At 66.9% G+C, this 56,989-nt stretch carries 50 protein-coding genes and 1 pseudogene (2 of these 51 only partly in view); 33 read left to right on the top strand and 18 right to left on the bottom strand.

The window, feature by feature from the left end; translation table 11 throughout:
* Together ABE487_RS04460 and yidD are read right to left on the bottom strand one after the other, a co-directional pair.
* On the bottom strand, positions 1-1,255 hold the 5' portion of the coding sequence (locus ABE487_RS04460; RefSeq protein WP_346451358.1) for a dihydroorotase. Its footprint begins 98 nt before the window's first position; 1,255 of the gene's 1,353 nt are visible here — the first part of the coding sequence; its start codon is at positions 1,253-1,255; its stop codon lies beyond the left edge, outside the window.
* On the bottom strand, positions 1,252-1,488 hold the full coding sequence (yidD, locus tag ABE487_RS04455; RefSeq protein WP_183427079.1) for a membrane protein insertion efficiency factor YidD: 237 nt from the start codon (positions 1,486-1,488) through the stop codon (positions 1,252-1,254). Before yidD ends, ABE487_RS04460 begins: the two co-directional genes overlap by 4 nt.
* 111 nt (positions 1,489-1,599) lie before the next feature.
* Here yidD and dksA point away from each other — a divergent pair, with 111 nt between their 5' ends.
* Positions 1,600-2,619 carry an RNA polymerase-binding protein DksA gene (gene dksA, locus ABE487_RS04450; RefSeq protein WP_346444141.1) on the top strand — a complete coding sequence of 340 codons (1,020 nt, stop codon included), beginning with the start codon at positions 1,600-1,602 and terminating at the stop codon, positions 2,617-2,619.
* Between the two features lie 66 nt (positions 2,620-2,685).
* Here dksA and ABE487_RS04445 read toward each other — a convergent pair whose 3' ends face one another.
* From ABE487_RS04445 to ABE487_RS04430, 4 genes are all read right to left on the bottom strand, one after another.
* A complete protein-coding gene (locus ABE487_RS04445; protein ID WP_346449223.1) occupies positions 2,686-2,880 on the bottom strand; it encodes a hypothetical protein in 195 nt (64 codons plus the stop codon).
* The gene (locus ABE487_RS04440; RefSeq protein WP_346449221.1) at positions 2,877-3,452 is read right to left on the bottom strand and encodes a TlpA disulfide reductase family protein; all 576 of its coding nucleotides are present in this window, start codon (positions 3,450-3,452) and stop codon (positions 2,877-2,879) included. Before ABE487_RS04440 ends, ABE487_RS04445 begins: the two co-directional genes overlap by 4 nt.
* A 125-nt stretch (positions 3,453-3,577) precedes the next feature.
* Positions 3,578-4,828 carry an MFS transporter gene (locus ABE487_RS04435; RefSeq protein WP_346451359.1) on the bottom strand — a complete coding sequence of 417 codons (1,251 nt, stop codon included), beginning with the start codon at positions 4,826-4,828 and terminating at the stop codon, positions 3,578-3,580.
* Positions 4,825-5,265, bottom strand: coding sequence for a SufE family protein (locus ABE487_RS04430; RefSeq protein WP_346444144.1), 441 nt, complete (start codon positions 5,263-5,265; stop codon positions 4,825-4,827). The genes ABE487_RS04435 and ABE487_RS04430 overlap by 4 nt, the downstream gene beginning before the upstream one ends.
* A gap of 147 nt (positions 5,266-5,412) precedes the next feature.
* Here ABE487_RS04430 and ABE487_RS04425 point away from each other — a divergent pair, with 147 nt between their 5' ends.
* The gene (locus ABE487_RS04425) at positions 5,413-6,828 is read left to right on the top strand and encodes a deoxyribodipyrimidine photo-lyase (protein ID WP_346451360.1); all 1,416 of its coding nucleotides are present in this window, start codon (positions 5,413-5,415) and stop codon (positions 6,826-6,828) included.
* 167 nt (positions 6,829-6,995) lie between these two features.
* On the top strand, positions 6,996-7,673 hold the full coding sequence (locus ABE487_RS04420) for an OmpA family protein (RefSeq protein ID WP_346444146.1): 678 nt from the start codon (positions 6,996-6,998) through the stop codon (positions 7,671-7,673).
* A 142-nt stretch (positions 7,674-7,815) separates the two neighbouring features.
* Here the strand turns inward: ABE487_RS04420 and ABE487_RS04415 are convergent, their stop codons facing one another.
* The 3 genes from ABE487_RS04415 to ABE487_RS04405 all read right to left on the bottom strand — a co-directional run bounded on the left by ABE487_RS04415 (position 7,816) and on the right by ABE487_RS04405 (position 12,140).
* Complete coding sequence (locus tag ABE487_RS04415; protein ID WP_346451362.1) at positions 7,816-9,021, bottom strand: acetyl-CoA C-acyltransferase; 1,206 nt, start codon at positions 9,019-9,021, stop codon at positions 7,816-7,818.
* Positions 9,022-9,097: 76 nt separating this feature from the next.
* Positions 9,098-11,470: a 3-hydroxyacyl-CoA dehydrogenase/enoyl-CoA hydratase family protein gene (locus tag ABE487_RS04410; protein WP_346444149.1), complete on the bottom strand. Its 2,373-nt coding sequence runs from the start codon at positions 11,468-11,470 to the stop codon at positions 9,098-9,100.
* A 49-nt stretch (positions 11,471-11,519) separates the two neighbouring features.
* A complete protein-coding gene (locus ABE487_RS04405; RefSeq protein ID WP_241943384.1) occupies positions 11,520-12,140 on the bottom strand; it encodes a TetR/AcrR family transcriptional regulator in 621 nt (206 codons plus the stop codon).
* A gap of 217 nt (positions 12,141-12,357) precedes the next feature.
* Here ABE487_RS04405 and ndk point away from each other — a divergent pair, with 217 nt between their 5' ends.
* The 10 genes from ndk (at position 12,358) to moeB (ending at position 22,062) form a co-directional block, all read left to right on the top strand.
* Positions 12,358-12,783, top strand: coding sequence for a nucleoside-diphosphate kinase (gene ndk / locus ABE487_RS04400; RefSeq protein ID WP_346444151.1), 426 nt, complete (start codon positions 12,358-12,360; stop codon positions 12,781-12,783).
* Entirely contained in the window at positions 12,780-13,967 is a 1,188-nt protein-coding gene (gene rlmN, locus ABE487_RS04395) for a 23S rRNA (adenine(2503)-C(2))-methyltransferase RlmN (protein ID WP_346444186.1), read from the top strand. The genes ndk and rlmN overlap by 4 nt, the downstream gene beginning before the upstream one ends.
* Entirely contained in the window at positions 13,954-14,748 is a 795-nt protein-coding gene (gene pilW / locus ABE487_RS04390) for a type IV pilus biogenesis/stability protein PilW (RefSeq protein WP_346451364.1), read from the top strand. Before rlmN ends, pilW begins: the two co-directional genes overlap by 14 nt.
* 29 nt (positions 14,749-14,777) lie before the next feature.
* Entirely contained in the window at positions 14,778-15,572 is a 795-nt protein-coding gene (locus ABE487_RS04385) for a RodZ domain-containing protein (protein ID WP_346444154.1), read from the top strand.
* A 107-nt stretch (positions 15,573-15,679) separates the two neighbouring features.
* Positions 15,680-16,312: a tetratricopeptide repeat protein gene (locus ABE487_RS04380; protein ID WP_346444156.1), complete on the top strand. Its 633-nt coding sequence runs from the start codon at positions 15,680-15,682 to the stop codon at positions 16,310-16,312.
* Entirely contained in the window at positions 16,312-17,532 is a 1,221-nt protein-coding gene (bamB, locus tag ABE487_RS04375; RefSeq protein ID WP_346444157.1) for an outer membrane protein assembly factor BamB, read from the top strand. Before ABE487_RS04380 ends, bamB begins: the two co-directional genes overlap by 1 nt.
* A gap of 125 nt (positions 17,533-17,657) precedes the next feature.
* Entirely contained in the window at positions 17,658-19,067 is a 1,410-nt protein-coding gene (gene der / locus ABE487_RS04370) for a ribosome biogenesis GTPase Der (RefSeq protein ID WP_183427064.1), read from the top strand.
* Positions 19,064-19,651, top strand: coding sequence for a molybdenum cofactor guanylyltransferase (locus ABE487_RS04365; RefSeq protein WP_346444159.1), 588 nt, complete (start codon positions 19,064-19,066; stop codon positions 19,649-19,651). Before der ends, ABE487_RS04365 begins: the two co-directional genes overlap by 4 nt.
* On the top strand, positions 19,629-20,879 hold the full coding sequence (gene glp / locus ABE487_RS04360; RefSeq protein ID WP_346451365.1) for a gephyrin-like molybdotransferase Glp: 1,251 nt from the start codon (positions 19,629-19,631) through the stop codon (positions 20,877-20,879). Before ABE487_RS04365 ends, glp begins: the two co-directional genes overlap by 23 nt.
* 52 nt (positions 20,880-20,931) lie before the next feature.
* Positions 20,932-22,062 carry a molybdopterin-synthase adenylyltransferase MoeB gene (moeB, locus tag ABE487_RS04355; RefSeq protein WP_346451367.1) on the top strand — a complete coding sequence of 377 codons (1,131 nt, stop codon included), beginning with the start codon at positions 20,932-20,934 and terminating at the stop codon, positions 22,060-22,062.
* Positions 22,063-22,069: 7 nt separating this feature from the next.
* On the opposite strand, the gene ABE487_RS04350 is transcribed toward moeB, so the two are convergent.
* Positions 22,070-22,981, bottom strand: coding sequence for a LysR family transcriptional regulator (locus ABE487_RS04350; RefSeq protein WP_346444163.1), 912 nt, complete (start codon positions 22,979-22,981; stop codon positions 22,070-22,072).
* A gap of 99 nt (positions 22,982-23,080) precedes the next feature.
* Here ABE487_RS04350 and ABE487_RS04345 point away from each other — a divergent pair, with 99 nt between their 5' ends.
* The gene (locus ABE487_RS04345) at positions 23,081-23,860 is read left to right on the top strand and encodes an SDR family oxidoreductase (protein ID WP_346444165.1); all 780 of its coding nucleotides are present in this window, start codon (positions 23,081-23,083) and stop codon (positions 23,858-23,860) included.
* A gap of 81 nt (positions 23,861-23,941) precedes the next feature.
* Positions 23,942-24,961 carry a DUF2272 domain-containing protein gene (locus ABE487_RS04340; RefSeq protein WP_346451369.1) on the top strand — a complete coding sequence of 340 codons (1,020 nt, stop codon included), beginning with the start codon at positions 23,942-23,944 and terminating at the stop codon, positions 24,959-24,961.
* A 10-nt stretch (positions 24,962-24,971) separates the two neighbouring features.
* Here the strand turns inward: ABE487_RS04340 and ABE487_RS04335 are convergent, their stop codons facing one another.
* Positions 24,972-25,310, bottom strand: a complete 339-nt coding sequence (locus ABE487_RS04335; RefSeq protein WP_346451371.1) for a DUF1244 domain-containing protein — start codon at positions 25,308-25,310, stop codon at positions 24,972-24,974.
* A gap of 111 nt (positions 25,311-25,421) precedes the next feature.
* On the opposite strand from ABE487_RS04335, the gene folD reads away from it, so the two are divergent.
* From folD to ABE487_RS04275, 12 genes and pseudogenes are all read left to right on the top strand, one after another.
* Entirely contained in the window at positions 25,422-26,300 is an 879-nt protein-coding gene (gene folD / locus ABE487_RS04330; protein ID WP_346444169.1) for a bifunctional methylenetetrahydrofolate dehydrogenase/methenyltetrahydrofolate cyclohydrolase FolD, read from the top strand.
* Positions 26,301-26,384: 84 nt separating this feature from the next.
* Positions 26,385-27,842, top strand: coding sequence for an IMP dehydrogenase (guaB, locus tag ABE487_RS04325; protein ID WP_346444170.1), 1,458 nt, complete (start codon positions 26,385-26,387; stop codon positions 27,840-27,842).
* A gap of 120 nt (positions 27,843-27,962) precedes the next feature.
* Positions 27,963-29,543: a glutamine-hydrolyzing GMP synthase gene (gene guaA, locus ABE487_RS04320; RefSeq protein ID WP_346449202.1), complete on the top strand. Its 1,581-nt coding sequence runs from the start codon at positions 27,963-27,965 to the stop codon at positions 29,541-29,543.
* Between the two features lie 80 nt (positions 29,544-29,623).
* On the top strand, positions 29,624-29,899 hold the full coding sequence (locus ABE487_RS04315; protein WP_346451373.1) for a DUF1778 domain-containing protein: 276 nt from the start codon (positions 29,624-29,626) through the stop codon (positions 29,897-29,899).
* 6 nt (positions 29,900-29,905) lie between these two features.
* Positions 29,906-30,421: a GNAT family N-acetyltransferase gene (locus ABE487_RS04310; RefSeq protein ID WP_346451375.1), complete on the top strand. Its 516-nt coding sequence runs from the start codon at positions 29,906-29,908 to the stop codon at positions 30,419-30,421.
* 177 nt (positions 30,422-30,598) lie between these two features.
* Positions 30,599-32,212 carry a Fic family protein gene (locus ABE487_RS04305; RefSeq protein WP_346451377.1) on the top strand — a complete coding sequence of 538 codons (1,614 nt, stop codon included), beginning with the start codon at positions 30,599-30,601 and terminating at the stop codon, positions 32,210-32,212.
* Positions 32,213-32,236: 24 nt separating this feature from the next.
* Positions 32,237-32,925, top strand: a pseudogene (gene guaA / locus ABE487_RS04300) (glutamine-hydrolyzing GMP synthase); the annotation flags it as partial.
* 295 nt (positions 32,926-33,220) lie between these two features.
* Positions 33,221-33,556, top strand: a complete 336-nt coding sequence (locus ABE487_RS04295; RefSeq protein WP_346451378.1) for a hypothetical protein — start codon at positions 33,221-33,223, stop codon at positions 33,554-33,556.
* 110 nt (positions 33,557-33,666) lie between these two features.
* A complete protein-coding gene (locus ABE487_RS04290) occupies positions 33,667-35,172 on the top strand; it encodes a site-specific DNA-methyltransferase (protein ID WP_346451379.1) in 1,506 nt (501 codons plus the stop codon).
* Positions 35,173-35,174: 2 nt separating this feature from the next.
* On the top strand, positions 35,175-37,808 hold the full coding sequence (locus ABE487_RS04285) for a DEAD/DEAH box helicase family protein (protein WP_346451380.1): 2,634 nt from the start codon (positions 35,175-35,177) through the stop codon (positions 37,806-37,808).
* 26 nt (positions 37,809-37,834) lie between these two features.
* The gene (locus tag ABE487_RS04280) at positions 37,835-39,613 is read left to right on the top strand and encodes an AAA family ATPase (protein ID WP_346451382.1); all 1,779 of its coding nucleotides are present in this window, start codon (positions 37,835-37,837) and stop codon (positions 39,611-39,613) included.
* Complete coding sequence (locus ABE487_RS04275; RefSeq protein ID WP_346451383.1) at positions 39,597-40,382, top strand: hypothetical protein; 786 nt, start codon at positions 39,597-39,599, stop codon at positions 40,380-40,382. Before ABE487_RS04280 ends, ABE487_RS04275 begins: the two co-directional genes overlap by 17 nt.
* A 67-nt stretch (positions 40,383-40,449) precedes the next feature.
* On the opposite strand, the gene ABE487_RS04270 is transcribed toward ABE487_RS04275, so the two are convergent.
* Entirely contained in the window at positions 40,450-41,637 is a 1,188-nt protein-coding gene (locus ABE487_RS04270; protein WP_346451385.1) for a phospholipase D family protein, read from the bottom strand.
* A gap of 877 nt (positions 41,638-42,514) precedes the next feature.
* On the opposite strand from ABE487_RS04270, the gene ABE487_RS04265 reads away from it, so the two are divergent.
* The 5 genes from ABE487_RS04265 to ABE487_RS04245 all read left to right on the top strand — a co-directional run bounded on the left by ABE487_RS04265 (position 42,515) and on the right by ABE487_RS04245 (position 48,489).
* Positions 42,515-43,084: a sigma-70 family RNA polymerase sigma factor gene (locus ABE487_RS04265; RefSeq protein ID WP_346451386.1), complete on the top strand. Its 570-nt coding sequence runs from the start codon at positions 42,515-42,517 to the stop codon at positions 43,082-43,084.
* Between the two features lie 93 nt (positions 43,085-43,177).
* Positions 43,178-43,402, top strand: coding sequence for a DUF4880 domain-containing protein (locus ABE487_RS04260; RefSeq protein WP_346451387.1), 225 nt, complete (start codon positions 43,178-43,180; stop codon positions 43,400-43,402).
* Between the two features lie 123 nt (positions 43,403-43,525).
* Positions 43,526-43,753, top strand: coding sequence for a DUF4880 domain-containing protein (locus tag ABE487_RS04255; protein ID WP_346451389.1), 228 nt, complete (start codon positions 43,526-43,528; stop codon positions 43,751-43,753).
* 218 nt (positions 43,754-43,971) lie between these two features.
* The gene (locus ABE487_RS04250) at positions 43,972-46,293 is read left to right on the top strand and encodes a TonB-dependent receptor (RefSeq protein WP_346451390.1); all 2,322 of its coding nucleotides are present in this window, start codon (positions 43,972-43,974) and stop codon (positions 46,291-46,293) included.
* A gap of 6 nt (positions 46,294-46,299) precedes the next feature.
* Positions 46,300-48,489: an Atxe2 family lasso peptide isopeptidase gene (locus ABE487_RS04245; RefSeq protein WP_346451391.1), complete on the top strand. Its 2,190-nt coding sequence runs from the start codon at positions 46,300-46,302 to the stop codon at positions 48,487-48,489.
* On the opposite strand, the gene ABE487_RS04240 is transcribed toward ABE487_RS04245, so the two are convergent.
* The 4 genes from ABE487_RS04240 to ABE487_RS04225 all read right to left on the bottom strand — a co-directional run bounded on the left by ABE487_RS04240 (position 48,418) and on the right by ABE487_RS04225 (position 51,791).
* Positions 48,418-50,142 (bottom strand): asparagine synthase-related protein, encoded by a 1,725-nt coding sequence (locus ABE487_RS04240; protein ID WP_346451392.1) that lies wholly within the window; start codon positions 50,140-50,142, stop codon positions 48,418-48,420. The genes ABE487_RS04245 and ABE487_RS04240 overlap by 72 nt on opposite strands.
* Positions 50,142-50,822 carry a lasso peptide biosynthesis B2 protein gene (locus tag ABE487_RS04235; RefSeq protein WP_346451394.1) on the bottom strand — a complete coding sequence of 227 codons (681 nt, stop codon included), beginning with the start codon at positions 50,820-50,822 and terminating at the stop codon, positions 50,142-50,144. Before ABE487_RS04235 ends, ABE487_RS04240 begins: the two co-directional genes overlap by 1 nt.
* A 50-nt stretch (positions 50,823-50,872) precedes the next feature.
* Entirely contained in the window at positions 50,873-51,013 is a 141-nt protein-coding gene (locus ABE487_RS04230; RefSeq protein WP_346451396.1) for a hypothetical protein, read from the bottom strand.
* Between the two features lie 154 nt (positions 51,014-51,167).
* The gene (locus ABE487_RS04225) at positions 51,168-51,791 is read right to left on the bottom strand and encodes a GntR family transcriptional regulator (RefSeq protein WP_346442419.1); all 624 of its coding nucleotides are present in this window, start codon (positions 51,789-51,791) and stop codon (positions 51,168-51,170) included.
* A gap of 448 nt (positions 51,792-52,239) precedes the next feature.
* On the opposite strand from ABE487_RS04225, the gene ABE487_RS04220 reads away from it, so the two are divergent.
* Entirely contained in the window at positions 52,240-54,054 is a 1,815-nt protein-coding gene (locus ABE487_RS04220; protein WP_346451398.1) for an ABC transporter ATP-binding protein, read from the top strand.
* 44 nt (positions 54,055-54,098) lie between these two features.
* On the opposite strand, the gene ABE487_RS04215 is transcribed toward ABE487_RS04220, so the two are convergent.
* Both ABE487_RS04215 and ABE487_RS04210 read right to left on the bottom strand, forming a co-directional pair.
* Positions 54,099-55,469: an efflux transporter outer membrane subunit gene (locus ABE487_RS04215; protein WP_346451399.1), complete on the bottom strand. Its 1,371-nt coding sequence runs from the start codon at positions 55,467-55,469 to the stop codon at positions 54,099-54,101.
* A gap of 2 nt (positions 55,470-55,471) precedes the next feature.
* A protein-coding gene (locus ABE487_RS04210; protein ID WP_346451400.1) for a MacB family efflux pump subunit crosses the window boundary here: on the bottom strand, positions 55,472-56,989 show its 3' portion. It continues 429 nt past the right edge of the window; the window shows 1,518 of its 1,947 coding nt (coding positions 430-1,947); its start codon lies off the right edge, out of view; the stop codon is at positions 55,472-55,474.

The raw sequence follows: 56,989 nt of genomic DNA, 5'->3' as shown, positions 1-56,989 counted from the left end.
AGCGGAACGTCGTGCCCTCGAACGGCGACCAGCCGCATTTGGACAGCACCTGCTCGCGCTGCACGGTGAACGGCGTGTCCTCCACCAGCACCAGGTCGGCGAAATAGCCCTCGCGCAGGAAGCCGCGCTCGGCGACGTCGAACAGCTGCGCCGGTGCGTGCGCGAACTTCTGCACCACGCGGGTGATGTCGAAATGCCCCTCGTGGACGCATTCGAGCGCGGCGACCAGCGCGAACTGCACCAGCGGCAGCCCGCTCGGTGCACGGGTGTAAGGGTTGTGCTTCTCGGCCAACGTGTGCGGCGCATGGTCGGTGGCAAGCACATCGATGACGTCGTCGGCCAGTGCCGCAAGCAGTGCGCTGCGATCGGAGGCGTCCTTGATTGCCGGGTTGCATTTGATCAAATGCCCCAGGCGCGCGTAGTCGGCACGGTCGAAACGCAGGAAATGGATGCAGGTCTCGGCGGTGATGCGCTTGCGCAGACGTCCGTCCACATCCACCGGCGGCCCGGCCTCGAACAGCGCCAGTTCCTCGGCGGTGGAGATGTGCAGCACGTGCAGCCGGGTATCGTGGCGACGTGCCAGCGCCAGCGCCAACCGCGTCGATTTGATGCAGGCCTCGCGCGAACGGATGTCGGGGTGGCACTGCGCCGGGATGTCGTCGCCGTACTTGGCCACATACTCGCGCTGGATCGCATCGATCGTCGGCGTGTCCTCGCAGTGGGTGATGATCGGCACCGGCGTCTCGCGGAAGATGCCGTCGAGGGTGTCGGGATCGTCGACCAGCATGTTGCCGGTCGAGGCCCCCATGAACACCTTGACGCCCGGCGTGGTCAGCGGATCGATCCGTCGTACATGGTCGAGGTTGTCGTTGCTTGCGCCCATATAGAAGCCATAGTTCGCGCGCGCACGACCGGCGGCACGGTCGTACTTGTCCTGCAGCGCGGCCGCATTCAAGGTCGGCGGGCTGGTGTTGGGCATGTCCATGAAGCTGGTCAGGCCGCCGGCGACCGCGGCGCCCGACTCGCTGGCGATGTCGGCCTTGTGCTCCAGGCCCGGCTCGCGGAAGTGCACCTGATCATCGATCATGCCCGGCAACAGCCAGCGCCCGGCGGCGTCGACCACGCGCTCGCCCTCGCGGGCGGGCAGGTCGCCGCCGATCGCGGCGATGCGGCCGTCGGTGCCGATGCGCAGATCGCCCTCGACGATGCGCCCTTCGTTGACCAGGCGGGCGTTGCGGATCAGGGTCTGGGTCATGGCTTGGGGTCCATTTCGGGCATCGGCACCGGATCGTGCCCGCCGGGATGAAGGGGATGGCAGCGCGAGAGCCGGCGCAGCGCCAGCCAGCCGCCGCGCCATGCGCCGAACCGGGCGATGGCGATCATGGCGTACTGCGAGCAACTGGGATGGAAGCGGCAACGCTGGCCGAGCAACGGACTGACGAACCGCTTGTAGCCCTGGAGCAGGGCGATGAGAAGACGCTCGATCACGGCAAGTCGGCAGAGGCGATGAATGCGGCGGCCGGTTCGGTTGCCGCTGCAGGGTTTGCAGGGTATAACAGCCCGCTTCCCCGTCCAAGGGAATGACAAGGATCGCAGCTCGTGGCAGCCAAGAAACCCGTAAAAAAGGCCGTCAAGAAGGCCGTCAAGCCCGCAGCCAAGGCGCCCGCCAAGGCCGCGACGAAGAAGTCTGCCCCCGCCAAGAAGGCCGCGGCCGTCAAGAAGGCAGCCAAGTCTGCGCCCGTGACCAAGAAGGCCGTCGCCAAGAAGGCCGCGGTCAACAAGGCAGTGGCCAAGCCGGCGACCAAGAAAACGCCGGCCGCCAAGACGCCTGCCAAGAAGGCGGCGCCGTCGAAGACGCCCGCCAAGAAGATCGCCAAGGCCGCTCCGGTCAAGAAGACCGTAGCGCCGAAGCCGGCGACGAGCTCGAAGGCCGCCGCTCCGATGGCAGCCGCCAAGTCCGTCGCAAAGAAGGCGGCACCGGCGAAGTCGGTCATCGACAAGCCCGTCGCCAAACCGGAGGCCGCGTCCGCGAAGGCGACGCCGGCACCGGCGAAAACCGCCGCACCCAAGCCGGTGCCGGCTTCCACTCCCACAACACGTCCGCGTCCGGCCGGCAAGGTCGCCGTCGCGGTCGTGGCGCGCCAGCCGGAGCCGGCGCCCAGAACGAAGGTGAAGGTCGTGCAGTACAAGACCGATGAAGAGACAGGTCGTCCCATCCTCCCGGCGGGCTACAAGCCCTCCGCCGACGAGGAGTACATGAGTCCGTTGCAACTCGAGTATTTCCGTCAGCGCCTGCTGCAGTGGCGCGCGGACCTGGTCGAGGAATCCAAGCAGACGATCGAGAACCTCAAGGACGAAGTCCGCGACGTCGGCGACGAGGCGGAACGTGCAACCCGGGAGACCGAGAACTCGCTCGAGCTTCGCACGCGCGATCGCTACCGCAAGCTGATCGGCAAGATCGACAGCACGCTCAAGCGTGTCGACTCGGGCGAATACGGCTACAGCGTGGACTCGGGAGAGGAGATCGGTCTGGACCGTCTCGAGGCGCGCCTCACCGCCGAGCGCACGATCGACGAGCAGGAACGTTGGGAACATCTGCAGAAGCAGATGGGGGATTGACGGTTTTTCCTCGATCACTCCTAAAAAAAGCCGGTCGATTCGACCGGCTTTTTTGTTGCGTGCCCGTCAGGGAATCAGGCAGCAACCAATGCGGCCGCCACCGTAGCGACAACCGGGCTTGCATGGACAGCCGGTTTCGGGGTCTGTGCACCGGCTCCCCGCGGCGCTGGACTGGAACGCCTGGGCGGCCCCGAATCCGAGGGATCCGACGATCGCCAACGCGACCAGCGCACTCTTCATCTTGCCCGTGACCTTCTTCATCTGCCTTCTCCTTGGATGGAACCGACCGAGACGGCATCCAGGCCGCGTATGCCGGTCATAAGGGATGCCACGACGTCCTTGTTCAAAGGCCCGGCATGCGAGAAGACCACGCGTCCATCGTGATCGACCGCGACGAGCAGCGGTACCTGCTGCAGACCAAGCAGCGACACCAGTTTTTCCGATTGCGGAAATACGGGGAAGTCGAACGCGGCGTCTTCCGGGTAGGCCGCCACGTTGCGTCCGCCGCCGATGCCCACGAGCGGAATGGCACGTGGACCGTCGTGCAGCTGACGTGCGATCTCCCGCACCGCCGGTACCGATGCCTTGCAGGCCGGGCAGCCGGTGTCGAAGACATAGATGACCTGGGCCCGCCCCGCGCCGCCCAGCGTCTCGGTGCGCCCGTCGAGGGTCTGCAGGTCGAGGGCCGGCCACCACGCGCCTACCGGCGGTGCCTGTTGTGCGGTCTGGAGGTCGGTCAGCGTCGTCTGCAGCCGCCGGTTCTGGACGCCGAGCACGACGACGAGCGCACAGGCGACGAGCAGGGCGATCGATACCAGAACGGATGCGCGCATGGCCGGGTCCTTGGCGAAGATCCGCGCGATCCCGAGCGCGGACGACGTGCGATGGCAGTCAGGTGTTCGGCGGAGTATTCCGGGGATCGCGCAGGGCGACTCGGAAGCCCGTCACAGTTCTGCGTTCACTGCAGCTCGCGCAGGTCCAGGCGGCGCAGGCGCGGCGCCTTCCAGGCCGTCGTCGCGACCACGCCCATCGTCATGAAGCCGCCGAGCACGACGGCCGGCACCAGGCCGAGCAGGCGCGCCATCGAGCCCATGTAGAACGCGCCGATCTCGTTGGATGAGCCGACGAACAGGCCGTTGATCGACGACACCCGGCCGCGCATGTGGTCGGGCGTCGCCAACTGCATGATCGTCGAGCGCATGACCACCGACACGCCGTCGCACATGCCCGACAGCAGCAGGAAGAACGCCGACAGCCAGAACGCGGTCGACAGGCCGAAGCCGATCATGCACAGGCCGAAGCCGCCGACGGCCAGCAACAGGAAGCGGCCGGCATTGCGTTGGACGGGATGGCGGGCCAGCCAGATGCCCATCGCCACCGAGCCCAGCGCCGGCGCGCCGCGCAGGATGCCCAGGCCCTCCGGGCCCCAATGCAGGATGTCGTGGATGAAGGCCGGCGCCAGCGAGATCGCACCGCCGAACAGCACCGCGAACATGTCCAGGGCCAGCGCGCCGAGCAGAATCTGGTGGCCGAACACGAAGCGCGCACCCTCGGCGATACTGGCGAAGATCGGCGCGCGTTGCAGCATGCGCGGGGGCTCGGTGACGCGCATCCGCGCCAGGAACACGATCACCCCCAGCGCCAGCACCGAGGCCAGGGCATAGGCGCTGGCTTCACCGGCCCAGCCGACGACGAATCCGCCGATGGCCGGCCCCACGACCACCGCACTCTGGAAGGCGATGCTGCCCAGGCTGGCGCCACGCGCGAACTGGTCGCGCGGCAGCACGCGCGCAAACAGCGCGTTGTAGACCGGCCCCAGGAAGGCGCGCACCATGCCGGTCAGCATGATCGGCAGGTAGATCAGCCAGACGTTGCCGCCCAGCCCATCGAGCGACAGCAGCCCGAGCAGCACCGGCGTGATCGCCAGGCCCGCAGCGGCCGCCATGCCCAGCTTGCGCCGGGGCAGGTGGTCGACGAGGTAACCGGCGAACGGCGCCACGCAGAAGTAGGGCAGCACTTCGGCCAGCCCCACCAGCCCGAGCATCCACGGGTTCTGGGTCGCGGCATAGATCTGCCAGCCGACGGTGACCGCGACGATCTGGTAGGACAGGATCGTCAGGATGCGATAGCCCAGCAACGCACGGAAGCCGGGATTGCGCAGCGGTGCGGCCCGGCTGTCGGCGGGCGACTTGTCGTCCGACGCGCTCACGCCAGTGCGGACTGGGCGCGATCGCGGATGAAGGCGAGCAGGGCGGCCAGGCCGTTGCTGCGGGTGGGCGAGAGGTGCTTGGCCAGGCCGATGTCGGCGATGTAACTGGCGTCGGTGTCCACGATGTCGCGTGCGCTGCGGCCCGAATACACACGCAAGGCCAGGTAGATCAGCCCCGAGACGATCGCCGAGTCGCTGGCCGCGGCGAAGTCCAGACGATCCGCATCGCCCGACGCCACGATCCAGACCATCGACTGGCAGCCAAGCAGGCGGTTGGTCTCGGTCTTGTCGCTGTCGGGGAGCGGCGGCAACTTGCGGCCGAGGTCGATCAGGTACTGGTAGCGTTCCGACCAATCGCTGAAGAAGGCGAATTCGTCGGCAATGGCGCGTTGCGCCTGTTCGGGCGAGGCTTCGAGCGGGAAGGGCGAATCGGTCACGAGCGGGGCAGTCGGGAAACGGGCGGCGCGCTGGGCGGGCCAGAACGCAATAGTGTGAAGCAAAAGCGCGCGAAGGGGATGTGGCGGCCTTCTCGCCGCCATCATCGCGGTCGGCTAGGCTTGCCGGCGACGCGCGAGGAGGAGCGCATGGCGAACGCGATCGTCTGGTTCCGCAACGATCTTCGGCTCGACGACAACCCTGCGCTGCATGCCGCACTCCAGGCCGGCCTGGCGCCGGTGTGTGTCTATATCCACGCCCCCGACGAGGAGGGCGATTGGGCGCCGGGTGCGGCCTCCAACGCCTGGCGCCATCGCGCCCTGGCCGCGCTCGATCAGGCGCTGCGCCGCCATGGTGCGCGCCTGCGGCTGTTTCACGGCCCGACGTTGCCGACCCTGCGCACGCTGGTGGAGACCTGCGACGCAGAGGCGGTGTTCTGGAACCGCCGCTATGAGCCGGCGATCGAACAACGCGACACTCGGATCAAGCGGACGCTGCGCGACGACGGCGTGCGTGCCGAGAGCCACGACGGCGCGCTGCTGTTCGAACCGTGGGCATTGCAGACCGGACAAGGCGGCCCATACAAGGTGTTCACGCCGTTCTGGCGCAAGGCCCTGTCGAGCTGGCAGGCGCGCGCGACCTGGTCGCCGCCGCCGTTGCTGCCGGCGGTCGAGAGCGGGCCAAACGGGGTCGCGCTCGCCGATCTCAAGCTCGCGCCCGCACCCGACTGGTCGGCCGGCTTCTGGTCGACGTGGACGCCGGGCGAGGACGGCGCACGGGAAGCGTTGGAGGTCTTCGTCGACGGTGCCCTGCGCGACTACGCCAGTGGCCGCGACCGTCCCGACCAGATCGGCACCTCGCGCTTGTCGCCGCATCTGCATGCCGGCGAGATCGCGCCGTGGCGGATCGTCGCTGCGCTCGAGGCGGAGCGGCGCGCCGCCACCGCGCCGCAGATCGACGCCTACATCCGGCAGCTCGGCTGGCGCGAGTTCGCTCATCACCTGATGCACCACTTCCCCGACAGCATCGATCGCGATCTCAACCCGCGCTTCGCGCGCTTCCGTTGGGCGCGGCCCGATGCCGGACGCCTCGAGGCCTGGCAGCAGGGCCGGACCGGCGTGCCGATCGTCGATGCCGGCATGCGCGAGCTCTGGCACACCGGCTGGATGCACAACCGCGTGCGGCTGATCGTGGGTAGTTGGCTGTGCAAGCACATGCGCGTCCATTGGCGCGAAGGCGCACGCTGGTTCTGGGACACGCTGGTGGACGCGGACCTGGCCAACAACACGCTCGGCTGGCAATGGATCGGCGGCACCGGCGCCGATGCCTCGCCGTACTTTCGGATCTTCAATCCGGTCTCGCAGGCACAGCGCTTCGACCCGGACGGCCGCTACATCCGGCGTTGGCTGCCCGAACTGGCCGACGTCCCGGTGCCCTTGCTGTTCGCGCCCTGGACCGAGCCCGACCGCCTGGCGGCCATCGCACCCCGCTATCCGCGCAAGCCGATGGTGGACCTGGACGCAGGGCGGGAAGCGGCGCTTGCTGCCTATCGCGCGTCGCGTTGAGCGTCTGGCCGGGTGGCATTCTTTCTGTGTGGCGTGAAACGCGCGAAACTGAACAGGCCTTGGCCGCAGCGGCAGCCGTCACCCTATTTGCATCAGCCAACGGGTAATTTCGCTCCCGCCCACTTCATCCGCGGACATTCGCGTCCGGACCCAAGGAGATCCAAGACATGCGCAAACTGAGCACCGCAGGCCTGACCACCGCCATCGCCGGCGTCCTGTTGTTGAGCAGCTGCGCCAGCTACACCGGCCAGACCAACGCGCCCGACGATCCGAACCGCACCCGCAACAACGCCCTGATCGGCGCCGGCATCGGCGCAGTCGCTGGCCTGCTCAGCGGCTCGGACGCGACCGAGCGCCGCCAGCGCGCGCTGGTGGGTGCCGGTGTCGGCGGCCTCGCCGGTGGCGCGATCGGTGCCTACCAGGACCGTCAAGAAGCCGAACTGCGTCGCCAGACCCAGGGCACGGGCATCCAGGTCGACCGCGAAGGCGACGTCATCAAGCTCAACCTGCCCGACGGCGTGACCTTCGACTTCGGCAAGGCCGACCTCAAGGCCCAGTTCTACCCCGCGCTCAACAACGTCGCACGCACGCTGGCCGAGTACGACAAGACCATCGTCGAGATCTCCGGCCACACCGACAGCGTCGGCAGCGATGCAGTCAATCAGCGGCTTTCGGAGCAGCGCGCCAACGCGGTCGGCAACTACCTGATCGGCCAGGGCCTGCTGCGCCAGCGCTTCGAGATCGTCGGTTTCGGCAAGACCCGTCCGATCGCCGACAACAGCACCGAGCAGGGCCGGGCAGCCAACCGCCGCGTCGAGGTCCGCGTGGTGCCGCTACAGGGCTGATCGCACGCGATCTTGGCCACAAAAAAGCCCCGGCATGCCGGGGCTTTTTTTCGTCGTCGATCCGCATGCTGACCGGGGCAATCGGCATTCGCCCTGCAGCCGCGGCCTCGCGATCGGAGGCCGCGCCGCATGCCGTGGCGCGTTACAGCGCCTCGATCACGCCGGCCGCGCCCATGCCGGTGCCGATGCACATCGTCACCAGACCGTAGCGCTTCTTGCGGCGACGCATGCCGTGCACGATCGTCGCGGTGCGGATCGCGCCCGTCGCGCCCAGCGGATGGCCCAGTGCGATCGCGCCGCCCAGCGGATTGACCTTGTCCGGGTCCAGCTTGCTGTCGCGGATCACCGCCAGCGCCTGCGCGGCGAATGCCTCGTTGAGCTCGATCCAGTCGATGTCGTCGAGCGTCAGCCCGGCCTGTGCCAGTGCCTTGGGAATCGCCGCGATCGGCCCGATGCCCATGACCTCGGGCCGCACGCCGGCGACCGCGAAGCTGACGAAGCGGGCCAGCGGCTTGAGGCCGTGCTCGTTCACCGCGCGCTCGGACGCGAGCAGGATGCCGGCCGCACCATCGCTCATCTGCGAGCTGTTGCCGGCGGTCACCGAACCGCCGAACTGGCCGTTGCGGAACACCGGCTTGAGTTTGGCGAGCCCTTCGATCGACGAATCCGGACGCGGCCCCTCGTCGGTGTCCACCAGCCGCTTCTTCAGCTGCACGGTGTGGCCGGCCAGATCGGGCTGATGGGAGAGGATCTCGTAGGGGCTGATCTCATCCTTGAACTCGCAGGCCTGGATTGCGGCGATCGCCTTCTGGTGCGAGGCCAGCGCGAACGCGTCCTGATCCTCGCGAGAGACCTTCCATTCCTCGGCGACCTTCTCGGCGGTGATGCCCATGCCATAGGCGATCGCGACATGGTCGTCCTTGAACACGCTGGGCGACAGCGCGACCTTGTTGCCCATCATCGGCACCATGCTCATGCTCTCAGTGCCGCCGGCGAGCATCAGGTCGGCGTTGCCCAGCCGGATCTCGTTGGCGGCCAGCGCCACGGCCTGCAGGCCCGAGGAGCAGAAGCGGTTGACGGTCTGTGCGGCGACCGTGTCGGGCAGGCCGGCCAGCAGCACGCCGATGCGCGCCACGTTCATGCCTTGCTCGCCCTCGGGCATCGCGCAGCCGATGATCGCATCGTCGATGCGGCCCGGATCGATGCCCGGCGCCTGCGCGACGACGGCCTTGAGCACGTGGGCGAGCATGTCATCGGGGCGGGTGTTGCGGAACACGCCCTTGGGCGCCTTGCCCACCGGGGTGCGGGTGGCAGCGACGATGTAGGCGTCCTGGATCTGCTTGGTCATTGGAAACTCCGGAATGCGATGTCGAGGTTCGGGACGGGGAGACGGCGCGGCCCGACGTGCGGGCCGCGCGCGAACCTCAGTTCCTGAGCGGCTTGCCCGTCTTGAGCATGTGCGCGATGCGGGCCTGGGTGTTCTCCTGCTGCGCCAGCTCGACGAAGTGCTGGCGCTCCAGGCGGATCAGCCAGTCCTCGTCGACCAGCGCATTGCGATCGACATCGCCGCCGCACAGCACGGTCGCGATGCGCTCGGCGATCTCGTAGTCGTACGGGCTCACGAAGCGACCTTCGAGCATGTTGACCAGCAGCATCTTGAAGGTCGCGATGCCGACATCGCCGGCGACACGGATCGCGCGCGCGGGCAGGGGCGGGCGGTAACCCGACTCGGCCAATGCGGCCGCCTGCTGGCGGGCGATGTGCAGCAGCTCGTAGGCATTGAACGTCACCACGTCGTCGGCGCGCAGCAGCCCCAGTTCCTTGGCGTGGACGGCCGAGGTCGAGACCTTGGCCATCGCGACGGTCTCGAAGGTCTTCTTGAGCTCGGCGAACACATCGCCCCCCGGGCCGGCGGCGTTCGACGCGCGCACCGCCAGCTCCTTGAGGCCACCGCCGGCCGGCAGCAGACCGACGCCGGCCTCGACCAGGCCGATGTAGCTCTCCAGGTGCGCGACCGTGCGGGCGCTGTGCATCTGGAACTCGCAGCCGCCGCCCAGCGCCAGGCCGCGTACCGCCGAGACCACCGGCACCAGCGAGTACTTGATGCGCTGGCTGGTTGCCTGGAAATTGGCGACCATCGCCTCGAACGCGTCGACCTTGCCGGCCTGCAGCAGGCCCAGCGCGCCGGCGAGGTCGGCACCGGCGGAGAACGGCTCCTTGGGTTGCCAGATCACCAGGCCCTTGAAGTCCTGCTCGGCGATGCCGATCGCCTCCTGGATGCCGTCGAGCACCTGGTCGGAGACGGTGTGCATCTTGGTCTTGAAGCTGATCACGCCGATGTCGTCGCCATCGCTCCACAGCCGGATGCCGTCGTTCTCGAAGCGGGTCTCGCCCTGGTCGAAGCGCTCGCCGAGCAGCGGGTCGGGGAAGCGCTGGCGGCGGTAGACCGGCAGCGAGGAGCGCGGCAGCTTGGCGTTCTGGGACGGGCTGTAGCTGCCCTCGGCCGCGTGCACGCCCTCGCGGCCGTCGAACACCCAGTCGGGCAGCGGCGCGCTGCTCATGGTCTTGCCGGCGACGATGTCCTCGGCGATCCAGTCGGCGACCTGCTTCCAGCCCGCCGCCTGCCACAGCTCGAACGGCCCCTGCTGCCAGCCGTAGCCCCAGCGGATCGCCAGATCCACATCGCGCGCGGTCTGGGCGATGTCTTCCAAGTGCACGGCGCTGTAATGAAACAGGTCGCGCAGGATCGCCCAGACGAACTGCGCCTGCGGGTGCTCACTGCCGCGCAGCTTGGCCATGCGCTCGGCCGGGTCGCGGGTCTTGAGAATCTCCACGACCTCGTCGGCGGCCTTGCGATCGGCCAGGCGATAGTCCTGCGCCGCAAGGTCGAGGACCGTGATGTCCTTGCCGGCCTTGCGGAAGATGCCGGCCCCGGCCTTCTGGCCGAGCGCGCCCTTGTCGATCAGCGCTGACAGCCACTTGGGCGTGGCGAAGTAGTCGTGCCACGGATCGTCGGGCAGGGTATCGGCCATCGTCTTGATGACGTGGGCCATGGTGTCGAGCCCGACCACGTCGGAGGTGCGGTAGGTCGCCGACTTGGGCCGGCCGAGCAGGGGACCGGTCAGCGCGTCGACCTCGTCGAAGCCCAGCCCGGATTCCTGGGTGTGGTGGATCGTCGACAGGATCGAGAACACGCCGATCCGGTTGCCGATGAAGTTGGGGGTGTCCTTGGCGTAGACCACGCCCTTGCCGAGCTGGGTGGTCAGGAAGGTTTCCAGCCCCTCGAGCACCGCCTTGTCGGTGGTCTTGGCCGGGATCAGCTCGGCCAGATGCATGTAGCGGGGGGGATTGAAGAAATGGACGCCGCAGAAACGATGGCGAAGTTCTTCTGGAAGAACTTCCGCCAACTTATTGATTCCGAGGCCAGATGTATTACTGGCGAGCACGGTGTGTGCCGGCACGTGCGGGGCGATCTTGCGGTACAGGTCCTGCTTCCAGTCCATCCGCTCGGCGATCGCCTCGATGATCAGGTCGCAGCTCTCGAGCAGCGCCAGGCCGGTGTCGTAATTGGCCGGCACGATGGCCTCGGCCAGCGCGCGCGAGGCCAGCGGGGCAGGGCTGAGCTTGCCCAGGTTCGCCAGTGCCTTGCGGACGATGCCGTCCGGGTCGCCGTCCTTGGCCGGCAGGTCGAACAGCACCGTGTCGATGCCGGCATTGGTCAAGTGGGCGGCGATCTGCGCCCCCATGACCCCGGCGCCCAGGACCGCGGCGCGACGTACAAGCAATTTCTCGGACATTTGCTCCATCCCTTTGTTCGATAAGGGCCGGGTCGAGCCCGGCGTGGGGTCAGGCGCGGAAACCGGCGGCGGAGAAGCGGATCAGTTCGCCGGCGATCCGGGTGCGGTGTTCGGCCTCGGTGGTGCCATGGGGCCGTTTGATCAAGCCGAAATCGGCCATCGCGTAGGTCAGCGCGCCGGCCAGGAAATCCAGCCGGCCGTAGAGCTCGGCCTTGCCCAATCCCGGCAGGCAGGCGGCCAGGGCCGAGGCGAACTCCCGCGGCACGTGGCCGTACTGCTCGGACAGGAACTTGCGCAGCGCGTCGTTCTTCTCGACATAGGCGCGTGCGATCACCCGCACGAACCCGCCGCTGCCGTTGCGGCCGATCGCCATGTCCAGCGCCGGATCGACGAACGCGGCGATGATCGGCTCGATCTGGCCGGGCTGCTCGGCCAGCGCCCGACGCAACTGGGCCAGGCGCTGCGCGCTCATCTGGTCCATGCGCCGGCGGAACACCTCGTTGACGAGGTTCTCCTTGCTGCCGAAGTGGTAGTTGACCGCGGCGATGTTGACGTCGGCGCGGCTGGTGACCTGCCGCAGCGATGTGCCGGCGAAGCCATTGGCCGCGAACAGCTCCTCGGCTGCGCCCAGGATCTTGTCCTTGGTGGAAAACTGTCGCGTGCCGCTCATCCGTACTCCGCTGAATCAAACGCTTGTTTGATGCTAGAGCGCGCCGGCCTGACGCGTCAATGACCGCAACCGTTGCGACGCGCTGCGGAACTCCCCCGCAATGCGGTAGAATCACTGCAGCCGTATCGGCTAAACCCGCGCCCCGCCGCGGGTTTTTCCATGCTAACTTCGACCAGCCCGCCGGGATGGTCGTCCCCATTGTCCGGAGAATTCGCAGATGGCGCTCGAGCGCACCCTGTCCATCGTCAAGCCCGATGCCGTTGCCAAGAACGTCATCGGTGAGATCTACAGCCGTTTCGAGAAGGCGGGCCTGAAGATCGTGGCCGCCAAGTACAAGCAGCTGACCCGCGAGGAGGCCGAAGGCTTCTACGCGATCCACCGTGAGCGTCCGTTCTTCAACGCGCTGGTCGAGTTCATGACCTCCGGCCCGGTGATGATCCAGGCCCTGGAGGGCGAGAACGCCGTGGCCCTGCACCGCGAGCTGCTGGGTGCCACCAACCCGAAGGACGCCGCGCCGGGCACGATCCGCGCCGACTTCGCCGACTCGATCGACGCCAATGCCGCCCACGGCTCGGATTCGGTGGACAACGCGAAGACCGAGATCGCGTACTTCTTCAAGAACGACGAAGTCGTCTCGCGCTGAGTGATGCCATCGTGACCGGGGTCGCCATCGACGTTGCCGTCGCCAAGCAGAACCTGCTCGACCTCGATCGCGAGGGGCTGGAGCGCTTTTTCGCCGAGATCCTCGGCGAAAAGCGCTTCCGTGCCCATCAGGTGATGAAGTGGATCCACCACCGCTACGTCACCGATTTCAACGAAATGACGGATCTGGGCAAGGGGCTGCGCGCCAAGCTCGAGGCGCACGCTGAAGTCCGTGTGCCGCAGATCCAGTTCGAAAAGCCCTCCACCGACGGCACCCACAAGTGGTTGCTGGCGATGGACGGCCTGAACGCGATCGAGACCGTCTACATCCCCGACAAGGGACGCGGCACGCTGTGCGTGTCGTCGCAGGTGGGCTGCGCGCTCAACTGCCAGTTCTGTTCCACCGCGACCCAGGGCTTCAACCGCAACCTGTCGACCGCCGAGATCATCGGCCAGGTCTGGGTGGCGGCCCGTCACCTGGGCAATGTGCCGCACAAGCAGCGTCGCCTGACCAACGTGGTCATGATGGGCATGGGCGAGCCGCTGATGAATTTCGACAATGTCGTGCGCGCGATGAGCATCATGCGCGACGACCTGGGCTACGGCCTGGCCAACAAGCGCGTCACCCTGTCGACCGCCGGCATGGTGCCGATGATCGACAAGCTCGGCGAGGTCAGCGACGTGTCGCTGGCGGTCTCGCTGCACGCGCCCAACGACGCGCTGCGCAGTGAGCTGGTGCCGCTCAACAAGAAGTACCCGATCGCCGAGCTGATGGAATCGTGCGTGCGCTACGCCCAGCGCAAGCGCGGCGAGTCGGTGACGTTCGAGTACACGCTGATGCGCGACGTCAACGACCAGCCCCAGCATGCGCGCGAGCTGGTGCGGCTGATGCGCGAGTTCGACAATCGCCTGCAGATGAAGGACGCGGCGAAGGTCAACCTGATCCCGTTCAACCCGTTCCCGGGCACTCGCTTCGAGCGCCCGGACGATGCGGCGATCCGGCGGTTCCAGAAGCTGCTCAACGAATCGGGCCGGATCGCGCCGGTCCGCCGTACCCGCGGCGACGACATCGACGCGGCCTGCGGCCAGCTCAAGGGCCAGGTCGCCGACCGCACTCGGCGCCAGGCCGAACACCTCAAGCGGCTGCGCGCCGAGGGTGGCGACGGTGCCGATGCGGTGGCCTGAGGCCGTCGTTCTGGTGATGCTCGGCATGGCGCTTGCCGCCTGCTCGCGCTCGGGGTTCGTCAAGTCGAACGTCGAGCGACCGACCTACAACATCGGCGGCACGCCCGAGTTCCGGCGTGCCGAGGCTGCGCGTGAGCAGCTGGCACTGGGCGTGCGCGCCTACCAGCAGGGCGACGACCGCAGCGCCGAGCGTCAGGCCAAGTCGGCCCTGCGCAACGAGCAGACCGCGGCCGACGCCAATACCCTGCTGGCCCTGGTCAGTGATCGTCAGGGCCGCCAAGCGCAGGCCGGGGCCTACTACCGCGCCGCGGTCGAGCGCGCGCCCGGTCACGGTGCGACCCTCAACAACTACGGCGCCTGGCTGTGCCGCAGCGGCCGGCCCGGTGAATCGCTGGCGCAGTTCGACGCGGCGCTGCAGGATCCGAACTACGGCGACCGCGTCGGCGCCCTGGCCAATGCCGGCGCCTGCGCACTGGATGCCGGCGATGCGGTGCGTGCAGAACGCGACCTGCGCGCCGCGCTCGAGCTCGAGCCTACGAGCGCGGTGGCGCTCGATGCCATGGCCCGGCTGCTCGCCGGGCAGGGGCGATGGTTCGATGCGCGCGCTTTTTCGCAACGACGGCTTGCCGTGGCCCCCGCAACTGCGGCAGCATTGCAACTGGCGGCCCGCATCGAACAGGGGCTCGGCGACGGAGCCGCCGCCGATCGACTCATGCGGCGTCTTGAGACCGAATTTCCGGACGCGCCGCAACTCCAGCCAAGGGAAACCAGTCCACCATGAGTTCTTCGCACCAGGCCACGCCAGAGACCATGTCTGGGGTCGGAGAGCGCCTGCGCGTTGCACGTGAACAGGCGGGGCTGCGCCTTGCCGATGTCGCCTCGCGGCTCAGGATGCAGCTTCGCGTGGTCGAGGCGCTCGAGGCCGAAGATTGGGGGCGCCTGGGGGCGCAAGTGTTCGTGCGCGGGCAACTGCGCAGCTATCTGCGTCTGCTCGGGCTGCCCGAGTCGTTGGCCGACACCATTCCCGAGGCCACCCAGGTGCGCCCGCCGGAACTGACCCCGCGCACCTACACCCCGCCGATGCAGCGGATGCTGGACAAGGCCATGGGCCGCGCGGTCTATGTCGTGATCACCGCGCTGATCGTCGTGCCGGTCTGGGTGGCGACGCGCCAGCATGTCGACGACACCGGCGAGATCACCGCCTCGCTCGGTGTGCTCGGCGACGAGGCCGCCCCCGCGCAACCGGTCGGCCCGCGGCCGGTCACCGCGTCGCTGGGCGCGCTGCCCAAGCGCGCGCTCGCGCCCGTACCGACGGCCGAGCCGGCCGCGCGCGATCAGGCCGGGCGCCTGACGCTGCGCTTCAGCGGCCCGAGCTGGGTGGAAATCGTCGGCCACGACGGCCGCCGGATCGAGTCGGCTGAAGTGCCGGCAGGCCAGCAGCGCGAGTTCGCGACTGCCGATGTCCACCGCATCGTGCTGGGCAATGCCGGCGCGGTGGAGGTGCTGCGCGATGGGGTCGTTCAGGATCTGTCCGAGTTTCGCCGATCGAACGTCGCGCGCTTTGAGGTATCCTCCGATCGCGGTTTTGCGCCCGTCGCCGAGTAGTCGCGACCCGCGCTGCACACAGGACCGGCACGGCGCGCGAGCGCTGCAGCCGGTCTGTCGTTTTCCAATGGCAAAGACCCGTCGCCGGCGACGGGCGCAGAGAACATATGGCACTTGATGAGCTGCTGGACGAGCGCGAACAGGGGGAGCGGGTCAAGGCCTGGCTTCGCGACAACGGCCTGGGCCTGATCGGTGGCGTCATCGTGGGCGGGGCCCTGATCTTCGGCTGGCAGTACTGGAAGCAGCGGACCCACGACCAGGCGGCTGCCCAGCACGCCGACTACCAGGCCGCGGTGCTCGACATCCGGTCCGGGGCGCTCGACAAGGCCGGCGAGCGCATCGCCGCGCTGCCCGATTCCACCTATGGCGAACTGGCCGCATTGCAGCTGGCCAAGGCCCAGCTCGATGCCGGCGAGCGCGATGCCGCGATCGCGACACTGCAGGGCGTCGAGGGCGCCGAACCCGGCGTGGCGGCGGTCGTGCGCCAGCGCCTGGCGCGGCTGCTGATCGACGCCGGCCGCGGCCAGGAGGCGGTCGCGCTGCTCGACGGCGTCGACGATGCGGTCTCGCTGGAAGTGCGCGGCGACGCGCATTTCGCGCTCGACCAGGCCGACCAGGCCCGCGCCGACTACGCCAGCGCGCTGCGCGGCCTCGACAGCGCAGCGCCCCAGCGCGGCCTGGTCGAACTCAAGCTTTCCCAAGTCGGCGGTGCGCCGGACGAACCCGAGGTTGAATCCTGATGACCGAGCACACGGCCCCCGCCGCGGCTTCCCCCGTTCCGTCCCGCGCGTTGCGGTTCGCGGCGATTGCGTTGTGCGCGGTCGCGGTGACCGGCTGCAGCACCGTCCGCGGCTGGTTCGGCAACAGCGAGAAGGCCGATGCCAAGGCCCTGTCGGAGCCCGCCAAGCTGACCGATATCACCCCGTCGGTGACGGTGTCGCGCCTGTGGACCGCCAATGCCGGCAAGGGCGAAGGCCGGCTGGGCGTGCGCCAGGGGCCGGTGGTCGCCGATGGCCGCGTCTACGTCGCCGCGATCAAGGGCGGCGTGCGGGCCCTGGACCTGCAGAGCGGCGCGTCGGTCTGGCGCCATGAATCGGACCTGCGGCTGAGCGGCGGCCCCGGCGTCGGCGACGGCCTGGTCGTGGTCGGCAGCCTGGACGGCGACGTGCTGGCGCTCGATGCGGCCACCGGCGAACAGCGCTGGACCGCCAAGGTCACCAACGAAGTCATCGCCGCGCCGACGATCGGGCAGGGCCTGGTGCTGGTGCGCTCCAACGACGGCCGCGTCACCGCGTTCGACATCGCCAGTGGCGAGCGCCGCTGGTTCTGGGTCCGCGAACTGCCGTCGCTGACCGTCCGCGGCAACGACGCGCCGGTGCTGGGGCCGGGCTTCGTGTTCGTCGGCAACGACGACGGCACGCTCGCCGCACTCGCGCTGGCCGACGGCCGCACGCTGTGGGAGCAGGCGGTCGCCCAGCCCGACGGCCGCACCGAACTTGAGCGCATGGCCGACGTCGACGGCACGCCCGTCCTCGACGAGGCCGTGCTGTTTGCCAGCAGCTACCGGCATCGCACGATGGCGCTCGAAGGCCCTAGCGGCCGTCCGCTGTGGGTCAGCGAGCATGGCGGGTCCAACCGTCCGGCGCTGTCGACCCATCGCGTGGTCGTCACCGACGCCAACGGCACCGTCTGGGCGCTGGACAAGTTCAGCGGCACCGCGGCCTGGCAGCAGCCGGCACTGGCGCGGCGCAACCTCAGCGCGGCAGTGATCCAGGGCGACTACGCCGTGGTCGGCGACCTCGACGGCTATCTGCACTGGCTGCGTCTGGACGACGGCGAGTTCGCCGCGCGCCAGCGCGCCGGCCGCGACCCCATCAAGGGCGCCCCGGTCGTCGCCGACGGCGTGCTGGTGGTGCAGACGGTCGACGGCGACGTCAGCGCCTGGCGCCTGAGCCAGTAGGGTTTCGACGCTGCCAATGCGACACTAGGGCCCCGGGCGGTGTCGCCGCCCGGGGCCTCTTCGTTTTCGGGTCGCCGCCACGGTGCCGGCCCTTCCTTCCGCTCTTTCGTTCCGGATCCTGCCGCATGCTTCCGCTCGTCGCCCTCGTGGGCCGCCCCAACGTCGGCAAGTCGACGCTGTTCAACGCGATGACCCGCACTCGCGACGCGCTCGTCCATGACGAGCCGGGCGTCACCCGCGACCGTCACTACGGCGTGTGCCGCCTCGGCGCGCGTCCGTTCGCGCTGGTCGATACCGGCGGCATCGCCGGCGAGAGCGTGCATCTGGAGGAAGCCGGACTGGCCGGCCCAACCGCCAAGCAGTCGCGCGCGGCGGCGGCGGAGGCCGACCTCGTGCTGTTCGTCGTCGACGGCCGTGAGGGCGCCTCGGCGCTCGACGACGAACTGCTGCGCTGGCTGCGCAAGCTCGGCAAGCCGACGTTCCTGATCATCAACAAGACCGACGGGCTCGATGCGCGTGCGGCGATCGCGGACTTCTCGCGCTACGGCTTCACCGACGCGCACGCGGTGTCCTCGGCGCACCGCCACGGCATCGACGAACTCGTCGACGACGTGCTCGAAAAGCTCCCCGAAACCGGGCAGGCCGAGCAGCTCGACACCGACCCCACGCGCATCCGCGTGACCTTCGTCGGCCGCCCGAACGTCGGCAAGTCGACCCTGGTCAACCGCATCCTCGGCGAGGAGCGGATGATCGCCTCGGAGGTCGCCGGCACCACCCGCGACTCGATCGAGGTCGATCTCGAACGCGACGGCCGGCGCTACCGCTTGGTCGACACCGCCGGCATCCGCCGCAAGTCGAAGGTCGACGAGGCGGTGGAGACGTTCTCGATCATCAAGACCCTGCAGGCGATCGAGGCCACTCAGGTCTCGGTGGTGATGATCGATGCCAGCGAGGGCGTCACCGACCAGGACGCGAGCGTGCTCGGCGCAGTGCTCGACTCCGGGCGCGCCCTGGTGGTCGCGGTCAACAAGTGGGACGGGCTCAGCGAGTACCAGCGCGAGCAGACCGAAGCGCTGCTGTCGCGCAAGCTCGCATTCGTGCCCTGGGCCGAGGCGGTGCGCATCAGCGCCAAGCACGGCTCGGGCCTGCGCGAACTGTTCGCCGCGATCCATCGCGCGCACGCCTCGGCCAACTACAAGTTCGGCACGTCCGATGTGACCCGCGCGCTCGAGATCGCCGCCGAGACCAACCCGCCGCCGGTCGTGCGCGGGCATGCGCCCAAGCTGCGCTTCGCGCATCCGGGCGGCGAGAACCCGCCGACGATCGTCGTCCACGGCAACCGCCTGCGCACGCTGCCCGACAGCTATCGCCGGTACTTGGAGAACTTCTTCCGCAAGCGCTTCAAGCTCGTCGGCACCCCGGTGCGCTTCGTGTTCCGCGAGGGCGACAACCCGTACAAGGACAAGAAGAACGTGCTCAGCGAACGCCAGGTCGCCAAGAAGAAGCGGCTGATCCGGCACGTCAAGCGCAAGTGAGCGTGCCGCCCACCGCGGCGGCACTGACCGTCGGCGTGATCGCCGGCGGCCGCGGCTCGCGCCTGGGCGGCCTCGACAAGGCCTGGCTCGAGCAGGGCGGCACAGCGCAGGTGCTGCGCTGGCGCGCGCGCTTCGCCCCGCAGGCAGCGCGGTTCCTGGTCAGCGCCAACCGCGACCTCGCTCGCTACGCAGCCCACGGCATCGAGACCGTGGTCGATCGCACGCCCGATGCCGGGCCGATGTCCGGGCTCGACGCGCTGGCCGCCGCCGTCGACACGCCCTGGCTGCTGACCCTGCCGGTCGATCTGTGCGAAGCCGATGCCCGACTGCTGCCGATGCTGGCCTTGCTGGCCGGCGACACCGGCGCCTGCGCGCAGGACGATGACGGCGTGCAGCCGCTGGTCGCGTTGTGGCCGACCGACGCGCTGCGACGCGGCGCGGCCGAGGCGCTGGCGCGCGGCGACTACGCGGTGCGCGCGTTGCAGAGCCGGCTCGGCATGCGGACCGTCCGATTGGAAGGTGTACGCTTCGGCAACCTCAATACGCCTGACGATCTGATCGATGCCGGAATCGCCGCACCCTGACACCGCCCCGTCCTTTCCCTACCGCGTGCCGTTCGACCAGGCCTGCGCGATCGTCGATGCGGTCGCCGCCGAACGCGCGCTCGAGGTGCAGACGCTGTCGCTGGGCCGTGCCCATGGCCATGTGCTCGCGCGCGATGTCGTCGCCACGTTGCCGCAACCGCCGTTCGACAACTCGGCGATGGACGGTTTCGCGCTGGACCATCACGATCTGGCGGGCGAGGGGACGGCGGTGCTGCAACTGGTCGGCGAGCAGTTCGCCGGCCCGCGTGCGGACGTGCGCATCGCGCGCGGGCAGTGCCTGCGCATCACCACCGGCGCACCGATTCCCGAAGGTGCCAACACCGTGGTGATGAAGGAAAACACGCGCCTGGACGGCGACCGGGTCGAGATCCTGGTGCCACCGCGTCCGGGCCAGCACGTGCGCCGCGCCGGCGAGGATTCCAAGGTCGGCGACCGCCTGCTGCATGCCGGCGAAGTGCTGACCCCGAGCCGGATCGCACTCGCGGCCTCCCAGGGCCTGGCGCAGTTGGAGGTCGTGCGCCGGCCGACGGTGGCGGTGTTCGCGACCGGCGACGAACTCGTCGAGCCGGGCATGCCGTTGCAGCCCGGGCAGATCTACAACTCCAACCGCGAGCAGTTGATGGGGCTGCTGCGCGCCGAGGGCCTGGAGCCGGTCGCGTTCCCGACGCTGCCAGACGACCCGGCGCAGATCGCCTCGGCGCTGCGCCATGCCGGCGAGGCCTTCGACATCGTGCTGACCTGCGGTGGCGTGTCGGCCGGCGAAAAGGACCACCTGCCCGAACTGCTGCAGCGCCGCGGCCGCGTGCGCCTGTGGAAGACGATGATGAAGCCGGGCATGCCGCTGCTGCTTGCAGAGGGCGGGACGCTGGGGCCGGCGCTGTTCCTGTGCCTGCCGGGCAATCCGGTCTCGGTGCTGGCCACGTGGCTGGCGGTCGGCCGGCGCCTGGTCGATGGCCTGCAGCGGCGCGCCCCGCGGCCGATCCGGCGCGCGCGCCTGCGCGATGCGTGGACCAAGAAGCACGAGCGGCTGGAATTCCTGCGCGGGCGCTGGTCGATCGACGAGGACGGCGTGTCGCGCGTCGAACCCAACCCCGCCGACGGCTCGCACCGGATGCAGGCGGCGGCCGATTCGGACGTGCTGATCGTGCTCGAGGCCGGCGCGCGCGAGTACCCGGCCGACAGCGTGGTCGAAGTCGTGCCGTACTGAGCGATCCGGCGGTGGGACGACCCGGTCGCCCGCGACGGGCGATAATCGGCGCATGAGCATTCCCGAGATCTCCCCCGACGAGGCCCTGCGCCGTCGCCGGGCCGGCGTGCGCCTGATCGACGTGCGCGACGCCCACGAGCGCGTGACCGGCATGGCCGAAGGCGCCGAAGGCGTCGACCGCGCGACGCTCGAAGCCGCGCCCCAGACGCACGTGCCCGACCGCGCCGCGCCGCTGCTGCTGATCTGCCAGAGCGGCCGGCGTTCGCTGCAGGCCGCGCACGCGCTGGCCGCGGCCGGCTACACCGACATCGCCTCGGTCGCCGGCGGCACCAGCCGCTGGCAGGCCGAGGGGTTGCCGACGACGTTGCCCGACGGCGACATCGACCTGGACTTCCACGACCGCTACTCGCGGCACCTGCGCCTGCCCGAGATCGGCCTGGCGGGCCAGCGCCGGCTGGCCGAGGCCACGGTGCTGGTGATCGGGGCGGGCGGCCTCGGCTCGCCGGCCGCGTACTACCTCGCCGCGGCCGGCGTGGGCACGTTGCGCATCGCCGACGACGATGTGGTCGACCGCAGCAACCTGCAGCGGCAGATCCTGCATGCCGAGGACCGCATCGGCCAGCCCAAGGTCGCCTCGGCCGCGGCCACGCTCGGCGCGCTGAACCCGCGCACGCGGATCGAGGCGGTCGCCGAGCGCGTCACCAGCGCCAACATCGACCGGCTGATCGACGGCGTCGATGTGGTGCTCGACGGCGCCGACAACTTCCCGGTCCGCTACCTGCTCAACGACGCCTGCGTGTTGCACCGCAAACCGCTGGTCTACGGCGCCGTGCACCGCTTCGAGGGCCAGGTCAGCGTGTTCGACGCCGGACGCGCGCGTGGCCGTTGCCCCTGTTATCGCTGCCTGTTTCCCGAGCCGCCCCCGGCGGAAGCCGCCCCGAACTGCTCGGAAGTCGGCGTGCTGGGTGTGCTGCCCGGCGTGATCGGCCTGCTGCAGGCAACCGAAGTGCTCAAACTGCTGGTCGGCATCGGCGAGCCGCTGCGCGGGCGCCTGCTGCAGTTCGATGCACTGCGGATGCGCTTCCGCGAGACCCGGCTGGGCGCCGATCCCGACTGCCCACTGTGCGCACCGGGCCGCGACTTCCCCGGCTACATCGACTACGCGGCGTTCTGCGCCGGCTGAGCCCGCCTCAGGGCGCGGATACCGGCTCGACGAGCGGCGCGATGACCCCGTCGAGCCAGCCGATCAGCACCTGCACCAGTCGCGAGCCGCGCTGCGGCCCCGGATAGAGCACGCTGACCGGCACGCTCGGCGGCGGCGTATCGGGCAGCAGCTCGCACAGCCGGCCGGCCGCGAGCAGGTCGGCGACGTCGTAGCGCGGCACCTGGATCGCGCCCAGCCCGGCCAGCGCGCAGGCGATGTAGGTCTCGGCATTGCCGACCCCGACCCGTCCGGTCATCGGGCGGGTGACCAGGCCGTCCGCGGACTGGAATTCCCAGGGCTCCGCCCGCCCGCCGGGCGACTGGCCGAAGTGGATCGCCGGCAGGGCCGCCAGCGCGTCCAGGTCGGCGACCGGCCCGTGCCGGGCGAGCAGGGCGGGCGCGGCGCAGGTCACCTGTTGCAGTTGCCCAAGCGGGCGTGCGACCAGGTCGAGGTCGCCGATCGGCCCGACCCGCAGCACGCAGTCGATGCCGTCGCCCACCAGGTTGCTCAAGCGATCGCTGCCGCCCAGCTCGATCGCGATGCCGGGATAGGCTGCGAGAAACGCGGGCAGGGCGGGGGCGAGCAGCAGGCGCGCCATCCGCGCCGGGGCCTCGACCCGCAGCAGGCCGCTGGGCTGGGCGGCCGGCTGGAACAGCTGCGCGATGCCCTCGGCGTCGGCCAGCAGCTCGACACCGCGCGCGTACAGCCGCTCGCCGTCACTGCTGAGCCGGACCTGGCGGGTCGTGCGCTGGAACAGCCGCGTGCCCAGATGCCGCTCCAACTGGCCGATGGCGGCCGAGACCGACGACGGCGCCAGCCCCTCGAGTTCCGCTGCGCGACTGAAGCTGCCGCAGTCGGCCACGCGGCGGAACAGCGCGAGATGGCGCAACAGATCCATGATTATTCGGTAGCGCCGAAAACAAACTGTCGATTCATCGTGTTTATTCGAGCCGGGGGCTGCGGTCAACTGGGGACTCCCCCATCTCAGGAGCATGGCATGTCCAAGATCGACCATTCGCTGCACGGCAAGACGGTGCTGATCGCCGGTGGCGCGAAGAACCTCGGCGGGCTGATCGCCCGCGATCTGGCCTGGAACGGCGCCAGCGCAGTGCTGATCCACCATCACGATGCCGACTCGCTTCCAGCCGCGCAGGAGACCGCGCGCGCCGTCCAGGCGGCCGGCGCCAAGGCCGAGATCTTCTCCGGCGACCTGACCCGTCCGGACAACGTCGCCGCGCTGTTCGATGCCGGCGTGTCGGCCTTCGGCCATATCGACATCGCCATCAACACCGTCGGCATGGTGCTCAAGAAGCCGCTGACCGAGATCGGCGAGGCCGAGTACGACAAGATGTTCGACATCAACGCCAAGGCGGCGTTCTTCTTCCTGCAGCAGGCCGGCCTGAAAGTGGCCGACCACGGCAAGGTGCTGACCCTGGTGACCTCGCTGCTCGGTGCCTTCACCCCGTACTACGCCGCCTACGCCGGCGCCAAGGCGCCGGTGGAACACTTCACCCGCGCCGCCGCCAAGGAGTTCGGGGCGCGCGGCATCTCGGTGACCGCGATCGGACCGGGGCCGATGGACACGCCGTTCTTCTACGGCCAGGAGGACAAGGACGCCGTGGCCTACCACCGCTCGGCCGCGGCGCTGTCGGGCTGCAGCCGCACCGGCCTGACCGATATCGAGGACGTGGTGCCGTTCGTCCGGCACCTGGTCAGCGAGGGCTGGTGGATCACCGGCCAGACCCTGCTGATCAACGGCGGCTACACGACCAAGTAAGCGGCGACGCGCCCGCCCACCGGCCTTCACACGGGGCGGGGCACGATGAGTCCCATCCTGCCCCCGCTCCCGAGGTTGCGCATGTCGTCACGCTGGCTCTGTCTGTTGGTCCTGGCCTGGCTGCTCGTGTGGCCGCCGGGCGCGTCCGCCGCCGACCCGTGCCCGTTACTGCGCGCGCAGGTGGCGGCGCCGGACCCGGCGACGCGGCTGGCCGCGGTGGCCTGCGAGGAGCACCAGACCTGGCACCGGCCGTTCATCGATGTGGACGGGCGTTACGCGGGGTCGACCGTGCGCGAGGCCGAAACCGCGCTGCTGACCAATGGCGAGCAGGCCTGGCGCCGGGTCGCGGGCTATTGGGTGGGCGCCGGCCTGCTGCCCCGGCTGCAGCACCGGCCGGGCGCCGGCGAATGCGCCTACGCGGCCTACGGCGGTGCGCCGTCGCCCGGGTGCCGGGCGTTCCTGGTCGATGTGCCGTGGTCGGCGGCGTTCGTGTCCTGGACCGCGCGGCGCGCCGCGCTGCCCGGCTTCGAGGGTTCGCCCAGCCACGTCGACTACGTGCGCGCGGCCTACCGTAACCCCGAGACCAGCGCCTACCGCGTCGCCAACCCGGTGAGTGCGCGGCCGGCGCGCGGTGATCTGCTGTGCTACGTGCGCGCCGCCAACCGTGTGTTTGGCTTTGCCGGCCTGGCGACGCTGCTCAGCAGTGAGGACAGCGGGCTGGGCATGCACTGCGATGTCGTCGTCGGCGCGGCTGCCGAGGGCGGCAATGTCGCGTACCTGGTCGGCGGCAACGTGCTCGACGGCGTGACCATGCGGATGCTGCCGCTCTCGGCCGGCGGGCAGTTCGCCGGATTGCCGATGCGCACGCTCGACGACGTGCCGTGCACGCCCGACACGCCGGCCGCCTGCAGCGCCAACCGCCAGGACTGGGCCGTGCTGCTGCAACTGCGGCCGGCGCAGGAGCTGGCCGCGTTGCAGCCGGCGATGCCGCTGGTCTCGCCGACGGCGCCCACGCCGGTGCTGCCGACGCCGGGCCAGCCCTCGGCCCCGATGTGCTGCGTGGAATGCAGCGTCGGCGACGGCCTGCCGCGCTGCCCGTGACGCGCGCGCGTCAGCCCGCGTGCGCGCGCTGGCTCGCGGCGAACGCGGCCTGTTGCTCCGGCGTCGCCTCGCGCTGGTGCTGGGCCTTCCAGGTCTCGAACGGCATGCCGTAGAACGCCTCGCGCGCCGCGGCCTTGTCAAACGCCACGCCCTCGGCGCGCACCGCATCGCCGTACCAATCGGCCAGGCAGTTGCGGCAGAAGCCGGCCAGGATCATCAGGTCGATGTTCTGCACCTCCGGCCGGGCCTCGAGCAGATGCGCGCGCAAGCGCCGGAACGCGGCCGCCTCGGCGCGGATGCGGGCGTCGTCGGACAGCGGGGCGGGCGTGGGCTTGGGCGCATCGGTCATGGTCGATCCAGGGGGCAGGGGAGGCCGACAGGATCGGCATCGCTGCCGATGTCTGCAAGCCGGGGGCCGAATCAGGGACAATGGGGCGCTCTTTCGCCGCACGACGCCCGCATGACCGCCGCAGACCCCGTTCCGGCCCGAATCCTCGACGGCAAGCGCATTGCCGACACCCTGCTCGACGAACTGCGCGTGCGCGTGGATGCGCGCATCGCCGGCGGCGGGACGCGTCCGGGCCTGGCGGTGGTGCTGGTCGGCAGCGACCCGGCCTCGCAGTCCTACGTGCGCAACAAGCGCCGCGCCGCGCAGAAGGTGGGCATCCAGGCCTTCGACTTCGACCTGCCGGTGGGCACGACCGAGGCCGAGCTGGTCGCGCTGATCGACCGCCTCAACGCCGACCCCGCCGTGCACGGCATCCTGGTCCAGCTACCGCTGCCGGGCATCGACGACGCGAGCCGGCTGATCGAGCGCATCGACCCGCGCAAGGACGTCGACGGTTTCCATCCGGCCAACGTCGGCCACCTGGCGCTGCGCCAGTTCGGCCTGCGCCCGTGCACGCCGCGCGGCATCACCACGCTGCTGGCCTATACCGACCGCCCGGTGCGCGGCGCCAGCGCCACGATCGTGGGCGTCAGCAACCACGTCGGCCGGCCGATGGCGCTGGAACTGATGATCGCCGGCTGCACGGTGACCACCTGTCACCGCTTTACGCCGCCGGACGTACTGCGCCGCCATGTCGGCGAGGCCGACATCCTGGTCGTCGCCGTCGGCCGCCCCGGGCTGATCCCCGGCGACTGGGTCAAGCCCGGCGCGGTGGTGATCGATGTCGGCATCAACCGGCTCGACGACGGCCGCCTGGTCGGCGATGTCGGCTTTGTCGAGGCCGCGCGGCGGGCGAGCTGGATCACGCCGGTGCCCGGCGGTGTCGGCCCGATGACCGTGGCCACGTTGATGCAGAACACGATCGAAGCGGCCGAGCAGGCCGGCACTTAGCGCGACATCCGCGGCGTCCGGTCGCGGCGCGCCGGGGCCGCAAACGCGATAGAATGGCGCGCTTCCTCCTCCCCGGCACCCCGCATGCTGCGCATCCAGGCCGAAGCACTCACCTACGACGACGTCTCGCTCGTTCCCGCCCACTCGATCGTCCTGCCCAAGGACGTCCGCCTCGCCACGCGGCTGACCCGCGACCTGCGCCTGAATCTGCCGATCGTCTCGGCGGCAATGGACACGGTCACCGAAGCGCGCCTGGCCATCGCGATGGCGCAGATGGGCGGCATCGGCATCGTGCACAAGAACCTGAGCGTCGAGCGTCAGGCGGCCGAGGTGGCCCGGGTCAAGAACTTCGAAGCCGGCGTCATCCGCGAACCCTTCACCGTGGGCCCGGATACCAGCATCGGTGAAGTGCTGCGCCTGACCCGCGCGCGCAACATCTCCGGCGTGCCGGTGGTCGACGGCGGCAAACTGGTGGGCATCGTCACCGGGCGCGACATGCGCTTTGAGACCAAGCTCGACGACCCGGTGCGCAACGTCATGACCAAGCACGACCGCCTGGTCACCGTGCGCGAGGGCGCGAGCGAGGACGAGGTGCTGGCGCTGCTGCACAAGCACCGCATCGAAAAGGTACTGGTGGTCAACGACGCCTTCGCGCTGCGCGGCCTGATCACCGTCAAGGACATCCAGAAAGCCCACGACAACCCCAACGCTGCCAAGGACGCCGACGAGCAGTTGCTGGTGGGCGCGGCGGTCGGCGTGGGCGGCGACACCGAAGCGCGCGTCGAAGCGCTGGTCGCAGCCGGCGTGGACGTGATCATCGTCGACACCGCGCACGGCCACTCGCAGGGCGTGCTCGACCGCGTGAACTGGGTCAAGAAGACCTATCCCAAGGTCCAGGTCATCGGCGGCAACATCGTCACCGGCGACGCGGCCAAGGCGCTCGAGGACGCCGGCGCGGACGCGGTGAAGGTGGGCGTGGGCCCCGGTTCGATCTGCACCACGCGCGTCGTTGCCGGCGTCGGCGTGCCGCAGATCACCGCGATCGACTTCGTCGCCGAAGCCCTGCAGGACCGCATCCCGCTGATCGCCGACGGCGGCATCCGCTACTCGGGCGACATCGGCAAGGCCCTGGCGGCCGGCGCCTCGACGGTGATGATCGGCGGCCTGTTCGGCGGCACCGAGGAATCGCCCGGCGAGGTCGAGCTGTTCCAGGGCCGCAGCTACAAGAGCTACCGCGGCATGGGCAGCCTGGGCGCGATGGAGCAGGGCAGCAAGGACCGGTATTTCCAGGATTCGTCCGACGCCGACAAGCTGGTGCCCGAGGGCATCGAAGGCCGCGTGCCGTACCGCGGCCCGCTGGCCGGCATCGTCCACCAGCTCGCCGGCGGCCTGCGCGCGACGATGGGCTACGTGGGCTGCGCGACGATCGAAGACATGCGCACCAAACCGCAGTTCGTGAAGATCACCGGTGCCGGCCAGCGCGAGAGCCACGTCCACGACGTGACGATCACCAAGCAGCCGCCGAACTACCAGGCCGGCTGAGGCCGCGCCGCCACGCACTGATCCGGGATTCGCGCAAGCGGATCCCGTTTCGTATCCGGCCCCCACCTTCCGTTTCCCCAGCGCGCCCGCGCCCTCACCCGACACGACAAGCCCACGCCGATGACCGACCTGCACAGCGACAAGATCCTGATCCTCGACTTCGGCGCGCAGTACACGCAGCTGATCGCCCGCCGCATCCGCGAGCTGGGCGTGTACTGCGAGATCTGGGCCTGGGACCACGACCCGGCGCAGATCGCCGCGTTCGCGCCCAAGGGCATCATCCTCTCCGGCGGCCCCGAATCGACGACCGAGCACGGCTCGCCGCGCGCCCCACAACAGGTGTTCGACAGCGGCCTGCCGCTGCTGGGCATCTGCTACGGCATGCAGACGATGGCCAAGCAGTTGGGCGGGGAGACCGAATCGGCCGACGCCCGCGAGTACGGCCACGCGGAAGTCGCGATCGTCGTCCAGGACCGCCTGTTCGACGGCCTGAGCGACCACGCCGGCAGCCAGCGCCTGGACGTGTGGATGAGCCACGGCGACCACGTCAGCGCGGCGCCGCCGGACTTCACCGTCACCGCCACCACCGACCGCGTGCCCGTGGCCGCGTTCGCCCATGAGGTCAAGCGCTGGTACGGCGTGCAGTTCCACCCCGAAGTCACCCACACCAAGCAGGGCCAGGCGCTGCTGCGCCGCTTCGTCGTCGACATCTGCGGCTGCGCCACGCTGTGGACCGCGGCCAACATCATCGACGACCAGATCGCGCGCGTGCGCGAGACCGTGGGCCAGGACGAGGTGATCCTGGGCCTGTCCGGCGGCGTGGACTCGTCCGTCGTCGCCGCCTTGCTGCACAAGGCCATCGGCGACCAGCTGACCTGCGTCTTCGTCGACACCGGCCTGCTGCGCTTCCAGGAAGGCGACCAGGTGATGGCGACCTTCGCGGACGCCTCCAGCGCCCACGGCCTCGGCATTCGCGTCATCCGCATCGACGCGCGCGAGCGCTACTTCAAGGCGCTGGCCGGCGTCAGCGACCCCGAGGCCAAGCGCAAGATCATCGGCAACCTGTTCGTCGAAATCTTCGACGAAGAGTCCGGCAAGCTCAGCAACGCCAAGTGGCTGGCGCAGGGCACCATCTACCCCGACGTGATCGAATCGGCCGGCAGCAAGACCGGCAAGGCGCACGTCATCAAGAGCCACCACAACGTGGGCGGCCTGCCCGAGCACATGAAGCTGGGCCTGGTCGAACCGCTGCGCGAACTGTTCAAGGACGAAGTGCGGCGCCTGGGCGTGGAACTGGGCCTGCCGCGCGAGATGGTCTACCGCCACCCGTTCCCGGGCCCCGGCCTGGGCGTGCGCATCCTGGGCGAAGTGAAGGCCGAGTACGCCGAGATCCTGGCCCGCGCCGACCACATCTTCATCGAGGAACTGCGCCGCGCCGACCTCTACGACAAGACCAGCCAGGCCTTCGCGGTGTTCCTGCCGGTCAAGTCGGTCGGCGTCGTCGGCGATGCCCGCGCGTATGAGTGGGTGATCTCACTGCGCGCTGTGGAGACCATCGACTTCATGACCGCCCACTGGGCGCACCTGCCGTACGACTTCCTGGGCCGCGTCTCGAATCGGATCATCAATGAGGTGCGTGGGGTCTCGCGGGTGGTGTACGACATCAGTGGGAAGCCGCCGGCGACGATTGAGTGGGAGTGAACGGGGCGCTACCCGGCGATTCGCGTCATTTGCTTCCGTCTTCGTGCGTACGGTAGATTTCCGTACACAGGAGGATTCCCATGAACAGCACAGCCGCCCGTCTGGATCTTAGGATCGACGCTCGGGACAAGGACCGGATCGCCCGCGCCGCCGCCTTGCGCGGTATGCCGGTGTCCGCGTTCGTGCGCAGTGCCGTGCTTCGGGAGGCGGACACGGCCATCGCGGCGGATACAACCGTCGCGCTGTCTCCGGCGGAATCTCGCCACTTCCTTGCGGCACTGGATGCGCCATTCCAGCCCAACGATCGCCTGCAGAAGGCGATGAAGAGCGCCGCCCGCCTCACCGATCCGCGCTGAAGGCGCATGGCACTCAGTTTCGTGCTGCTGGACAAGCGGCTGCACGATAGAACCGGATTCTCATGCGGCGTTGCCGCGCTGGATGACTACCTGCGCCGGCAGGCGAGTCAGCACCACCGCGACGGAATCGCGACCACGCACGTCCTTGTAGACGACAGCGCACCTAGGCAAGTGCTCGGTTACTGCGCGTTGTCTGCCGCCCAGTTGCAGCTGGAAGAACTCGAGCCGGGTGATCGCGCTCGGCTTCCCGCCTATCCGATTCCCGCGATCCGGATGGCGCGGCTGGCGGTCAATACCGACGCGCAGGGCCGGGGATACGGCCAGTTGCTGGTCGGACATGCGGTAAACATCGCCTTGGCAACACGGCAGACCCTTGGCGTGCGCGTACTGATCGTGGATGCCAAGGACGACGCGGCAGCGCGCTTCTACGAAGTCTACGGTTTCCGGCGCACTGCATCGCACTCGCTGGCCCTCTACCTGCCCATCTCCACGGCCTGCTCCATCGCATCAGCCTCGGCATAGCGTCCCGTCGCGGCCGGCTCAAAGGCGCTTGCGGTCCCACCGCTGCGGCACGATAATCAAAATAATGCATTTCAATCAATTTGTAATCGATTCTTTCCGCCCGTAATCCGGACGATGCACGAGCGCGGGTCCATCGTCAGCGCTCCCGTCGAAAAAGGGGAGTCCAGGAGCCATGCCATGAACGATCTGCCAGCCGACCCGATCGGTGCCGGGTGGCTCGCCCGGCGCTTCGAAGTGCTGCCCGCCGAACGGCTGCCGGTGCTCAGCCAGATAGGCGGGCGACGGGCGACGGCGGTCGAGGACGGCTTCCGTCTGGAAACCTACCAGGAGGCGATGCGGCCGTCCTCAGAACCCGCCGCGCACCTGCAGTTCCATCTTCGCCACGAAGTCCCGCACCTGGAGTTCCTCGCCCGGCTGTTCGCGCGCAGCGGGCCGGCCTTCGTCCAGGCTTGGGTGGATGCAGAGCCCACGGGCCAGTACGCCCGGCGGGCGGCTTTCCTGTACGAATGGCTGACCGGCGATGCCTTGCAAGTGCCGGCGCGGCTCGGCGGCAACTACGTCGATGCGATCGACAGCGCCAAGCTGGTCGCCGCCTCGCCTGCCCAGGTGGGCAAGGTCCAGCGCTGGCGGGTCAACGACAACCTGCCGGGCACCCGGTGGTTCTGCCCGACGGTGGTCAAGACCGAGACCGTGCTCCGCGCCGCGGACCTGGACGTGCGCGCGCTGTTCAGTGCGCTGGCGAGCGAGTTCGGCGAGGACCTCCTGATGCGCGCGGCGGCCTGGATGACGCTGCGAGAGAGCCGCGCCAGTTTCGCCATCGAGGGCGAGGCAGACCAGGACAGCCGCATCCAGCGCTTCGCCGACGTGATGGCCCGGCGCACCGGCCAGGACGCGCCCCCGCTGACCCACGAGGCACTCGCCGAACTGCAGCGCGAGATCCTGGGCGACAGGACCACGCTCGTGCATTTCGGCATCCGCCAGTCGCCCGTCTTCGTCGGCGAGCGGGTGCGCTACGAGGAAGTCGTGCACTACGTGGCACCGATGCCGGCGGACGTGCCACCGATGCTGGAGGGCCTGCGCGTCTTCCTGCATAGGACGCAGGGGCAGTCGCCGGTGATGCGCAGTGCCGTGGTGGCGTTCGGTTTCGTCTACATCCATCCGCTGGCCGACGGCAACGGCCGCGTGCACCGCTTCCTCGTCAACGACACGCTGCGCCGGGACGGGGTGGTGCCGGACCCCGTGATCCTGCCGGTGTCGGCCGTCATCACCGACGACGCCGGCGAGCGGCGCGGCTACGACCGCGTCCTGGACCGGGTCTCGCGGCCGTTGATGGAGAGGGTACGGGAGCTCGTAGCGTTCGAGCCCACGTTGACCACCTATCCGGACGGCGTGGCGTCGAATTTCGCGTTCACCGGTGCCGAAGTGGCACGGCCGGTCTGGCGCTATCCCGACCTCGGGCCACACGTGGTCTATCTGTCGGATGTCATCGCCCGCACGCTGACCGAGCAGATGCGCGAGGAATCGCGTTACCTGCGAAGCCATGCGCGCGCGCGCGCCGGGCTGAAGGAGATCGTGGAGATGCCCGACCATCAGGCCGACCGCGTGCTGCGCTCGATTGAGCAGAATCGCGGGGACCTGAGCAACGTGCTGGCCAAAGAGATGCCGGTGTTGAAGACGCCTGGTGTGTGGGACGACATCGTCGCGGCGGTGACGCTGGCGTTCAGCGATGGTGAGCCGGCAGATGCGTTGGCCGTGGAGCGCTACCGGCCGGAGCGGCCAGTAGGACGCTAGATGCGTAAGCTCAGCTCATTCTGCGCGCTGGCCGGCGTCAGCGACCCCGAGGCCAAGCGCAAGATCATCGGCAACCTGTTCGTCGAGATCTTCGACGAAGAGTCCGGCAAGCTCAGCAATGCCAAGTGGCTGGCGCAGGGCACCATTTACCCCGACGTAATCGAATCGGCCGGCAGCAAGACCGGCAAGGCGCACGTCATCAAGAGCCACCACAACGTGGGCGGCCTGCCCGAGCACATGAAGCTGGGCCTGGTCGAACCGCTGCGCGAGCTGTTCAAGGACGAAGTGCGGCGCCTGGGCGTGGAACTGGGCCTGCCGCGCGAGATGGTCTACCGCCACCCGTTCCCTGGCCCCGGCCTGGGCGTGCGCATCCTGGGCGAAGTGAAGGCCGAATACGCCGAGATCCTGGCCCGCGCCGACCACATCTTCATCGAGGAACTGCGCAAGGCCGACCTCTACGACAAGACCAGCCAGGCGTTCGCGGTGTTCCTGCCGGTCAAGTCCGTCGTCGTCGTCGGCGACGCCCGCGCCTACGAGTGGGTGATCTCGCTGCGCGCCGTGGAAACCATCGACTTTATGACCGCCCACTGGGCGCACCTGCCGTACGACTTCCTGGGCCGCGTCTCCAACCGGATCATCAACGAAGTGCGCGGGTGTCGCGGGTGGTGTACGACATCAGTTGGAAGCCGCCGGCGACGATTGAGTGGGAGTGAACGGGGCGTCTTTCGAGGCGATCGCTGTTGTCTTCCTATTGGCCAGCCTGAGTGCGACCGCGATTGCGTCCAAGCTGCCTTCGAGCCTTCGAGCCTTCGAGCCTTCGAGCGCTTCGTAGCGCTTCGTAGCGGCGGTCGGCCGCGTAACTGCAAACTGCCCGCCTTCTAGGGGCCGAATCTCCGCCATGGCCCGCTCCTTACATGCCTTGGATAGCCCATGGTGGATCGCTTGGCTGGAGCAGGCCATTGGCGACCGATCTTCAATTGTGTAAGAAAGCTCTGACATGGAGCAGGAATGGACCCGCAATTTGCTTACACGGAAGCCCCCAGTGGGGTGGACCCCGCCCGGGCCCTCATCTACCTCTGGGAGGTCCTCGACCCAGCAGGCCAGGTGGTTGGCCGCTACGTCGGCAAGGCCAAGAACGGGGCGCAGCGTCTCCGGATGGACTACCGCAAGAACGTGAACAACGTCCTTGCCGGGCGGCCCTACCGACTCAACAAGCCCACTGCCTTCCGCGCCATCCATCGCACCATGGCCGAGGCCATCCAGGCGGGTCACACGCTCCGCTTGACCTTGCTGTGCAATATTCCAGTCGGGGAAAGCATTGACGCCGTCGATCAGATGTGGTAGCGCCACTACGGGCTGCGTTAACCTCACCAGTCGAGTCTCGCCCCCCGCGACGATGGCACCTATCCTAGAGGTTGATCGATACTGCGCACTTGTCCTTGGGGAACTGCTTCATGCCTTTGCTGTCCTGGTTCAATCGCGACGCTGATCTCACCCGCGCCGCTCTGACCCCCTACCGGTTGCTTGAGCCGGTCGCCAAGCTCTCCTATGGCGAAGAAGACTCCCCGAACATGCTCATCGAGGGCGACAACCTCGACGCGCTGAAGGCATTGCTCCCCTACTACGCGGGGCAGGTGAAGTGCATCTTTATCGATCCGCCATACAACACCCAGACGGCTGTAAGCGTTCACTACGAAGACAACATCGGTCATTCGCAGTGGCTGTCCATCATGTATCCAAGGCTTCAGCTACTCAAAGAGCTTCTCTCGCCTGATGGTTGCATCTGGACCACGCTCGACGACAACGAGTCTCACTACTTCAAGGTGATTGCTGATGAAGTGTTTGGGAGAAGGAACTTCCTAGGAAATGTGGTTTGGAATCATAGCGTGCAGTCGAAAGGTTACAGCGGGAAGCTTTCGATTCATCACAACCATGTGCTCGGCTATCGAAGATCCGATGCATTTGAGTTGCTCGATTTTCCGAGGCTGGACGAGCACAACGTCAACTACTCCAACAAAGACAACGATCCGCGAGGACCTTGGCGGTCTGGTGACGTTCGAAATGCCCTGGTGCGAAAGAACTTGATGTATGACATCACCGCTCCGAACGGTAACGTCATCAAGCATCCTCCTAAGGGGTGGCGCTTCAGTCGATCGACTTTCGAAGATGAGCTGAAGGAAGGCAAGATCGTATTCTCTGTTGATCAAACGCGCATCATTCGCAAGATCTATCTAGCCGATCAGACTGGACGCGTTCCGGAGTCCCTGTGGTTCCCGCAGGATGCAGGAACTACTAGAGACGCTAAGAAGGAAGTGCGGGCTTTCGCCGCTGACGACGAATTTGAAACACCGAAGCCTGAGCGTCTGATCAAACGAGTTCTTCAGATGTCCACTCGCGAGGGCGACTTGGTTCTGGATAGCTTTTTGGGATCCGGAACAACAGCCGCTGCAGCACACAAGATGGGCCGTCGATGGATCGGCATTGAGATGGGCAGCCATGCAAGGACAATTGCGCAGCCAAGGTTGAAGCAGGTTGTCGATGGAGAACAAGGCGGCATATCAGAGGACGTTGCATGGGCTGGGGGCGGCGGTTTCCGCTATTACGAGCTGGGTGTAGCGGTCTTCGATGAGGATGGCCACATCCGTGACGGCATCAAGTTCGAACAACTCGCCGCCCACGTCTGGTTCGCTGAAACCGGCTCGGCTCGCTCGACCCGCGCCCCCAAAGAGGCCTTCCTCGGCGAGCACAAGGGGGTGGGCTACTACCTTCTGTTCAACGGGATCCTTGGGGATGTCAGCAAGTCGGGCGGCAATGTGCTGACACGTGCCTTGCTGCGCAAGTTGCCCAAGATCGATGGCCCCAAGGTCATCTATGGGGAGGCCTGCGCGCTGCCCACCGAGCAACTGCGCGAGCTTGAGATCGTCTTCAAGCAGACCCCCTACGACATCAAGGCCCGCTGACCATGGCGCTCTCGCTGAAGCTTTACCAAGCCCGTGCTCTCGCTAGCCTGCACGCCTACCTCGACGACGCGCGCCTGAAGGGCGCCAAGCAAGCGTTTGAGGACAACGTCGACAAGGGGCTGGTCACCGAATACAAGCCCATGCCGGGCCAGCCCCATGTGCCTTACGTCTGCCTGCGCATCCCCACGGGTGGCGGCAAGACCGTGATGGGCGCGCACATCATCAAGGCGGCGGGTCAAACCATCCTCGAGCGTCAGTTCCCGTTGGTTCTCTGGATGGTGCCCAGCACTCAAATCAAGAACCAGACGCTGGAGGCCTTCCGCAACCCCCGGCACCCGTATCGCCAAGAGCTCGACGAAACCTTCGGCGGGCAGGTGGCCATCTTCGATGTCGCCGACTTCGCGCAGATCCGCGTCGCTGATGTCGGCACCAAGGTGTGCCTCATCATCGGCACGGTGGCCGCCCTTCGGGTCACCGACAAGGAAGGCCGCAAGGTCTACGTCCACCACGAAGACCTTGAGCCGCATTTCGCAGGTTCGACGGCCGATCTCGATTACCTGGACCGTGGTGACAACGGCAAGGCGCTGGCGTCGTTCGCCAACCTGCTCAAGCTGCATGGGCCGTTGGTCATCATGGATGAAGCGCACAACGCTACGACCAGGCTCTCCTACGAGGTCTACGAGCGCCTCGCCCCGCGCGCGGTCGTCGAACTGACCGCCACCCCAGACGTGGATAGCTCCAACGTTCTGGTGAGCGTGTCGGCGTTCGAGCTCAAAGACGAGAAGATGATCAAGTTCCCCGTGGTGCTCAAGGAGCACTCCGGTCAGTGGGAAGTGGCCGTTAGCAGCTCTGTGGCCCGTCGCAAGGCGCTGTCGAAGGTGGCGCTGGATGAACCCGACTACATCCGTCCCATCTTGCTTATCCAGGCGGAGAGCGCGAAGGGCACGGCCACGGTTGAGGAGGTCAAGCGCCACTTGGTCGAGGTCGACAAGGTGCCCGATTCATCGATCGCCATCGCCACGGGTGACCAGCGTGGCATCGATGGGGTCGACCTGTTCGCCAAGGACTGCCCCATCGAGATCATCATCACCAAGCAGGCGTTGAAGGAAGGCTGGGACTGTTCCTTCGCCTACGTCTTCTGCTCGGTGGCTCAGATTAAGAGCGACAAGGATATTCAGCAGTTGCTGGGTCGCGTGCTCCGAATGCCTTATGCCACTGCCCGCAAGCAGGACACCATGAGCAAGGCGTACGCCCACGTCATTACCGAGAGCTTTGGTGCGGCCGCAGGCGAGCTTACCGACGCCTTGGTGAGCATCGGCTTCAACCCGCTGGAGGCCGCCGCCGGCATGCGACGCGACCTCGAGCCCATCGGCGACTTGGAACTGAAGGGCGGCGAGCACCATCCCATCCCGACCCCCGTCTTGCGTTTGAAGGTGCAGCACGCGCCGGATCTCGCCAACGCGCCCGAGCGGGACCACGAGCGGATCGTGTTTACCCCCAATGAGGACGGTGAGGGCGGTGTCGTCGAAGTCACCGGGGAAGTGGACGAGTCGACACACGAGGCAATCGTCGAAGCGGCGCCTAAGAAGGAGCGCGAGGGCGCGTTGGAAAAGCTCCGCCAGCACAACAACGTTGCCATGGCGGCCAAGGCGCCCAGCGAGCATGGCATCGTGTTCACGGTCCCCCGCTTGTGCTCCATGGAGCAGGGCGAGCTGGAGTTCATCGACCGCGGCGTCGTCACCGCTGACTTCAAGTGGGACCTGCTCGCCAGCCCGCCGGACCTGTCCAGCTTCCGCTTCAACGACGACAGCAAGACCTTCGAGGTGGATCTCGACGGGCAGGGCGTGAGCTACCACCTCGTCAAGGACGACGTGGCCACCTACTTGCCAGGCTTCGCTCAGGACCGCACCGCCACTGATCTCATAGGCTGGCTGGATCGCGAGGTGCGTGACCACACCATCGCGCAGCCTGTGCTCCGCGAGTGGCTCCGTCGATCCGTCGATGGCTTGCTGGAGCGCGGCTTCTCGCTCGGCCAGTTGCTCAAGGGCCAGTTCGTGCTCCGTCGAAAGCTGGCTGAACAGCTCGCCGCAGCGAAGGAAGCGGCCTTCAAGCAAGGGTTCCAGCAGGCCCTCTTCGAAGGCGGGCTCGAGGTAGTGATAGGGGATGGCCCCGATCACGGCTTCACCTACCCGGCCGACATGACGGCCTATCCCGCGAACTACTACTACCGCGGCCCCTACCGCTTCAGGAAGCACTACTACCCCGTGCCGGGCGACCTCTATTGGAAGACGCCCAAAGGAGTGGTCGGTGAAGAGTTCTTGTGCGCCCAAGCCATCGACATGCTGGAAGAGGTCGCGTTCTGGGTGCGCAATCTGGTCAACAAGACCCAGTTCTGGATGCCGACTTCGAAGAACCGGACCTACCCGGACTTCGTGGCCAAGCTCACCGACGGACGACTGCTGGTCGTCGAATACAAGGGGGGCGACCGCTTCACGGCTGACCAGGAGAAGGAGAAGCGGCTCATCGGTGCGCTGTGGGCCGAGCGCAGCAAGGGGAACGGCGTCTATCTCATGGCGCAGAAGAGCGACGGCCAGGGGAACAGCGTGACCGAGCAAATCAAGGCTGCTATCGCGTAATTTTCTTGAACAGGGGGAGCAAAGGAATGGCTGTCTACATATCGCAACTGGACGTTCAGAACTACCGCTCGTGCGTATCCACAACGCTCGAGCTCACGAACTTCACGCCTCTGGTGGGCCTGAACAATTGCGGCAAGAGCAACTGCTTGACCGCGCTTCAGTGGCTGGTGCGCAAGGCCAAGTTGGGCGTGGAAGATTTCCATGACCCAGCGGTGCCTGTAACGGTGACCGGCCGCATGACTGGCATCACTGAAGATGACCTAGCCACGCTCGATCCGAAGCACCGGGCGAAGATCGAGCCGAGCGTTCGGGATGGCGTGCTGATGGTGCGTCGAGAACAGCAGGTGCCGGGCGGAGACATGACTCTTCTCGTGGGGGACCCCGACACGGGCGAGTGGGCGCCTAATCCTGCAGGCATTGATAACGCGATAACGGGCCTTTTCCCTGACCCCATCCGCATCGGAGCAATGGAAAACGCCGAAGAAGACGCGAGTAAGGCCAAGACCACCACGACGATTGGAAAGCTGTTGGCCAACATGCTGGTGGCCATCCAGGAACGTCACGAAGCAGACCTTGCTCCTCATCTGTCGGCCATCTTCGGGATGGTGTCCGCAGAGGGCGACGCGCGTTTCGACGAGCTGGGGAAAATTGACGAATCCATCAACGGGAAGATCGCTGACCTTTTCCCCGGAATCCGCATCAAGCTCGATTTCCCCGTCCCTCTGTTCAACGACCTGATCAAGGCCGGCACGGTTCGAGTCTATGAGGGCGATGGACGAGGGAGGGCGTTTGGTTCCTACGGTCATGGCGCGCAGCGCGCCGTTCAAATGGCGATGGTTCGTCATCTCGCAGATCTGAAGCGTGGAGCGGCCGTAGCCGGAGGGGTGACCCTGCTGCTGGTCGACGAGCCGGAGCTCTTCATGCACCCGTTCGCCGTCGAGCAGGTCCGCGAAGCGCTGCGAGCCCTGTCCGTGGCCGGCTACCAAGTGGTGTTCTCCACCCACTCCGCCCAGATGATCCTCGCCAAGGATGCGAAGAACGCGTTGTTGATGACGAAGAAGCATCCGCATGGCACCAAAGCCCGGCCGAGGCTGCTTTCGGTGGTCGAAGAACTTGTTGCCAACCCCACGCACCAGTTACACCAAATCTTCAGTCTGACCAACTCATCGCAAGTGTTGTTTGCCGACAAGGTCGTGCTGACAGAGGGGAAGACCGAGCTCCGCTTGTTGCCTAGTCTCTTTCAAGCGGTCTCTGGAAGGACTTTGGGGCAGTCATCCCTTGCGGTTGTGCCCATGAGCGGCGTATCGGATACAAAAAAGTCTATGGAGGTTCTTGCGGCACTGGGATTGCCGGCGTGCGCCATCGTGGATCTCGACTACGCTTTCCGACAAGCAGAGAAACACGGCTTCTTGACGGCAGGCGACCCTGACGTCTCCGCCTGCAAGGCGCTTCTTCAAGGCCTGGCTGATGATGGGCTCATTACCTTGGATGATGGCGGTCTTCCCAAGAAGGGGGTGCAGGGGCCGGCCTCGAGGGCTTTCGAGTTGCTAGCGGAGCAGGCAACGGCCACCGCTCACATCGATGCGCTGGTGGCGAAGCTGCGCGATCAGTCGATCTGGCTTTGGAGTAGAGGGGCCATCGAGCCCCACGTCGGTCTCGAGGAGAAGAGCGAGAACGCCTGGCTCACTTGCCAGATCAGCATCGAAAGCGATGGCGTGGACACTGCTTGCGCAGACGCTGCTGGCATCCGATCGCTCGTCGACTGGCTCTCGCGGATCCCGGCCGAGATTGAGGCTGAGGCATGACCGGCAGAATGCGTTCTGTCTTCATGTTGGACGAGCCGGTGCGCCTACCTTCATTGCGGGGCATCGCTTCTACTTCGAGCAGGCCAAGGCGCGGCTGCTGTCGACCTTCGCGAACATCGATCAAGAAGCGAACGACGTTGCTGAAGCCTACTGGCAGGCCTCAGGCGTGTTCTTCAATCCCGATGTTCACGATGAGGCGAGCCACGCCGAAGACGCGCAGAGCGAAGGAATCATGTTCTACGAGTTGCTCTCGGAGATGCACGAGCGAACACGCTTGAGCGTGGTTGCTGGCATGTATCACCAATGGGACAAGGAGTTGCGGCGCTTCCTGTTGCGCCAGCTTCGATGGCCCGGCCTGATGCCAGGCCCGCGCACCCGAAGATCGTTGTGGACGCTCGATATCACCGAGATTGAAGCCCTTCTGCGTGGGCTTGGCTTGGAAGTGCGAGCATTCCCTAATTTTGCTCGTCTGGACGCCATGCGTCTGGTCGTGAACGTATTCAAGCACGGGGAGGGCAAATCGCTCGACGACCTTCGTCAGAGCTATCCCGAGTTCGTGCCTGCCGTGAATGGCTGGGTGCCGACGCATCCTGACGACACGAACATGAAGGTGACGGACGCTCACCTCGACGAGTTCGCAACCGCGATCGAGTCGTTCTGGACGAGTCTGCCTACTAAATTAGTCGTTGATGCCAACGCAGATCTGGATCTTCCCCGCAAGTTCGAGAATGCTCGTCGGAGAGATTTGGAGGAGCTTTCCGCACGTTGACCTCTCTGAGTGAGCATAGGCGTGTGGCATGCTCAAAGACCACTGCTAGGGTAATCCTGCGCTCTAGTTACACCGATTCGTACAGGGCTGCGTCCAGCAGCGCGGCACGGCACTCCCATAGAGCGGATTCGCCTGCATCCGTTGGCCGAGGGGAGCGGTGCCACTCAGTGAACCAGATAGCTTCCAACAGGCCGATGTACTGCTTGACGGTCTTGACCTCACCCCCACTTATAAATTTGGCTAGTTGGGGGTTGCTGCCTTTATTCACTGATACGAAAAGGTCGGGTCGCTTGACCGCAAAGAAGCGCGTAGCCACGCCGATCTTCAGCCCCTTCAGCTGAGTCAACTCGTTCAGAAGGCGGGCCACCTCAGAAAGCGACACCGGTCCATCAAGGGGCAGACGATCTAGCGACTTGCCGATTCTCTCTGGCTCGCTACGAACCAGCCCTCGGGCGTAGCCTGCGGGCTTCATAGAGCCCAGGAAGCCGCTAGATCTGGCGCCAACACCCATCAGGAGGTTGCGCTGATCCTTGGAGAGGTTCTCGAAACGAGACTCGCTCCGGAAAACTGCCTGGGTCAGACGAAGTTCCTCCATGTAAGAAGGGGAGGCTCCGGTCACGCGAATCGGCGTGCCGTTACTCAACTTGCGACCTTGCTGTTTCCGAATCAGCTCGACATATGTACTCCATGGCATTTCTAGGTCGGTTAATGAGTCGACTTCTAGCTTCGCTCTGGGTACCAGGATCCGCTGACGCTTGGCGGCTTTCCAGGTCAGTGCATACTCGTCTAGCCATTCTTTTGTAAGCTCGGTGCCTCGCTGCCACTGCTCTCGGACGTAGGCTTCAATGGCTTGGAGTTCGGGATCGCTGTCCGTGCCTTCGAGCAGAACTGACAGTTCGGTGTTGCCCGTATAGGCCGCGGTCGTGAAGTTGGCAGAGCCCAGAATAGAGCGGACCTGATCTCCATGGCGACCGATGATCACTTTCGGATGGAAGGTGCCGTGGGAGTTAATCATCAGCCGGAGGCGGCCCGGCTTGTTGGCCAGATCTTCAAGTGCTGCAGGCTCGGTCTGGGCAAAGGCGGTGCCTACAATGGCATAGCGGACCTTGCTAAGGTCCAAGGCCTTCCAATGCCGTCCCTGGCCCTTGCTTGAGGTCGCCCAAGCCACGCATAGGTCAATAATGGACGATGTGCGCGTGAGCGTCTGGAGGGTTGCGAACAGCGCCTTCGTGTCCGTGATGATAGTGGTCTTCAAGGGCTCCTCTACTAATGCCATTTGATGTTAGTGAGATACGGCAGTCCGGATTTGACCGGCCGCAGATATAAGTTCGCATTCGCTCGGGCGAGTGCGGTCGAAATTATATTTTAGATGAATTGAAAGAACGATGGATTTCATAGTCAACTGGGGGCTCGATTATCTGTAGCGTATGTATTGCATTTATCTCCAAAGGTGAGGTAAGTTCGTCGTGTCGCTTTTAATTTCTGCGACCGGGATTGGCGTCCCGAGAATCTAGGCGCATGAGAGGCGCCCGTCGTTTAGATGCTGGCGCTTTCTTTCGGTCAGACGCTTGTCCTGACCGGGCGGGTTCCGCCTATGGCGGGCGATGCGGGGGCCTTCGGGCCGCCGGTCCTAGATCCGGCACGCCAACTCGCATCGCCCGCCACCTCAAAAAGCTCTGGTGACGGTTTGGATCGCGATTACGGAGTACGTGATGTTGACGACCTACCTGTCCATAGCGCTTCCCGTTGATCGCACGACGGGTCGAGACCAATGCGGGGTGTTACGTCTGCATGGCCACTGTGAGTCGGTGACGCGCCCGCGCAGTCAAGCAGGCTTACTTGAGATGGTCCTCCGTTCAAAGCTTGCGCTTGGACGCACGTGGGAGCACATCCGCACCGAGGTAGGGGATTCGCACCGCTCGGCATCATTTCAAGGGCGGGAGGCTGTCTCTTCTTAGTTGAGAACGTCGGCCACGATCTCGTGATCTTCGGACACCAATGGATTGCATCGTCACCATGCCAAGGCGAATTGCTCCAAGCCGGTATGCCAGTGCGGCCAGTTGCCAGCCCCTGTGGACGGCGACTTTGACTTGGTTACGGCAGCGAGGGCGAGCCTTGGAGCGGCAGGGGCCATGAGTCGGCGCGATCAGAATCTGGCAGCGAATGAGCTGGCCTCTGTGGACGAGGTGGAACCGCTGCGCTCGCAATTCGATGCGGCGATGGCGCTGCATCGAGATGAGCTCTTCAATTATCTGAAGCGGCGCACCCGGGACGTGGAGACTGCCGCCGACCTCGCGCAAGAGACGTTGTCGCGCATGATGGTGTACCGCGACGCCTCTAACATCGAGAGCTACGAGCTGCTGATGTACCGCGTCGCCCACAACCTAGTGCTCGAACACCAGCGCGCCCGGCATCGGCATCGGGCTTCGGATCACGTGTCGCTGAGCGTTGTCGGTCCCATCCGGGCCGAAGAAGCGACCGTGGAGGACATCGCGGACGCACAGCTGACGTTGAAGCTGCTCAAGCGAGCTCTGATCGACCTGCCACCCAAGTGCCGGATGGCCTTCATGCTCAGCCGCTTCGAGGGCCTGACGTATCCGCAAGTGGCCTCGAAGATGGGCATCTCGGTCAAGACGGTGGAGAAGCACATCAGCAAAGCCTTGCTTGCGTTCCGAGCGGCAGTGGGCGACCCCGACGAGTAAGCTGTTGGCCCCGATTTGAAAGACCTTACCGGCGCGAGTAGTATCGACCGCTCATCTGAATAGGGGCGTCCTCGTCACGGGCGTCGATCAAGAATGAGTCAGGAGCAGGAGCGGATCGCTCAGCAGGCCGCGGCCTTTCTGGTGCGAAGCCGGGAGGAAACCCCGGCCCAGCGGCGCAAGCGAGAGATCTGGCTGGCCCAGGATCCGCAGCATGCCCGGATCTATCAGCAGTTGCAGCAGCTGGATGAAGACGCGACATCCCTGCTGGACGACCCCGAGTTGCGCAAGCTCATCGCGGAATTCCGGCAGTCGCCCTGATACGGTCTGACCGGCGGAGCGCTGCAGGATTGCGGCTTTTGGATGCTCCGCTGCGGCCTCGGGTCTGTTCAGAATTGCTGATAGGATCGCGCCATCGAGGTAGTCTGCCTTGGCCGTGCCTTCATGAAGACCGAATCCGAACGTATCGCGCAGTGTGCCGCCGATTTTCTGGCACGCAGCTGCGAAGAGACCCCCGACCAACGCATGGAGCGCGAGGCGTGGCTGGCCGCAGATCCGCGACATGCGCGAGTCTACCGTTACCTTCAGCGCCTGGATGAGGACGCTCGCGGTCTTCGCGACGATCCGGAGTTGAGGGCACTTCTCGAGCAGGACGATCCGGACTCACCCTAGCGTTCTCTGATTGCCGTATTCGCGCAGGCTGGTCAGATGCCGCAACGCGCATGGGCACTGCTTGGGTAGGGGATCTCGGCCGCTCGACATCAAACCCGTTGAGGAGGCGTACCGGCACTTCGCCGCGCCGAGAACGGGAAGAGGATATGCGGCTTCTGCAAGCCCGCCAGAGCGGGCTTCGAGTTATCTCGAAGAGAGGTGTGCTGGCAACGGCTGTGATGTCGCTGCTGCCGATTGCCGGTTCCATTGCACAGGAGCCTGAGACGGCAGAATCGGAATTGCCCGCGGAGACCCGCGATAGCGACCCTGCCGCCGTAGAGCTGGGCGCGGTGCAAGTCACCGGCACCCGCATCCGCGGCGGCACGACACCGTCGCCGGTGGTGAGCATCGGAATCGAGGCCATCCGGCAGGAGGGCTTTTCCGATCTGGGGGAGGTGACCCGCAGCCTGCCGCAGAACTACGCCGGCGGGCAGAATCCGGGCGTCGTGCCGTTCACGGTCTCGGGGGCAGGCGGGCAGAACACCAATGTCACTGGCGGCTCGTCGCTGAACCTCCGTGGCTTGGGCCAGGATGCGTCGCTGACGCTGCTCAATGGCCGCCGCATGGCGTACGGCGGCGTCTCGCAAGGGGTGGACATCTCGGCCATTCCGGTCGAGGCGGTCGAGCGTATCGATATCGTCCCCGATGGCGCCTCGGCGATCTACGGCTCCGATGCGGTCGGCGGTGTGGCCAACGTGGTGCTGCGGCGCAGCTTCGATGGCGTCGCGGTGGGCGCGCGGTACGGCGGCGCGACATCCGGTGGCCTGGCCACGCAGGAGTACGCAGCCACCGCCGGCACCACTTGGAACAGCGGCGGGCTCATCGCCACGTTCAAGGATGTCGCCACCGATGCCATCTACGCGCGTCAGCGGTCCTACACCGCGCACCTGCGCGACCCGTGGACGTTGTACCCGGAGAGCGACCAACGCAGCGGGCTGCTCAGTGTGTATCAGCAGTTGGGTGCGTCGGTGGAAGTCGGTCTGGATGCGCTCCGGACCACGCGCACCCAAGACTATGGCGTCTACAACGATGTCGGCAACCAGTTCGTCCGCGCCACGCCAAAGACCACGACGTGGCTGGCCTCGCCCAGCGTGACGTGGTTCCTGCCCAACGACTGGACGGTCAGCACCTCCGCGGCCTGGGCCCGTACCCGTCACGACCAGGTCCAGACCACCGAGCGGCTGACGACGGGCACGCGCTCGGTCACGGACCTGTGCGTGTGTTCGGGTAGCCGTGTCGTGGAGGTGGGCGCGGAAGGGCCGTTATTTGCGCTGCCGGCGGGCGATGTCCGCGTGGCGATGGGTGCCGGAGAGCGACAGAACGATTTCCGGGAATACAACCAGGTTGCCGATGTCGCGACGATCGACGGGGAGGACTCCAGTCGCTTTGCGTACGCGGAGTTGCACCTGCCGCTGCGTCGGCCGGGGCAGGATGGGGCAGGGCGGCTCGAGCTTTCGGCTGCCGTGCGCGGCGAGGACTATGCGAGCTTTGGCAGCGTGCAGACCCCCAAGCTCGGGCTGATTTATGCGCCCAGCGCGGACCTCACGCTGAAGGGCTCGTGGGGACGTTCGTTCAAGGCGCCTACGCTGTACCAGTTGCTGCGCAGCGAGCAAGTGGTGCTTCGTTCGGCGGCAAGCAGCGGGGGCACCGGGTTACCGGCCTCGGCCACCGTGATGTACCTCGATGGCGGCAACCCGGACCTGCAGCCGGAGCGGGCACGCACCTGGACGGCCTCGGTCGCGTTGCACCCGCAGGCCCTGCCGGGCTTCGATGCTGAGCTCACCTGGTTCGATATCGACTTCACCGGTCGCGTAGTGCAGCCGATCACGGACCCCACGCAGGCGCTGAGCAATCCGGCGTATGCCGAGTTCGTGCAGTGGGCGCCCTCGGCGGAAGCGCAGGCGGCGCTGATCGCCCGCGACGGTGACGGCCTGATCACCAACCAGGCGGGGCGCCCTTACCTGCCGGCCGACGTGGCGGCCGTGGTGTTCTTCCAGTTCCGCAATGCGGCGGCGCAACGGATCCGCGGGCTGGATGTCACCGGCGCATATCGCTGGGACCTGGCGTCCGGGCGGCTCACGTTGCGCGGCGCGGCGAGTTGGCTCGACAGCGTGCAGCGGTTCTCCACGGCGGACTTCGATCTGGCCGGCACCCTGCACAACCCGCCTGCGTTCTCCGGGCGCCTGGGTGCCGTGTGGACCGCAGGCCCGGTCACGGCGTCGACGTTCGTCAACCACAAGCAAGGCTTGAAGAACGTGGTGGCCGAGACGCGGACGGCCTCCTACACGACGGTCGATGCGACTTTTCGCTATGCCTGGGAGGAGTCGGGCGGGCGAAGCCCGAACTGGGTGGTTGCACTCAATGTGCAGAACCTCTTCAACCGCGCGCCGCCGCTGCACGACATTGCCACGGTCACGCCGTTCCAGGTGCCGCCCTACGACGCCACCAATTTCTCCCCGATCGGCCGCTTCGCCAGCGTGTCCGTGACCCGGCACTGGTGAGCCGCCATGAGATACGAATGGAACGCTGGTCCGATGAAGCTGCGGGGCAGGGCATGCGGTCGCCTGTGCGTTGGCCTGCTCGCGCTGGCCGCGTGCGTGGGAGACGCAGGCGCGGTGACCCCGCGGGCCTTGGTCGAGATCACCGATCTGGCCGGTCCGGTTGTATCACCTGACGGGCGCTGGGTGGCCTATCGCACGGAGCGGGCCTCCGTGGAGCGGAACACATACGAAACGGCCTGGTATGTCGCGAGCCTGGTCGATGCGTCGCCGCCTCGTCGGGTGGCCGAAGGCGGCACGCCGCTGCGGAACTCATCTGGCGTGCCACTGCCGCCGGACGTGGTGTGGTCGCCCGACAGCCGGTGGCTCCACTATCGCGCCCAGATCGATGGCAAGGTTGAGGTGTGGCGCGCGGCCGTGGACGGGGCCGCGGTGCGTCGGGCGACGCGCGACCCCGCGGATGTCCGGGCCTTCCATCTGAGTCAGGACGGTCGCACGCTCCATTACGCGGTGGGCGCGACGCGCGATGAGGTGCTCGACGCAGACCTGCAGGACTACGACGCCGGTATTCGCCTGGATGCCACGATCGCCGTGGGGCAGGGCCTGTTCCGGTCCGGCTACCTGGGTGAGCAGCCGGCCACCCAGCGGCTGCGCGACAACGAGGTCATCCGGTATCCGCTGCTCTCGGATGCGCCAGACCGTTGGCATGCGGTCGATCTGGCGACAGGGGCGCATCGGCCCACAGACGGGCCGCCCGCCGAGGATCGCGACAGTCGGCTCGACACCGCGGATGTGCGCAACGCGTGGAAGCGGGCATTAGAGCCGGGTGGTCCGCGGGCGGCCCTGGTCACGCGGGTCGGCAGTCGCGACGGGGTGCGTGAGTCGCCCGACGTGGTGCTCTCGGTCATTGACGCCACCAAGCCGTCGGCCCGGATGGTCTGTGGCGCGCCCGCCTGCACGGGGGCGGCGATCACCGCCGTGCAGTGGCGGCCAGGGGCTGAAGATGTGCTGTTCACGGTTACAGAGCCGGAGACTGGCTACACGCAGTCGATCTTCCGATGGAACACAGCGACTGGTGCAGTGCAGCCTGTGGCCGTGACCGATGGTTTGATCGGCGGCGGGCGCGACCGCGCGAGCATGTGTGGGGTCTCGACAGCAGCCCTGGCCTGTGTCGTCGCCGAGCCGAACCAACCGCCCCGGCTCGAGCGCGTGGATCTGACATCGGGTGAGCGCCGGGTGCTCCATGCCCCGAACGCACGGCTTGCATGGGATACGCAGGCGACGCCGGCACGTACGGTCCAGTGGACCGATGCACATGGAGTGCGCTTCACAGGCCAGTTCTACCCACCCGCGCAGGCGCGTACTGCTCCGGCGCCACTGGTGATCAGCTACTACTGGTGCCTCGGGTACGTGCGTGGTGGGCTCGGTGACGAGATTCCGTTTGCCGCTCTTGCCGCGAACGGCATCGCCTCGCTCTGCATCAACCGGGCGCCGGTGCGTATGGATGCGGTAGAACGTTACGAGTTGGCGCGTTCTGCGGTGGAGAGCGCGGTGGACTATCTGGCTTCACAGGGCCTGGTAGATCGGGGCAAGGTTGGCATGGGCGGGCTGAGCTTCGGCACCGAAGCCACCCTGTGGACGGCGGTGTATTCCGATGTGCTGACGGCCGCGTCGGTGAGTTCACCGATGATCTCTCCGCAGTTGCGCCTGCTGCTGGGCCTGCAGGGCGAGGCTTTCGAATCGCGCCTTGAGACGTATTGGCAACTCGGGGGGCTGGATACGAGCCATCCGCGCTGGCAACAGATGTCGCCGCTGTTCAATCTCGACCGGTTCCGCATTCCGATCCTGATGCAGATGCCAGAGCAGGAGTACATGCACGTACTGGATTACGCGATTCCGCTGATCCGGTCCGGGCGCGCAGACATGTACGTCTTTCCGCATGCCCCGCACCAGAAGTTCCAGCCACGCCACAAGCTTGCTGTGTACGAGCGCAATCTGGACTGGTTTCGCTTTTGGCTGCTTGGGCAAGAAGACGAGGGGCCGGAAAAGGCGGCGCAGTACGCGTCCTGGCGTGCCATGCGGGAGGGATTGCCGGTGTCGGAATCACGCGATGCTTCGGTTTCGCCCTCAGCCTTGCTGCCGGGCCCAGTTCTCCGCAGTGCAAAGATCGAACAGTCGAATGAACCCGCGGTCCCGTAACGGGCGGTCGTCGTCGAGGACGCGCCGGAGCTCAACCGTGTCGAGAAGCCCCTGGGCGTGCAGCTTGCCGTCCAACAGGAACGCGCGCATGTCGCGTCGGTTGCGGTCGTAGACCATCCCGATGTAGCTCATGAAACTGCCCTTGCTGCGCCGTCGCACGATGTCCTCTGGCAGAACGTCGGCAAAGGCATCGCGCGCGATGGCGCGATTGCGACCACCGGCAACCCACATCCAGCTTGGGACACGCAGACACGCTTCCACCACGGGCTGGGAGAGGAGAGGCATCTCCATATGGCGAACCTTGGCGCGTGGGGCGCTGTCGCGGAACATCTGCGTCACCGTAAGGGCGAATACGCGTTCGCGGTCGCCAGGCAACGCGTCGTCCGCGCCGTCGAGCCATGGATGGGGAGCAGGTGGCGGCAGGACGGCATGGCTGGCGAGAAAGCGCGTGTCGGGCGCCAACAAGTCACGCGGCCGCTTGAAGAGCTTGGCCAGGGTCAGTTTCCCTGCTTTCCAGCGCGTGCAGCCATGCAGGGTGGCGAGATCGCGGATTGCAGCGGTACCGCAGGCCATGCCTCGACTGCGGAAGGCGTCGGCTGCTGGCGCGGCCGACTTGAGGTAAGCGAACACGGCATCGCCCCCGCCACCCGTCAGGAATGTATCGGTACCGAGCTGGTCTGCCACCGTCTGGACGGTGGCATCGATGATCTGCTGCAGTGCGCCCACGCGCGGTAGCGGGGTCCGCACGGGCAGGGGAAAGTGATGGTGGGCCGCATCGAGCCGGAGTTCGGCAATGTGCAGCGGTGCGCCGAGCCGATCGGCAATTTGGGCCGCGTAGTGCTGCTCGTCTGCGCCTGGTGTGGGGGCGCGTAGTGTGCTGCAGACCAACGGATCCGATCGTTCCTTCAGACAGATGCCGACGACGGATGAGTCGAGGCCGCCCGACAGTTCGAGGAGCAAAGTGCCTGCATCGCTGGCGGCAGCCATCACTGCACGCGTGACTGCACTGCGGACATCGGCCGCCGCCTCGCGCGGATCGGTGTGTCGCTGGTTCGCTTCGGTAAATGTCCAGGGCGACCACGTCTGCGTGATCCGGCAGGTGGCGCCGACATGCAGGGTGCTGCCCGGAAGAAGCTCTCGCAGGCCCTCAATGCCCGTGCGATCCATCTTGGCCTGCGGGTAGGCGAGGCAACGGGTGATCGTCTCCCAGTCAATACCTCCCGCCTGAAGAGGCACGTCACGCATGAGCGCAATGTCAGAGGCAAAGATCGCGCCCTGCTGGCGCGGCACGTAGATGCAGGGAAAGGAGCAAGCGGGCGCCGGGTCGCGGGTGAGGCTCACCCCTCCGTCTGCTGCCCGCAGTACCAACAGGTACTCGCCCCAGCAGTGACGCGCCAGCCACGTGGGCAAGGCATCTTGCTCGATGCCGGTGGCGAGGCGCCTCAGGTTTTCGACACGAGCCCCCGAACCGTCGAACAGACGCCCAAGCAGGAGGCCGCCAGCTGGGACATGCAGAACCGGCGTGTCGTCTGAGACGAGCAGCGCGGCCGCGCCCACATCGAGGCGCTTCTTTAAGCCGATCGCTGCGAGCTTCGGCGTCAGCGCATCCGCTGCTGCTGGGTCACCGATCAAGCCGAGGTAGCGGTACCGCATCAGATCACCCGAATCGGTGTGTGCGCCATGGCATGCCCGACGCTGTCGTTGAGGACCAGATCACCGGCCTGTACCCAGCAGTGAGCGGAGAACGGTGACCCGGTCACGCCGATCACGAGGCGTGCGAACAGGCCGTGGCCAGAGAGAAAACGCAGGAGGCTCAGCGAATCGAGTAGGCAGCAGGTCTCAATGGGGACGGCGAGACGTGCGCGAGCAAATGTCCCCGCTGCATCGATTAGCCCACTTTCGTCGATGCTCCCGGCAGTCTCGGCACCACGCGTTCTGGCGGCGCGCTCGCTCGATATCGAAGCAAGAACGTTGATCAGGGCGCGGGTCTTGAGTGCAATGCTCAGCTTCGTGACGAGTACCAGCGTCCGCAGTTGCGCGCCAATGGGCATTGCCGCCGACAAGGGCGCCTGTTCAAGTGCGCTTCGCCGTGGCGGTGTCGGCGGGACCCGGTCGAAGAACGTGGTCCGTTGCGCTTCTTCAGTGAGGACGCCCAATGCTGCCAGGTGCGCCAGTTCGTCTTCCGTGCAGTCTGCGCCTTCGACAAGATGCGCGATGAGGACCCGCTCCAATTCAGGCTGCAGGCGGAAGTAACGATCGCCGGTCAAATCGAGCAGGACGACGCGCCCGTCGACACGACAGAACGAGTGATCGGAGCGGAGCTGGTATGGCATGGCGGTTACGGGCGAGGGGCGCGCCATGGGCGGCGCGCCCCGTTGCCGCCTCACTGCTCAGAGATGCCACGTGCGGGGTCGTCCCCCATGAACTCGACGCCGATCAGTTCGCCCTTGGTCTCGACGCTGGCGGCGCCGAGCTCGACGACGTCGTTCGGCGATGTGGCGTGGGTCTTCTCTTGAGTCTTCATCACTGTCTCCTTTCGGTTATGTCATGGACCATCCATGACGCAGCCAGTGTTGAAGCGCCTGCTTTGTGTTCTCAAATGATTTTCGTTGTGTACTTCCAGAATTCCCTGGAAGTGTGATGCGCACCTGCAAATTGCGGTGCATCGCGCGCTTCGTTCAGTGCGGCGCGTGGCGCGTTTCGTTCAACAGCGCCACGATATCCGGCACCCGGTTGAGGCGACGGGCGTGGTAGGCGTGCAGCGCACGTGCCAGACGTGCGATGTCGGCGCACTCCCAAGCCGTGATCAATTCGTCCAGCTCGGCGTGTGCGTCGGGAAACAGGCTGCGTTTGGCAACACGGATTGGCGCGAGTCGGTCGTTGGCCTGCTGGGTGATATACCGTGTCTCGACAACGCGCGTCTTGAGCGCAATGGTGTCGAACAGCAGCCACGTCGCCTCGGCGGCGCCATCGTGTGGGGCGGGGCGCTTGTACGGTCTGTCACCGGGCAAGGCGCCACGGGCGAGGCAGGCCATCAGCCGCTCTTCCATGCAGTCGTAGAGCTCGCGCAGGGCGGCCTCGGTAGGCAGGGGCACGTAGAAGCCGTCTCGCGAATGCGCATCGACCAGGCGTTCGCCGCTCAGCCGATACAGCGCGTTCCGGACCGGGGTGAGGCTGGTGGTGAGCTCATCGGCCAATGTGGCCGGTTCCAGACGCTGCCCTGGGACGAATCGCCCACGCACGATCGCGTGCCTGATCTTGTCGCACGCGTCCCAGACCTTCGGAAGGGTCCCCATCATCATTGCTGTCCTCCGTGGCTGCTTGCTCCCCCTGTCCTTGGGCCGATCTTACTGTTCGAGGAACGCGCTGCAACTGCGCGGCCACGGCGCCTGTTCGAGTGAGTGGGCGTGAACGCGCGGACACCCATGCCGCGAAGGTGCTGCTTGGTGCAGGTCAACGATCAGCCGCCGCTTCCTCCGGGCGCGGGCAGGCCGGGTATCGGCTGGGAATGTCGCCTTCACAGGTGCCTGCGTAGCGATCGCCGTGATGCATTATGCAGCGGTGGATGTGGTCGAATTTGTCCCTAGACAGCTTTGCGTTCTCCGCGCCGGTGATCGCGCTGGCCGGGCAGCGACCTGTCGTTTCCACGCAATCTCCATGGTGCCTGCAGCGCGTATGCATCCGGGAGCGCCAGAATACCGGGGTCAGGCGAGCAGACTGGCCACATGTCCGTGGGCCGGATCGCCATCTTTGGATGACAGTGAGATGCAGACACCAGCAGAGCAACCCGAACACGCGCGGCAGGATTACGAAGCGCTCGCCGCCGCCCACGTTTCCATGCGGCGTGTGCTCGCCTTGTTCGCGCCGTACCGGCTACGCATTCTTTCGGTCGTGGCGCTGTTGATCGTTGGCTCCATGATCGGCATGGCCGCGCCGTTCCTGCTGCGGGCCATCATCGACGATGCACTGCCAGGCGCCAACTTTGCCCTGCTGCTCTGGCTGGTCGGCGGGCTGGTCGCGGTGGCGGTGCTGGGGGCGGCGATCAGTACGGTGCAGACCATTCTGTCGGCCCGGATTGGGCAGGCGATCCTGCACGATTTGCGCGTGCGTGTGTATGCGCACCTGCAGTCGCTGTCGCTGCGATTCTTCGCCGGCAGCCGCACCGGCGAGATCCAGTCGCGTATCGCCAATGACATCGGCGGCCTGCAATCGTTGGTGACCGATGCCGGCAACGAGCTGGCGCGCAGCCTCAGCACGGTGCTGATGACGGCCCTCGCCATGTGCCTGCTCGACTGGCGGCTGGCGTTGTTCTCGCTGCTGGTCGTTCCGCTGACGGTGGTGATCAGCCAGTGGGTCGCCAAGCTGCGCGAGGCCATTACCTACGAGCAGCAGGCCAGGCAGGCGGATCTGTCTGCGGCGGTCCAGGAATCGCTGTCGCTTTCGGGCATCATCCTCGCGCGGACCATGGGCCGCAGTGGGTTCCTGGTTCGCCGGTTCTCCCGGACCTCGCAGGAGGTCGCGGCCCTGGAAGTGCGCTCGCGTACTGCCGGTGAATGGCAGTGGGCGCTGATCGGGTTGGCACTGTCGATCCTGCCTGCGCTGACGTTGCTGCTCGGCGGTTGGTTGATGGGCGGCAGCACGCCGCTGACCATCGGCACGCTGGTGGCCATGATCGCCCTGCAGGAACAGTTGCTCTGGCCTTTCGAGCAGTTGCTTCAGTTGGGGCGCGACATGCGTACCACGCGCGCACTGTTCGCGCGCATCTTCGAGTATCTGGATACGCCCGTCGAGATCACCGAGCGCACTGGTGCGGTGACGCTCGAGCGTGCGCAGATGCGTGGCCAGGTGACGGTCGACGGCGTCAGCTTCCGCTATGACCCGAACAACGGGCCGGTGCTGGAGGACATCAGTATCGATATTCCGGCAGGCACCCATGTCGCCATCGTCGGGGCCACTGGATCGGGCAAGACCACGCTTGGCCATCTGCTGGCCCGGCTGTACGACGTGGATGGGGGGGCGATCCGCTACGACGGGGTCGATGTGCGCGATCTCAGCTTCCAGTCACTGACCGGTATGCTCGGCGTGGTCTCCCAGGAGCCGTACCTGTTGCATGCCTCGGTGGCCGACAACCTGCGCTTTGCCAAGCCGGACGCCACCGATGACGAGCTGCTGGCCGCTGCCCGGGCCGCGCAGCTGGATGCCGTTATCGATGCGCTCCCCGAGGGTTATGAAACGTTGGTCGGTGAACGCGGCCAGCGCTTCTCCGGCGGTGAGAAACAGCGTCTGGCGCTGGCTCGCACCATCCTGCGCAACCCGCCGGTGCTGTTGCTCGATGAGGCCACCAGTGCGCTCGATACGCAGACCGAGCAGGCCCTGACCGAGGCGCTGGCGGTTCTGTCGAAAGACCGCACGACCATCACCATCGCGCATCGGCTGTCGACGATCCGCCGTGCCGATCTGATCGTCGTGCTGCAACGGGGGCGGATCGTCGAGCAGGGCACGCATGCGCAGCTGCTGGCCCAGGGTGGCCGCTACGCCGGGCTTGTGCAGTCTTTCTCGCACTAGTTGCATCGCCTGGCGACCGCATCATGACCTGAGGCGCGGCGGCGTTACGGTGCCGCCGCGCCGCCCAGCGCCTGGATCAGCGCGACATGGTTCTGCAGCCGCGCAAGATGCAGCGCGGCGTACCCCAAGTCTGCGCTGCGGCGCCGCTCCTGCGCGTCCAGCCAGGCCCGCAGGGGCACCTGCCCGGCGCGGTAACGCGCTTGGTAGAGGCGCTCGATCTCGATCGCCTGATCGCGTACGCGCTGCTGGGCGGCTTCCTGTTCGGCAAGCTGTGTGCTCGCCGACAGCGCTTTTTCCACATCCGCCAGCGCCGTGTACAGCGATTTGCGGAACAGGACCACGGCCTCCTCATGGCGCGTGCGCGCGATGGCGGTGTTCAGGCGCATCTCGCGGACGTTGAGGAATGGCAGGGTCAGATTGGCGCCCAGCGTGGCCACCGGATTGCTCAGTACGTTGAGCAACTCCTTGCTGGATGTGCCCAGGGCGCCGGTCAGCGAGAGGGACGGGTAGTAGCGGGCTTTCGCCGCGTCGCTGGCGGCCAGGGTGGCGCGTAGTCGCAGTTCGGCGGCGCGCAGGTCCGGCCGGCGGCCGAGCAGGTCGGCGGGCAGCCCGGCAGCGATGCTCGGCAGGACGCTGACCGGCAAGCGCTGGGGTTCGCTACCGGGCGTGGCGGCGCCATCGAACAACACGCCCAGCGCCTGGCGCAGGTCGGCACGCGCCTGGATCAATTGGCTTAGCTGTGCTTGTTGCTGGGCCAGCGACTGTTCGGCCTCACGCGGCTCCAGTCCGGAGACTGCGCCGCTCTGGTACTGCGCCTGCACCAGCTCGCGGGTACGGCGGGCGTAGGCCAGGCCTTGTTCCGCCAGGTCGATGCGTTCGTTGGCCAGGCCCAGTTGCCAGTACAGGCTGGCCGTGGTGCCGATCAGCGTCAACGCCACGGCATCGCGGTCCTCGGCGCTGGCTTGCGCCTCGAACACGGCGGCGTCGCGCTGCGCGCCCAGCCGATCGAACAGATCCAGCTCCCAGCTGGCGCCCAGCGTGGCGTTGGCGCTCTCGGTGGTGGCGCGGGCGTCGCCCGACAGCGGACGGCTCAGGCCGTGACCGACACCGCCGTTGACGGTCGGGCGCAGGGCATTGCCTGCCAATCTGGCTTCCAGCGTCGCGCGGCGCACGCGAATGGCGGCGGCGGCCAGATCAGGGTTGCGCGCCAGCGCAAGCCCCACCCAGGCGTCGAGCTGTGGATCACTGTAGGCGCGCCACCAGGTGTCGGCGCGAACGCCGGCGCCGGCAGGCGGGGCATGTTGGTAGGACACCGGCAGGGGGACGTCCGGCACCCGATAAGGCGTTCGGGTGAACGCAGCGCAGCCGGTCAGGAGCACGCTGCCCAGTGCGATGCAGGAAATCAGGGGGCGCATGATCAGTCCCTCGCCAACGCTTGGACGGGATCGAGCCGGGCGGCGTTGCGTGCCGGCAGGAAGCCGAACGTGATGCCGATCAACGTCGAGCAGGCCACTGCCAGCACGATCGACCAGGCGGAAAAGGACAACGGGAAACCGAGTCCGGCGATGCTGGCGACCAGACCGAACGCCAGTGCCAGCGATACGCCCAGAACGCCGCCGACCAGACACACCAGCACCGCCTCGATCAGGAACTGTTGCAGGATGTCGGACTGTCGCGCGCCGATGGCCATGCGCACGCCGATCTCGCGGGTGCGCTCGGTCACCGACACCAGCATGATGTTCATCACGCCGATGCCGCCGACCAGCAGGGCGATCATGGCGATGGTGGAGATGAGCAGCGTCAGTGTGCTGCCGGTGCGGGAAATGGTCTGGCGGATCTGATCTGAGTTCATGACGAAGAAGTCTTTACCGCCATGGCGTTCGGTCAGCAGCGCGGTCGCGGCCTGCTGGGCGATCTTGCTGGAGACGCCATCGCTGACCCGCACGGTGATGTTGTCCAGGTGGTACTTGCCGACCAGGCGGGTGGAGGCGGCCGTGTAGGGGACATAGAACGTGGGCGTCGAGCCGCCGAAACTGTTCTGGGTCGGCTTCAGCACGCCGATGATCTCCACCGGCATGTTGCTCAGCAGGACCACCTCGCCGAGCGGGCTGCCGCCATCAGGCAGCAGCGCTGCGGCGGCCTTCGGGTCGATGACCGCGACCTGTGCGTGTTGTTCGGCGTCGTGCTGATCGAAGAAGCGGCCTGCGGCCAGGCGCAGCCCGCGCACCCGGAAGTGACTGGGGCCGACCCCGGTGACCTGTGCAGACACCGCGCGCGCGCGATACAGCGCGGTGACGCTGCTCGACAGATTGGGTGTGGCGCTGTCGACATAGGGCTGCTCCGCCAGCGCCTGGGCGTCGGCGGCGATCAGTGTCTCCACTGCGTCGGCGCGGAGGTCGCCGAAGTCCTGCCCCGGATAGATGTCCAGGGTATTGGTGCCCAGGTCGCTGATCTGCGCCATGACCTGCTGCTGCGCGCCACGGCCCAAGGCCACCACCGAGACCACGGCGGCAATGCCGATGATGATGCCGAGCATGGTCAGGAAAGTGCGCAGGCGGTGTGCGTGCATGGCCCGCAGGGCCATGACGAAGGCTTCGCCGAACCGGTCGACGAACACCCGCCATGAACTGGCCGGCACTTGCGGCGGCGCCGGCACCGTGCGCGGCGCATCGGCCGCCGCGTTGCGGCGGTCGGCAATGATCGCCCCGTCGCTGATTTCGATCACCCGTTGCGCATGGCGAGCCACCGCCATGTCATGGGTCACCAGAATGATGGTGTGCCCTTCGGCGTGCAGTTCCTTGAGGATGCGCATCACTTCTTCGCCGCTGCCGCTGTCCAGTGCGCCCGTGGGTTCGTCGGCAAGAATCACCGCGCCACCGTTCATCAACGCCCGGGCGATCGACACGCGCTGCTGCTGCCCGCCTGACAGCTGACC

The organism is Luteimonas sp. TWI596, from assembly GCF_039674105.1.
Taxonomy (GTDB): domain Bacteria; phylum Pseudomonadota; class Gammaproteobacteria; order Xanthomonadales; family Xanthomonadaceae; genus Luteimonas.
The sequence above is the reverse complement of the archived record's forward strand: the minus strand, read 5'-3'. Positions and strand labels throughout refer to the sequence as shown.

Excerpts from the sequence above, each read along its gene's own strand:
- ABE487_RS04235 (WP_346451394.1), bottom strand. The coding sequence starts at position 50,822 with ATGCCATACCAGCTCCGCTCCGATCACTCGTTCTGTCGTGTCGACGGG.
- ABE487_RS04340 (WP_346451369.1), top strand. The coding sequence starts at position 23,942 with ATGTCGTCACGCTGGCTCTGTCTGTTGGTCCTGGCCTGGCTGCTCGTG.
- guaB (WP_346444170.1), top strand. The coding sequence starts at position 26,385 with ATGCTGCGCATCCAGGCCGAAGCACTCACCTACGACGACGTCTCGCTC.
- ABE487_RS04285 (WP_346451380.1), top strand. The coding sequence starts at position 35,175 with ATGGCGCTCTCGCTGAAGCTTTACCAAGCCCGTGCTCTCGCTAGCCTG.
- ABE487_RS04445 (WP_346449223.1), bottom strand. The coding sequence starts at position 2,880 with ATGAAGAAGGTCACGGGCAAGATGAAGAGTGCGCTGGTCGCGTTGGCG.
- ABE487_RS04425 (WP_346451360.1), top strand. The coding sequence starts at position 5,413 with ATGGCGAACGCGATCGTCTGGTTCCGCAACGATCTTCGGCTCGACGAC.
- glp (WP_346451365.1), top strand. The coding sequence starts at position 19,629 with ATGCCGGAATCGCCGCACCCTGACACCGCCCCGTCCTTTCCCTACCGC.
- ABE487_RS04215 (WP_346451399.1), bottom strand. The coding sequence starts at position 55,469 with ATGCGCCCCCTGATTTCCTGCATCGCACTGGGCAGCGTGCTCCTGACC.
- folD (WP_346444169.1), top strand. The coding sequence starts at position 25,422 with ATGACCGCCGCAGACCCCGTTCCGGCCCGAATCCTCGACGGCAAGCGC.
- ABE487_RS04230 (WP_346451396.1), bottom strand. The coding sequence starts at position 51,013 with ATGAAGACTCAAGAGAAGACCCACGCCACATCGCCGAACGACGTCGTC.
- ABE487_RS04260 (WP_346451387.1), top strand. The coding sequence starts at position 43,178 with ATGAGTCAGGAGCAGGAGCGGATCGCTCAGCAGGCCGCGGCCTTTCTG.
- ABE487_RS04265 (WP_346451386.1), top strand. The coding sequence starts at position 42,515 with ATGAGTCGGCGCGATCAGAATCTGGCAGCGAATGAGCTGGCCTCTGTG.
- ABE487_RS04240 (WP_346451392.1), bottom strand. The coding sequence starts at position 50,142 with ATGCGGTACCGCTACCTCGGCTTGATCGGTGACCCAGCAGCAGCGGAT.
- der (WP_183427064.1), top strand. The coding sequence starts at position 17,658 with ATGCTTCCGCTCGTCGCCCTCGTGGGCCGCCCCAACGTCGGCAAGTCG.
- guaA (WP_346449202.1), top strand. The coding sequence starts at position 27,963 with ATGACCGACCTGCACAGCGACAAGATCCTGATCCTCGACTTCGGCGCG.
- moeB (WP_346451367.1), top strand. The coding sequence starts at position 20,932 with ATGAGCATTCCCGAGATCTCCCCCGACGAGGCCCTGCGCCGTCGCCGG.
- ABE487_RS04410 (WP_346444149.1), bottom strand. The coding sequence starts at position 11,470 with ATGTCCGAGAAATTGCTTGTACGTCGCGCCGCGGTCCTGGGCGCCGGG.
- ABE487_RS04380 (WP_346444156.1), top strand. The coding sequence starts at position 15,680 with ATGGCACTTGATGAGCTGCTGGACGAGCGCGAACAGGGGGAGCGGGTC.
- ABE487_RS04255 (WP_346451389.1), top strand. The coding sequence starts at position 43,526 with ATGAAGACCGAATCCGAACGTATCGCGCAGTGTGCCGCCGATTTTCTG.
- ABE487_RS04315 (WP_346451373.1), top strand. The coding sequence starts at position 29,624 with ATGAACAGCACAGCCGCCCGTCTGGATCTTAGGATCGACGCTCGGGAC.
- ndk (WP_346444151.1), top strand. The coding sequence starts at position 12,358 with ATGGCGCTCGAGCGCACCCTGTCCATCGTCAAGCCCGATGCCGTTGCC.
- ABE487_RS04310 (WP_346451375.1), top strand. The coding sequence starts at position 29,906 with ATGGCACTCAGTTTCGTGCTGCTGGACAAGCGGCTGCACGATAGAACC.
- ABE487_RS04290 (WP_346451379.1), top strand. The coding sequence starts at position 33,667 with ATGCCTTTGCTGTCCTGGTTCAATCGCGACGCTGATCTCACCCGCGCC.
- ABE487_RS04295 (WP_346451378.1), top strand. The coding sequence starts at position 33,221 with ATGGACCCGCAATTTGCTTACACGGAAGCCCCCAGTGGGGTGGACCCC.
- ABE487_RS04405 (WP_241943384.1), bottom strand. The coding sequence starts at position 12,140 with ATGAGCGGCACGCGACAGTTTTCCACCAAGGACAAGATCCTGGGCGCA.
- ABE487_RS04385 (WP_346444154.1), top strand. The coding sequence starts at position 14,778 with ATGTCTGGGGTCGGAGAGCGCCTGCGCGTTGCACGTGAACAGGCGGGG.
- bamB (WP_346444157.1), top strand. The coding sequence starts at position 16,312 with ATGACCGAGCACACGGCCCCCGCCGCGGCTTCCCCCGTTCCGTCCCGC.
- ABE487_RS04280 (WP_346451382.1), top strand. The coding sequence starts at position 37,835 with ATGGCTGTCTACATATCGCAACTGGACGTTCAGAACTACCGCTCGTGC.
- ABE487_RS04345 (WP_346444165.1), top strand. The coding sequence starts at position 23,081 with ATGTCCAAGATCGACCATTCGCTGCACGGCAAGACGGTGCTGATCGCC.
- ABE487_RS04245 (WP_346451391.1), top strand. The coding sequence starts at position 46,300 with ATGAGATACGAATGGAACGCTGGTCCGATGAAGCTGCGGGGCAGGGCA.
- ABE487_RS04335 (WP_346451371.1), bottom strand. The coding sequence starts at position 25,310 with ATGACCGATGCGCCCAAGCCCACGCCCGCCCCGCTGTCCGACGACGCC.
- ABE487_RS04305 (WP_346451377.1), top strand. The coding sequence starts at position 30,599 with ATGAACGATCTGCCAGCCGACCCGATCGGTGCCGGGTGGCTCGCCCGG.
- ABE487_RS04350 (WP_346444163.1), bottom strand. The coding sequence starts at position 22,981 with ATGGATCTGTTGCGCCATCTCGCGCTGTTCCGCCGCGTGGCCGACTGC.
- ABE487_RS04415 (WP_346451362.1), bottom strand. The coding sequence starts at position 9,021 with ATGACCAAGCAGATCCAGGACGCCTACATCGTCGCTGCCACCCGCACC.
- ABE487_RS04440 (WP_346449221.1), bottom strand. The coding sequence starts at position 3,452 with ATGCGCGCATCCGTTCTGGTATCGATCGCCCTGCTCGTCGCCTGTGCG.
- ABE487_RS04420 (WP_346444146.1), top strand. The coding sequence starts at position 6,996 with ATGCGCAAACTGAGCACCGCAGGCCTGACCACCGCCATCGCCGGCGTC.
- ABE487_RS04225 (WP_346442419.1), bottom strand. The coding sequence starts at position 51,791 with ATGATGATGGGGACCCTTCCGAAGGTCTGGGACGCGTGCGACAAGATC.
- ABE487_RS04250 (WP_346451390.1), top strand. The coding sequence starts at position 43,972 with ATGTCGCTGCTGCCGATTGCCGGTTCCATTGCACAGGAGCCTGAGACG.
- pilW (WP_346451364.1), top strand. The coding sequence starts at position 13,954 with ATGCGGTGGCCTGAGGCCGTCGTTCTGGTGATGCTCGGCATGGCGCTT.